55 protein-coding genes and 1 tRNA gene are annotated in these 55520 nt (G+C 62.1%); 27 read left to right on the top strand and 29 right to left on the bottom strand.

What is annotated here, in order from left to right:
• From ftsY to ftsX, 3 genes are all read left to right on the top strand, one after another.
• The coding region (gene ftsY / locus FYB76_RS25015; RefSeq protein ID WP_229297091.1) for a signal recognition particle-docking protein FtsY at positions 1-1118 on the top strand (1118 nt) is incomplete at its 5' end.
• 4 nt (positions 1119-1122) lie between these two features.
• Positions 1123-1815 carry a cell division ATP-binding protein FtsE gene (locus tag FYB76_RS25010; protein ID WP_039783818.1) on the top strand — a complete coding sequence of 231 codons (693 nt, stop codon included), beginning with the start codon at positions 1123-1125 and terminating at the stop codon, positions 1813-1815.
• On the top strand, positions 1812-2735 hold the full coding sequence (gene ftsX, locus FYB76_RS25005; RefSeq protein WP_154135417.1) for a permease-like cell division protein FtsX: 924 nt from the start codon (positions 1812-1814) through the stop codon (positions 2733-2735). Before FYB76_RS25010 ends, ftsX begins: the two co-directional genes overlap by 4 nt.
• 25 nt (positions 2736-2760) lie before the next feature.
• On the opposite strand, the gene FYB76_RS25000 is transcribed toward ftsX, so the two are convergent.
• On the bottom strand, positions 2761-3702 hold the full coding sequence (locus tag FYB76_RS25000; protein ID WP_229297090.1) for a hypothetical protein: 942 nt from the start codon (positions 3700-3702) through the stop codon (positions 2761-2763).
• A 629-nt stretch (positions 3703-4331) separates the two neighbouring features.
• Between FYB76_RS25000 and rpoH the strand changes: the two genes are divergently transcribed.
• Positions 4332-5231, top strand: coding sequence for an RNA polymerase sigma factor RpoH (gene rpoH / locus FYB76_RS24995; RefSeq protein ID WP_154135416.1), 900 nt, complete (start codon positions 4332-4334; stop codon positions 5229-5231).
• Between the two features lie 95 nt (positions 5232-5326).
• Here rpoH and FYB76_RS24990 read toward each other — a convergent pair whose 3' ends face one another.
• Genes FYB76_RS24990 through FYB76_RS24970 form a run of 5 tightly spaced genes read right to left on the bottom strand, consistent with a single transcriptional unit; the run spans position 5327 to position 9336 of the window.
• Complete coding sequence (locus FYB76_RS24990; protein WP_034332698.1) at positions 5327-5917, bottom strand: SCO family protein; 591 nt, start codon at positions 5915-5917, stop codon at positions 5327-5329.
• A gap of 12 nt (positions 5918-5929) precedes the next feature.
• Positions 5930-6823, bottom strand: a complete 894-nt coding sequence (cyoE, locus tag FYB76_RS24985) for a heme o synthase (RefSeq protein WP_154135415.1) — start codon at positions 6821-6823, stop codon at positions 5930-5932.
• A complete protein-coding gene (locus tag FYB76_RS24980; RefSeq protein WP_154135414.1) occupies positions 6820-7956 on the bottom strand; it encodes a heme A synthase in 1137 nt (378 codons plus the stop codon). Before FYB76_RS24980 ends, cyoE begins: the two co-directional genes overlap by 4 nt.
• A 44-nt stretch (positions 7957-8000) precedes the next feature.
• Positions 8001-8633: a cytochrome C oxidase subunit I gene (locus FYB76_RS24975; protein ID WP_154135413.1), complete on the bottom strand. Its 633-nt coding sequence runs from the start codon at positions 8631-8633 to the stop codon at positions 8001-8003.
• On the bottom strand, positions 8620-9336 hold the full coding sequence (locus FYB76_RS24970; RefSeq protein ID WP_154135412.1) for an SURF1 family protein: 717 nt from the start codon (positions 9334-9336) through the stop codon (positions 8620-8622). Before FYB76_RS24970 ends, FYB76_RS24975 begins: the two co-directional genes overlap by 14 nt.
• 108 nt (positions 9337-9444) lie before the next feature.
• Here FYB76_RS24970 and FYB76_RS24965 point away from each other — a divergent pair, with 108 nt between their 5' ends.
• Entirely contained in the window at positions 9445-9645 is a 201-nt protein-coding gene (locus FYB76_RS24965; RefSeq protein ID WP_088756835.1) for a twin transmembrane helix small protein, read from the top strand.
• Positions 9646-9717: 72 nt separating this feature from the next.
• Here the strand turns inward: FYB76_RS24965 and FYB76_RS24960 are convergent, their stop codons facing one another.
• The 8 genes from FYB76_RS24960 to FYB76_RS24930 form a co-directional block, all read right to left on the bottom strand.
• Complete coding sequence (locus FYB76_RS24960) at positions 9718-10578, bottom strand: cytochrome c oxidase subunit 3 (protein WP_088756833.1); 861 nt, start codon at positions 10576-10578, stop codon at positions 9718-9720.
• 155 nt (positions 10579-10733) lie between these two features.
• The gene (locus FYB76_RS24955) at positions 10734-10964 is read right to left on the bottom strand and encodes a DUF2970 domain-containing protein (protein ID WP_154135411.1); all 231 of its coding nucleotides are present in this window, start codon (positions 10962-10964) and stop codon (positions 10734-10736) included.
• 19 nt (positions 10965-10983) lie between these two features.
• Positions 10984-11565, bottom strand: coding sequence for a cytochrome c oxidase assembly protein (locus FYB76_RS24950; RefSeq protein ID WP_088756829.1), 582 nt, complete (start codon positions 11563-11565; stop codon positions 10984-10986).
• On the bottom strand, positions 11562-11672 hold the full coding sequence (locus FYB76_RS26920) for a cytochrome oxidase small assembly protein (RefSeq protein ID WP_220405682.1): 111 nt from the start codon (positions 11670-11672) through the stop codon (positions 11562-11564). Before FYB76_RS26920 ends, FYB76_RS24950 begins: the two co-directional genes overlap by 4 nt.
• A 49-nt stretch (positions 11673-11721) precedes the next feature.
• Complete coding sequence (gene ctaD, locus FYB76_RS24945) at positions 11722-13341, bottom strand: cytochrome c oxidase subunit I (RefSeq protein ID WP_088756827.1); 1620 nt, start codon at positions 13339-13341, stop codon at positions 11722-11724.
• 18 nt (positions 13342-13359) lie between these two features.
• A complete protein-coding gene (gene coxB / locus FYB76_RS24940; protein WP_088756825.1) occupies positions 13360-14520 on the bottom strand; it encodes a cytochrome c oxidase subunit II in 1161 nt (386 codons plus the stop codon).
• Between the two features lie 22 nt (positions 14521-14542).
• Positions 14543-15013 (bottom strand): DUF2244 domain-containing protein, encoded by a 471-nt coding sequence (locus tag FYB76_RS24935; RefSeq protein ID WP_154135410.1) that lies wholly within the window; start codon positions 15011-15013, stop codon positions 14543-14545.
• A gap of 426 nt (positions 15014-15439) precedes the next feature.
• Positions 15440-16384 carry a methyltransferase domain-containing protein gene (locus FYB76_RS24930; RefSeq protein ID WP_154135409.1) on the bottom strand — a complete coding sequence of 315 codons (945 nt, stop codon included), beginning with the start codon at positions 16382-16384 and terminating at the stop codon, positions 15440-15442.
• Between the two features lie 136 nt (positions 16385-16520).
• On the opposite strand from FYB76_RS24930, the gene FYB76_RS24925 reads away from it, so the two are divergent.
• Together FYB76_RS24925 and FYB76_RS24920 are read left to right on the top strand one after the other, a co-directional pair.
• Positions 16521-17372, top strand: a complete 852-nt coding sequence (locus FYB76_RS24925; RefSeq protein ID WP_154135408.1) for a ComF family protein — start codon at positions 16521-16523, stop codon at positions 17370-17372.
• A 37-nt stretch (positions 17373-17409) separates the two neighbouring features.
• Positions 17410-17892 (top strand): tRNA (cytidine(34)-2'-O)-methyltransferase, encoded by a 483-nt coding sequence (locus tag FYB76_RS24920; protein WP_088756819.1) that lies wholly within the window; start codon positions 17410-17412, stop codon positions 17890-17892.
• Between the two features lie 61 nt (positions 17893-17953).
• Here the strand turns inward: FYB76_RS24920 and FYB76_RS24915 are convergent, their stop codons facing one another.
• The 4 genes from FYB76_RS24915 to FYB76_RS24900 all read right to left on the bottom strand — a co-directional run bounded on the left by FYB76_RS24915 (position 17954) and on the right by FYB76_RS24900 (position 21880).
• The gene (locus tag FYB76_RS24915; RefSeq protein ID WP_034331301.1) at positions 17954-18748 is read right to left on the bottom strand and encodes an ABC transporter ATP-binding protein; all 795 of its coding nucleotides are present in this window, start codon (positions 18746-18748) and stop codon (positions 17954-17956) included.
• Position 18749: 1 nt separating this feature from the next.
• Positions 18750-19643 carry an ABC transporter permease gene (locus tag FYB76_RS24910; RefSeq protein ID WP_134223508.1) on the bottom strand — a complete coding sequence of 298 codons (894 nt, stop codon included), beginning with the start codon at positions 19641-19643 and terminating at the stop codon, positions 18750-18752.
• 142 nt (positions 19644-19785) lie between these two features.
• Positions 19786-20757 carry an ABC transporter substrate-binding protein gene (locus FYB76_RS24905; RefSeq protein ID WP_187697720.1) on the bottom strand — a complete coding sequence of 324 codons (972 nt, stop codon included), beginning with the start codon at positions 20755-20757 and terminating at the stop codon, positions 19786-19788.
• Between the two features lie 142 nt (positions 20758-20899).
• A complete protein-coding gene (locus FYB76_RS24900) occupies positions 20900-21880 on the bottom strand; it encodes an ABC transporter substrate-binding protein (protein WP_154135407.1) in 981 nt (326 codons plus the stop codon).
• A gap of 211 nt (positions 21881-22091) precedes the next feature.
• Between FYB76_RS24900 and FYB76_RS24895 the strand changes: the two genes are divergently transcribed.
• The gene (locus tag FYB76_RS24895) at positions 22092-22478 is read left to right on the top strand and encodes a DUF2946 family protein (RefSeq protein ID WP_154135406.1); all 387 of its coding nucleotides are present in this window, start codon (positions 22092-22094) and stop codon (positions 22476-22478) included.
• 88 nt (positions 22479-22566) lie between these two features.
• Positions 22567-23085, top strand: coding sequence for a copper chaperone PCu(A)C (locus FYB76_RS24890; protein WP_154135405.1), 519 nt, complete (start codon positions 22567-22569; stop codon positions 23083-23085).
• A gap of 78 nt (positions 23086-23163) precedes the next feature.
• Here FYB76_RS24890 and rfaE2 read toward each other — a convergent pair whose 3' ends face one another.
• The 4 genes from rfaE2 to FYB76_RS24870 all read right to left on the bottom strand — a co-directional run bounded on the left by rfaE2 (position 23164) and on the right by FYB76_RS24870 (position 26944).
• Positions 23164-23646: a D-glycero-beta-D-manno-heptose 1-phosphate adenylyltransferase gene (rfaE2, locus tag FYB76_RS24885; protein ID WP_088756812.1), complete on the bottom strand. Its 483-nt coding sequence runs from the start codon at positions 23644-23646 to the stop codon at positions 23164-23166.
• An 87-nt stretch (positions 23647-23733) separates the two neighbouring features.
• Positions 23734-24588, bottom strand: a complete 855-nt coding sequence (locus FYB76_RS24880) for a ferritin (protein ID WP_088756811.1) — start codon at positions 24586-24588, stop codon at positions 23734-23736.
• Positions 24589-24725: 137 nt separating this feature from the next.
• Positions 24726-25610, bottom strand: coding sequence for a PhaM family polyhydroxyalkanoate granule multifunctional regulatory protein (locus tag FYB76_RS24875; RefSeq protein ID WP_154135404.1), 885 nt, complete (start codon positions 25608-25610; stop codon positions 24726-24728).
• Positions 25611-25639: 29 nt separating this feature from the next.
• The gene (locus tag FYB76_RS24870; RefSeq protein WP_195724718.1) at positions 25640-26944 is read right to left on the bottom strand and encodes a branched-chain amino acid ABC transporter substrate-binding protein; all 1305 of its coding nucleotides are present in this window, start codon (positions 26942-26944) and stop codon (positions 25640-25642) included.
• A 110-nt stretch (positions 26945-27054) separates the two neighbouring features.
• Between FYB76_RS24870 and FYB76_RS24865 the strand changes: the two genes are divergently transcribed.
• From FYB76_RS24865 to FYB76_RS24850, 4 genes are all read left to right on the top strand, one after another.
• The gene (locus tag FYB76_RS24865; protein ID WP_154135403.1) at positions 27055-28188 is read left to right on the top strand and encodes a DUF3108 domain-containing protein; all 1134 of its coding nucleotides are present in this window, start codon (positions 27055-27057) and stop codon (positions 28186-28188) included.
• Between the two features lie 158 nt (positions 28189-28346).
• Positions 28347-29117 carry a DUF3108 domain-containing protein gene (locus tag FYB76_RS24860; RefSeq protein ID WP_088756806.1) on the top strand — a complete coding sequence of 257 codons (771 nt, stop codon included), beginning with the start codon at positions 28347-28349 and terminating at the stop codon, positions 29115-29117.
• Positions 29118-29235: 118 nt separating this feature from the next.
• On the top strand, positions 29236-29976 hold the full coding sequence (gene queC, locus FYB76_RS24855) for a 7-cyano-7-deazaguanine synthase QueC (protein ID WP_154135402.1): 741 nt from the start codon (positions 29236-29238) through the stop codon (positions 29974-29976).
• A gap of 38 nt (positions 29977-30014) precedes the next feature.
• Positions 30015-31202 carry a serine hydrolase gene (locus FYB76_RS24850; protein WP_154135401.1) on the top strand — a complete coding sequence of 396 codons (1188 nt, stop codon included), beginning with the start codon at positions 30015-30017 and terminating at the stop codon, positions 31200-31202.
• A gap of 149 nt (positions 31203-31351) precedes the next feature.
• Here the strand turns inward: FYB76_RS24850 and FYB76_RS24845 are convergent, their stop codons facing one another.
• Positions 31352-33667: a penicillin-binding protein 1A gene (locus tag FYB76_RS24845; protein WP_088756897.1), complete on the bottom strand. Its 2316-nt coding sequence runs from the start codon at positions 33665-33667 to the stop codon at positions 31352-31354.
• A 352-nt stretch (positions 33668-34019) separates the two neighbouring features.
• On the opposite strand from FYB76_RS24845, the gene pilM reads away from it, so the two are divergent.
• From pilM to FYB76_RS24805, 8 genes are all read left to right on the top strand, one after another.
• Positions 34020-34919 (top strand): pilus assembly protein PilM, encoded by a 900-nt coding sequence (pilM, locus tag FYB76_RS24840; protein WP_154135400.1) that lies wholly within the window; start codon positions 34020-34022, stop codon positions 34917-34919.
• Positions 34916-35482 carry a pilus assembly protein gene (locus FYB76_RS24835; RefSeq protein ID WP_154135399.1) on the top strand — a complete coding sequence of 189 codons (567 nt, stop codon included), beginning with the start codon at positions 34916-34918 and terminating at the stop codon, positions 35480-35482. The genes pilM and FYB76_RS24835 overlap by 4 nt, the downstream gene beginning before the upstream one ends.
• Positions 35479-36069: a type 4a pilus biogenesis protein PilO gene (gene pilO, locus FYB76_RS24830; RefSeq protein WP_370516415.1), complete on the top strand. Its 591-nt coding sequence runs from the start codon at positions 35479-35481 to the stop codon at positions 36067-36069. The genes FYB76_RS24835 and pilO overlap by 4 nt, the downstream gene beginning before the upstream one ends.
• Entirely contained in the window at positions 36066-36746 is a 681-nt protein-coding gene (locus FYB76_RS24825) for a hypothetical protein (RefSeq protein ID WP_154135398.1), read from the top strand. The genes pilO and FYB76_RS24825 overlap by 4 nt, the downstream gene beginning before the upstream one ends.
• Positions 36743-38773 carry a type IV pilus secretin PilQ gene (gene pilQ / locus FYB76_RS24820; RefSeq protein ID WP_154135397.1) on the top strand — a complete coding sequence of 677 codons (2031 nt, stop codon included), beginning with the start codon at positions 36743-36745 and terminating at the stop codon, positions 38771-38773. Before FYB76_RS24825 ends, pilQ begins: the two co-directional genes overlap by 4 nt.
• A gap of 199 nt (positions 38774-38972) precedes the next feature.
• Complete coding sequence (aroKB, locus tag FYB76_RS24815; RefSeq protein WP_154135396.1) at positions 38973-40772, top strand: bifunctional shikimate kinase/3-dehydroquinate synthase AroKB; 1800 nt, start codon at positions 38973-38975, stop codon at positions 40770-40772.
• Position 40773: 1 nt separating this feature from the next.
• Positions 40774-41925 (top strand): deoxyguanosinetriphosphate triphosphohydrolase, encoded by a 1152-nt coding sequence (locus FYB76_RS24810; RefSeq protein WP_088756792.1) that lies wholly within the window; start codon positions 40774-40776, stop codon positions 41923-41925.
• A gap of 483 nt (positions 41926-42408) precedes the next feature.
• Positions 42409-43164, top strand: a complete 756-nt coding sequence (locus FYB76_RS24805) for a DUF5610 domain-containing protein (protein WP_154135395.1) — start codon at positions 42409-42411, stop codon at positions 43162-43164.
• Between the two features lie 166 nt (positions 43165-43330).
• Here the strand turns inward: FYB76_RS24805 and FYB76_RS24800 are convergent, their stop codons facing one another.
• A complete protein-coding gene (locus FYB76_RS24800) occupies positions 43331-45682 on the bottom strand; it encodes a Tex family protein (RefSeq protein WP_034331269.1) in 2352 nt (783 codons plus the stop codon).
• Positions 45683-45924: 242 nt separating this feature from the next.
• On the opposite strand from FYB76_RS24800, the gene pth reads away from it, so the two are divergent.
• Positions 45925-46503, top strand: a complete 579-nt coding sequence (gene pth, locus FYB76_RS24795; protein ID WP_088756784.1) for an aminoacyl-tRNA hydrolase — start codon at positions 45925-45927, stop codon at positions 46501-46503.
• 74 nt (positions 46504-46577) lie between these two features.
• On the opposite strand, the gene FYB76_RS24790 is transcribed toward pth, so the two are convergent.
• Positions 46578-47345 carry a DsbC family protein gene (locus FYB76_RS24790; RefSeq protein WP_154135394.1) on the bottom strand — a complete coding sequence of 256 codons (768 nt, stop codon included), beginning with the start codon at positions 47343-47345 and terminating at the stop codon, positions 46578-46580.
• A gap of 182 nt (positions 47346-47527) precedes the next feature.
• Positions 47528-48760: a UbiH/UbiF family hydroxylase gene (locus FYB76_RS24785; RefSeq protein WP_154135393.1), complete on the bottom strand. Its 1233-nt coding sequence runs from the start codon at positions 48758-48760 to the stop codon at positions 47528-47530.
• 85 nt (positions 48761-48845) lie between these two features.
• Between FYB76_RS24785 and FYB76_RS24780 the strand changes: the two genes are divergently transcribed.
• The 3 genes from FYB76_RS24780 to FYB76_RS24770 all read left to right on the top strand — a co-directional run bounded on the left by FYB76_RS24780 (position 48846) and on the right by FYB76_RS24770 (position 50969).
• Positions 48846-48921, top strand: a tRNA-Phe gene (locus tag FYB76_RS24780).
• Positions 48922-49155: 234 nt separating this feature from the next.
• Complete coding sequence (locus FYB76_RS24775) at positions 49156-49794, top strand: hypothetical protein (protein WP_370516414.1); 639 nt, start codon at positions 49156-49158, stop codon at positions 49792-49794.
• Between the two features lie 5 nt (positions 49795-49799).
• On the top strand, positions 49800-50969 hold the full coding sequence (locus FYB76_RS24770) for an ImmA/IrrE family metallo-endopeptidase (protein WP_154135391.1): 1170 nt from the start codon (positions 49800-49802) through the stop codon (positions 50967-50969).
• Between the two features lie 72 nt (positions 50970-51041).
• On the opposite strand, the gene FYB76_RS24765 is transcribed toward FYB76_RS24770, so the two are convergent.
• Positions 51042-51560 carry a hypothetical protein gene (locus tag FYB76_RS24765; protein WP_195724717.1) on the bottom strand — a complete coding sequence of 173 codons (519 nt, stop codon included), beginning with the start codon at positions 51558-51560 and terminating at the stop codon, positions 51042-51044.
• A 62-nt stretch (positions 51561-51622) separates the two neighbouring features.
• Positions 51623-52450, bottom strand: a complete 828-nt coding sequence (locus tag FYB76_RS24760; protein WP_154135389.1) for a hypothetical protein — start codon at positions 52448-52450, stop codon at positions 51623-51625.
• A gap of 1569 nt (positions 52451-54019) precedes the next feature.
• Here FYB76_RS24760 and FYB76_RS24755 point away from each other — a divergent pair.
• Both FYB76_RS24755 and FYB76_RS24750 read left to right on the top strand, forming a co-directional pair.
• Positions 54020-54451: an STM2901 family protein gene (locus tag FYB76_RS24755; protein WP_154135388.1), complete on the top strand. Its 432-nt coding sequence runs from the start codon at positions 54020-54022 to the stop codon at positions 54449-54451.
• Entirely contained in the window at positions 54451-54819 is a 369-nt protein-coding gene (locus FYB76_RS24750) for a DUF1493 family protein (protein WP_154135387.1), read from the top strand. Before FYB76_RS24755 ends, FYB76_RS24750 begins: the two co-directional genes overlap by 1 nt.
• A 90-nt stretch (positions 54820-54909) precedes the next feature.
• On the opposite strand, the gene FYB76_RS24745 is transcribed toward FYB76_RS24750, so the two are convergent.
• Positions 54910-55518 (bottom strand): flagellar motor protein MotB, encoded by a 609-nt coding sequence (locus tag FYB76_RS24745; RefSeq protein ID WP_370516413.1) that lies wholly within the window; start codon positions 55516-55518, stop codon positions 54910-54912.
• Positions 55519-55520 lie beyond the last annotated feature (2 nt).

Raw genomic sequence — 55520 nt, 5'->3', positions numbered from 1 at the left:
CCCCTGCCGAATCCGCCGCACCCGCTGCTGCGCCTGTCGTTCAGCCGCCTGCTGCCGTGCCTGCCCCGGTAGCGCCCGCAGTCCCGGCGCCGGTCGCGGCCCCGACGCCAGCGCCCCAATCGCCGCCCGTCCCTGCCGCCATCCCTGAGCCGGTGGCCGCCGTGCGGGAGGCCGCCGAAGAAATCGAGATCGTCGCCGCGCCGGAACCGGCGCCCGAGGTCAAGCGTTCCTGGCTCTCGCGCCTGAAGGCCGGGCTGTCCAAGACCTCCAGCAACCTGACCACGCTCTTCGTCGGTGCGCGCATCGATGAAGATTTGTACGAGGAACTGGAATCGGCCCTGCTGGTATCGGACGCCGGCGTGGAAGCCACCCAGTGGCTGCTGGCCGAGCTGAAGAAAAAGGTCAAGAACGAGCGCCTGACCGAAGCCGCCCAGGTGCGTACTGCCCTGCGCACGCTGCTGATCGACCTGCTGCAGCCGCTGCAGCGTCCGCTGGTGCTGGGCCGCGACAAGCCGCTGGTGATGATGATTGCCGGCGTCAACGGTGCCGGCAAGACCACCACCATCGGCAAGCTGGCCTTGCACCTGCAGGCGCACGGCCAGTCGGTACTGCTGGCCGCCGGCGACACCTTCCGTGCTGCCGCCCGCGAGCAGCTGGCGGTCTGGGGCGAGCGCAACAACGTCCAGGTGATCGCCCAGGAATCCGGCGATCCGGCCGCCGTGGCCTACGACTCGGTGCACTCGGCACAGGCGCGCGGCACCCATGTGGTGATGGTCGATACCGCCGGGCGCCTGCCGACGCAATTGCACCTCATGGATGAACTCAAGAAGATCAAGCGGGTCATTGCCAAGGCGATGAACTCGGCGCCGCACGAAGTGCTGCTGGTCATCGACGGCAACACCGGCCAGAATGCGCTGGCCCAGGTCAAGGCCTTCGATGATGCGCTGGGGCTGACCGGCCTGGTGGTGACCAAGCTGGATGGCACGGCCAAGGGCGGCATCCTGGCCGCCATCGCCAAGACCCGCCCGGTGCCGCTGTATTTCATCGGCGTGGGCGAGAAGATCGAAGACCTGCAACCCTTCAACGCTACAGAATTCGTCGACGCCCTCCTGAGTTGAACCGATGATTGAATTTACCCGGGTTTCCAAGCAATACGCGCGCGAGGTCTATGCCCTGCGCGACATCACGTTGTCGGTGAAGAAGGGCGAATTGATCTTCCTGGCCGGCCCTTCCGGTGCCGGCAAGTCCACGCTGCTGAAGATGATCGCGGCCATCGAGCGGCCCACCTCGGGCAAGCTCACCGTCAGCGGCACCGACATCGCGGGCTTGAAACCCTCGGGCCTGCCCTACCTGCGGCGCAACCTGGGGCTGATCTTCCAGCAGCAAAAGCTGCTCTTGGACCGCAACCTGCTGGCCAACGTGATGCTGCCGCTGATCGTGACCGGCTCTTCTCGCCCGGATGCGGAAAAGCGCGCCCGCGCCGCGCTGGACAAGGTCGACCTGCTGGAGAAGGCCATGTGCGAGCCGCTGGAACTGTCCGGGGGCGAACAGCAGCGCGTGGCCATTGCGCGCGCCATCGTCAACCGTCCGCAGATCATCCTGGCCGACGAACCGACGGCCAATCTGGACCGGGCCAATGCCAACAAGGTGCTGGCGGCCCTGAAATCCTTCCACGGCGTGGGCGTGACCTGCCTGATCTCGACCCACGACGAGAGTTTCCTCACCGGTGCCGACCGCATCATCTACCTGGACCGTGGCCGCATCGTCGATGGCTGGCACAACGGCGTGGCCAATCCCGTGGAGGTGTCGCCATGAACTGGCTCCGACAGCATTTCGCCGCCATCGCGGACGCCCTGCGCCACCTGCTGCGCTCGCCGGGCAATTTCCTGTTGAACGTGCTGGTGGTCTCGATTGCCCTGGCCCTGCCCTTTGCCGGCCTCTCGGCGCTGGAAAACGTGCGCCCGATCTCGGAGCAGATGTCGGTGGAGCCGGAGATCAGCATCTTCATGAAGCCCGATGCCAGCCGCGAGGCCGCGCAAGCGGTGGGCAAGACCATCAGCCAGGTGTTAAAGGAGAGCAATACCAACGGCAAGGTCGAGTTCATCCCGCGCGAGAAGGCTTTCGATGCGATGAAGAGCAAGACCGGCCTGGCCGATGTGCTGGCCACGCTGGGCAGCAATCCGCTGCCGGACAGCTATGTGGTGCGCCTGCCCGGCTTCGAGAACGCCATGAATGCCAGCCGGGTGGACGACATCGCCCAGCAGCTCAAGAAACAGCCGGGCGTGGATACGGTGCAGATCGATTCCGAGTGGGTCAAGCGCCTGGCGGCGCTGCTGCGCATCCTGCGGCTGGTGCTGCTGTTCCTGGGGATCACGCTGGGGGCGGTGGTAGTGGCGGTCGTTTTCAACACGATTCGCCTGCAGGTGATGACGCAGCGCGACGAGATCGAGGTTTCGCGCCTGTTCGGGGCGACCAATTCCTTCATCTATCGTCCGTTCTACTACACCGGCGCGCTGCTGGGCCTGTGTGCGGGCGCGGTGGCGCTGGGGCTGGTGGTGGCGGCGCAGCAGCCGCTCAATGAAGCCATCCTGGACTTTGCCCACCTGTATGCCTCGGAATTCCAGCTGGCTTTGCCCAGCCCCATGGCCATCGGCCTGCTGCTGGCCATCAGCGGCTTGTTGGGCTTGTTCGGGGCGATGCTGTCCGTACGCAGGCAGCTGGCCAGGAAGGCTTGAGCCGCAAGCCTGCTTGCTGGCTTCATCAGTAGAAATAGCGCGCGATACTACGCGCGGCGCTGGGCGGGGCCAGCATCCGGTTGCGCATCTCCATGCGATGATTCTGGGTCGCCGCCCTGTCCAGCACCAGATGCAATGTGCCGGCACGGCCGCCCCAACGCCGGTAGGTGGCCAGCGCATGCCGGTCCAGCAAGGCCTGCAATGACCAACAGTGGTCGCTGTTGCGCAGATGCACGGAGATTGCCGGATCAATCCACCCCGCAAACCAGACCAAAGTATCCACAAGGCGGCGCAGGCTGTTGACGGTGTGACGCGGACGGCGCGGGATGAGCCCAAGGGTGCCGAATCGGTCGAATTCCGGAATCGTCCAGATGGCGTCGTGGTGTCCGATACGGTTGCGCACATCGCGCAGTCTTTTGAGCAGAGCGACGACACGTTTCCTGAAGGCGGGACTGTCATAAGGGAAAAGCGCTGTGTCCGGCGCATGAGGAAAGACTGCCGCCAGAATATGAGCCTGCAACCCCCTCGGCTGCGCGTGGTGTGCGAGCGCGCCGATGAGCACCTCCCAGAATCCCAACGGCAACGCCGCGACCACATCATCAGGGGTGACAACATGAGCAGCGGGCTTCCTGCCACTGACTTTGTCCATCGCGCAGACGACGTCATCACGGGACCTGGAACTCAATTTGTGAATCGGTGGCAGCAACATGGGCGCAGCCGGATTGATGGCATGTGCCGGGTTGGCTCTGGGCATCATCCAGCCGAAGGAGTCCACCGCACCGTAGTAGCGTGATAGTGCTCCGTGCAATGCATTGCGCAGCGACACCTCGACATCGGCAAGCAACGGCAGCATCCCTGCCGCGACCGCCTGATTCCAGGCATAACACCCGAGCGTGTCCGTCTGCGACGTGGTGAGGAAGAAGCGCTGCAACGTGGACAACCGGGGTGCAGTGAGGTGTTTCAGCATGCCGTGAGCCTGTTGAAAGTGAGGAAGTTCGGGTGCTATACTCGAATGCATAGAGACAGGGGTTTTCCGGGTAACTGGTCGTGCCCCTGTAAATTGAGGACAAAGCCCGCTCACTGCGGGCTTTGGACTTTCTGGCGGGAAATTTTATCGAGCCTGTTTGCCCGCAACAATAAATTGCCCTTCATCCCGTCTTCTTATCAGACCAAGCTCGTCGATTGACGAGTTGCAGCACTGCGGATCCCTCTCCTGAGCGGTCCTGGCCAATCTGCTGGCGCGCTTTCTCCTGCCCCCGGTGCGCTGCAAAAAAGTGTTACAAGTTTCTGGTCCCCTTTTGACCCTGGTCGCAACTTTTGTCGCCCAAAGGCGACTAATATGAAGGGAAAGGGATGCAATGATTGGGCGAACAGCAATAGGTTGACGCTATTACCCCCTCACTATCATGCTATTAGCACTCCTGGGTGACGAGTGCTAGAATACCTTATCGAATTGCTCCAGTTTTCCGGAGTACTGCATCAAACAGCAGCGGCCCCAAGGCCGCGCCAGGGAAGTTGGAAACATTGCCCCTGGCATCCGAAGCATTTGCTTCCTACCGTTTCATACTGTTTCCGCAAAGGAACCAAGGAGAATCCATGAAAACTGCGTCTGCACAAACTGCACTCATGCCTGCCGAGTCCAATGCACTCGCGCTGGGTTTTTCCGGCAGCCTGGGCAATATCGACGCGTATATCTCGGCAGTGAACCGCCTGCCCATGCTGACCCACGAAGAAGAGGTCAAGCTGGCCCGCGACCTGCGTGAAAAGAACGACCTGGGTGCCGCCCAGAAGATGGTGTTGTCGCACCTGCGCCTGGTGGTGTCGATTGCCCGTGGCTATCTCGGCTATGGCCTGCCGCATGCCGACCTGATCCAGGAAGGCAACATCGGCCTGATGAAGGCCGTCAAGCGCTTCGACCCGGGCCAGAACGTGCGTCTGGTGTCTTATGCCATGCACTGGATCAAGGCCGAGATCCACGAGTACATCCTGAAAAACTGGCGTCTCGTGAAGGTCGCGACCACCAAGGCCCAACGCAAGCTGTTCTTCAACCTGCGTAGCCACAAGGAAGGCCTGGACGCGATGACGCCGGCCCAGGTCGAGGCCCTGGCCAAGACCCTGGACGTCAAGCGCGAAGAAGTGATCGAGATGGAAACCCGTCTGTCCGGTCGCGATATCGCCCTGGAGTCGCCCACCGATGATGAAGATGACAAGTTCGCGCCCATCGCCTACCTGTCCTCCGACAATTCGGAACCGACCCGCGTGATCGAAGCCAAGCAATACGACCGTCTGCAGTCCGAAGGCCTGGAAGCTGCCCTGTCCAAGCTGGATGACCGCTCGCGCCGCATCGTCGAAGCCCGCTGGCTGGCCAATGACGATGGCTCGGGTGCGACCCTGCATGAGCTGGCTGACGAGTTCGGCGTGTCGGCTGAACGTATCCGCCAGATCGAAGCGGTCGCGCTGAAGAAGATGAAGAGCTCGCTGCAGGCTTATTCCTGATCGCTGATCGGCATTTGATTGCGGTCAGCAGCAATGAAAAAGGCGCCCTCGGGCGCCTTTCTTTTTATCCAAACGATTTATATCGTTTCAAGCCATCACGACAGCAGCAACTTGATGTCATGCGCCAGCGTCTGCGGCCCCTGGCCGTGCTTGACGAAGAGTCGGATGTGTCCCTGCGGGTCGAATACATAGCTGCCTGCGGTGTGATCCATCGTGTAGCTGCCCGGCTGCTTGCCCGGCACCTTCTGGTAGAACACCTTGAATTCCTTGGCCACCTTCTCGGTCTGCTGCAGGTCGCCGCGCAAGCCCAGGAAACGCTTGTCGAAGGCCGGTACGTATTGCGCCAGCACTTCCTGGGTGTCGCGCTCAGGATCGACGGTGACGAAGAGCACCTGCACGCGGTCGGCATCCGGACCCAGTTCCTTCATGACGTTGGACATCTCGACCATGGTGGTCGGGCACACGTCCGGGCATTGGGTATAGCCGAAGAACATCACCACTACCTTGCCCTTGAAATCGGCCAGGGTGCGCGGCTTGCCGGTGTGGTCGGTCAGTGCGAAGTCCTTGGCGTAATCCAGCCCGGTGACATCGGTATTGTTGAACTTGAGTTCAGGCTTGGAGGGCCCGCAGGCCGCCAGCAGCGTCGCGCAGCCAGCCAGCAGCAGCGCCGAAAGGAATCGTTTCATGTGTTCAGGGAATCAGAAACTGCGGAACAGGAAGTAGTGGTCCACCAGCAGCACCGCAAACAGGATGGACAGGTAGACGATCGAATAGGCAAAGGCCTTGCGCGCGATCAGGTCGGTGTAGTGGCGATAGATCTGCCACGAATACCAGAAGAAGATCGCCCCCAGTACGATGGCCGTGCCCAGGTAGATCAGCCCGCTCATGCCGATGGCGAAGGGCAGCATGCTCACCGCCAGCAGTGCGATGGTGTACATCAGGATGTGCAGCTTGGTCACTTCCAAGCCGTGCGTGATGGGCAGCATCGGCAGGCCGGACTTGGCGTAGTCGTCGCGACGGTACATGGCCAGCGCCCAGAAGTGCGGCGGGGTCCAGATGAAGATGATCATCACCAGCACCCAGGCCTGCATCGGCACGTCATTGGCCATGGCCGCCCAGCCCAGCGCGGGCGGCATGGCACCGGCCAGGCCGCCGATGACGATGTTCTGCGAAGTCGCCGGTTTCAGGATGATGGTGTAGATGATGGCGTAGCCGACAAAGGTGGCGAAGGTCAGCCACATGGTCAGCGGATTGACCAGGTTGTACAGCACCCACATGCCCAGGCCACCGAGCACGCCCGAGAATACCAGCGTCTGGCCCACCGTGATTTCGCCGCGCGCCATCGGGCGACGGGCGGTGCGGGCCATGCGCGAATCGATCTCGCGCTCGACCAGGCAGTTGATGGCGAAGGCGGCACCGGCCAGGAGCCAGATGCCCAGCGTGCCGAAGACGACCTTGCGCCAGTCCGGCAGGTCAGGCGTGGAGAGGAACATGCCGATCACGGCACAGAACACCGCCAGCTGCGTCACGCGCGGCTTGGTCAGTGCCCAGTACTGGGCGATGCGGTTGGGTTGGGCGGTCAATGTGGTCATGGCGTGACGGGCCGGGCGGATGCTGGTGGAGCAGCGGCGGCCAGGCCGGAGGGTGCGTAACGGACCTTGTAGTTTAACATGACCATCAGGATGACCAGCAGCGCCGCACCGCCGTTGTGGATCACCGCAATGGCCAGCGGCCAGTTCAGATAGATGGTCGCAAGACCAGTACAGAGCTGCAAACCCAGCACCGTCAGCATCCAGCGGGCGGTCTTGCGCAAGCCCTCATCACGCAGCGCGCGGTGTGCCAGCCATACAACATACAAGATGACGACAAAGGCAAAACTGCGATGCACCCAGTGGATCGCGGTCAGCGCTTCCACCGGCAGGTAATCGCCTGAGGAGGTCATGCCGAGATGGCGCCAGAGCGTGAAGCCATGTTCGAAGTCCATCTCCGGCACCAGCTTGCCATTGCACAGCGGGAAGTCGGAACAGGCCAGCGCCGCGTAATTGGTGCTGACCCAGCCGCCCAGCGCGATCTGCAAGCCCAGCAATGCCGCGCCGATGGTGGCCGGCACGACCAGCGCGCGGCCCGTGGGCGAGACCGGCACATGCTGCTCCTGCCGCGCGCCCAGCCAGGCCAGCATGGCCAAGAGCGTCAGCCCCAGCAGCAGGTGGATGGTGACGATGATGGGCTGCAGCTTCATGGTCACGGTCCAGGCACCGAAGGCGCCCTGCAGGCAGACGAAGCCCAGCAGCGCCGTCGGGAACCACGGCCGGAACTGCAGTTCGGTCTTGCCCGACTTGATCCAGCGCCGCCAGGCGGCCACCATCAGCACGATGATGAGGAAACCCACGGCCATGGCGAAATAGCGGTGGATCATTTCGATCCAGGCCTTGGCCCAGGTCACGGGGCCGAAGGGCATGGCCTCCTGCGCGGCATTGATGTGCTCATGCGCCAGCAGCGGATTGGCATGGCTGTAGCAGCCCGGCCAGTCCGGACAGCCCAGGCCCGAATCGGTCAGGCGCGTGAAGGCCCCGAACATGATCAGGTCGAAGGTAAAGAACAGCGTCACCCACACCAGCTTGCGGTATTTGTTGGCCACGCCCTGTGCGCGCCATACCAGCGCCAATGGAATCAGGGCCACCACGAGCCCGGTCAGGCCCAGTTGTATCAGCGTCGTTGCATTCATCTTGAGTCAAACGTGCGTCACTGCGCGACTGTGATCCACCTGCATCAGCCGATGGAAGAAGCTCGCAGCAATTTGGAAATGTCCTTCTTCATCTTGCCGGGATCGGGGTCCTTGGGGAAGCGCATCATCAGGTTGCCCAGCGGGTCGATCAGGTAGATGTGGTCTTCGGCCGAGGTGCCGGCATCGGCCGGCAACCAGGACTGCAATTTGCCGGCGTCAACCCGAAGGATATCGGTTCCGTCGAATTCGCGCAGGAGCAAGGTCGCAACCGGAGCGCGATCGGTGACCAGCCATACACGCTCGATGCGCTCCATTTCCTTGCCTTGCATCAGCCGCAGCTGGCGCATGGTCAGCAGTTTTTTCTGGCAGGGCTCACCACAGTCGCCGCGATCGACCTGCAGCATGACCCACTTGCCCTTGTAATCCTGCAGCTTGGCCGGAGAACCATCGATGGCACTGCTGCCGAGATCGGGAATCGGATACTGGCGCGGATCGATCAGCGCGCCATAGTTGTTGCGGCTCTGCGGCTTGATCACGTAATAGGTGAGGTAGGAAGCGATCATCGGGGCGGCGCACACGGCCACCACCGCCAGCATCTTCCAGCGGCCGATGCGGCGGCGGCGCGCCTCCTCCTCGGGGTTGGCTTGTGCGGCTTGCGCAGCTTCAGGTTTTGTCATGACGACCACGTTTGAATCCTGTCACGATGAAAAAAAGAAGGGCCATGCCCGCCAGTGCGTACCACTGCACGGCATAGCCACGATGACGATCGATGCCCAATGAGGGCGCCGGCCAGTCGCGCACCAAGGTATCGCCCGCCGCCCCGCCCTGCTCGATCACCAGCGGCGCGAGCGGCAAGCCGCTGGCCTTGGACAGCGCCGCCACATCGAGATTCTGCAGGATGGCCTGCGGACGCGGCGCATCGGCCGTCCCCAGTTGCAGCACGTGCCCGGCATCGCGACGCAGGACGCCCTCCACCTCGGTGACAACCGAGGGCGGCGGCACCTGTGGCACACGCGTACGATCGGCGGCATCGCGCGGTGCCCAGCCACGTGCCACGACTACGGCCGGTCCGCTGCCCTCGGGCTGGAACAGCGTGAGGACATGGAAGCCGACCGCGCCATTGTAGGGGCGGTTCTCCAGGTAAAGCGTCCACTGGGCAAGATAGTGTCCGCGCAGGCGGATATGCCGGAACTCCGCGTCGTTCGCATCTCCCGGCAGCGCACTGAGAGGAGCGTCGGCACCGCGCGCCTGCATGCGCTGCTGCAAGGCCAGCTTCTCTTCGGCGCGATGCGTCTGCCACTGTCCCAGCGCAATGCCGGCGGCGGCCACGAGCAGCGTGGCGCAAAACGGGATGAGGCGAAAAACGAATCGGGTCGGCATCGATGAAGTTTGGCCTTACAATGAAGCGCACACAGGACAAGAAAAAATCTTGCACATCAGCGTCGCAGCATACCGCATGCACGCCTTCGGAGACAGGGTTCCATCCTCATGAAAATCGTCGTCGCCATCGCCTTCCTCCTGATCCTGGCCAGCCTGGCCTCGGCATTGGTCTTCCTGATGCGCGACAAGGGCAAGAGCAATCGCACGGTCCAGGCGCTGACGCTGCGGGTCGGCTTCTCGGTGGCGCTGTTCCTCTTCATCCTGCTGAGCTACAAACTGGGCTGGATACAGCCGACCGGCATCCGCTGATTTCATCCGCACGCACCCCACAAAAAAGCCGCACCGAAGTGCGGCTTTGTCATTTTGCAGACGGTGCCCGCCTTACAGCCAGTACACCACCACATACAGGCCCAGCCACACCACGTCCACGAAGTGCCAGTACCAGGCCGCGCCTTCGAAGGCGAAGTGATGCGTGGGCGTGAAGTGTCCGCGCAGCACGCGATAGAGCACCACCGACAGCATGATCGCGCCCATGGTCACGTGGAAGCCGTGGAAGCCGGTCAGCATGAAGAAGGTCGAACCGTAGATGCCGGAGGTGAGCTTGAGGTTGAGCTCGCTGTAGGCGTGGATGTATTCATACGCCTGGAAGCCCATGAAGACCGCGCCCAGCAGGATGGTCAGGAACAGCCATATAGCCGTCTGCGCGCGATGGCCGGCGCGCATGGCGTGGTGCGAGATGGTCAGCGTCACGCCCGAGGTCAGCAGCAGCAGGGTGTTGATGGTCGGGATCGGGAACGGACCCATGGTGGTGAAATTTTCCACCGTACCGGCCGGGCCGACATTGCCCCACTGCCCGGTGAAGTCGGGCCAGATCACCTTGTGGTCCAGGTCGGCCAGCCACGGCATGGTGATGCTGCGCGCGTAGAACAGCGCACCGAAGAAGGCCGCGAAGAACATCACCTCCGAGAAGATGAACCAGCTCATGCTCCAGCGATAGGACAGGTCGATGCGCTCGCTGTAGAGGCCGGACTCCGATTCGCGGATCGCATCCCCGAACCAGTAGTACAGCACCACCAGCACCATCAGGATGCCGAGGAGGTTGACGTAGGGGGCCCATGAGACGCCATTGACCCAGGCCGAGGCCCCGATCATGGTGATGAGCATGGAAATGCCCGCCAGCATCGGCCAGCGCGACGGGCCTGGGACGAAATAATGGGGTGCCTTGGCTTGTTGAGAACTCATGTTCTTCTCCCGGTACGAAATCTGATTGTCCTGGCCTGGGCAAGAGCAGCAAAGATAGGCATTAAGCTGCGTTGAATGCTCTTGCGATACAGGGTTTACTTTTCCTTAATGCTCTTTTTCGGTGAGCCTCATCCGCATCATCCGCATCATCTGCCTCATGCGCCTGCCGCACTGCGCACCACCAGCTTGACGATGCTCACCAGCACGGTCACGAAGATCACCGCACCGAGAATGCCGGCGATGATGACGTGCACCGGATTCAGGCGCGCCGCATCCGACTCGTAATCCTTGCGCTTGCGCACGCCGAAGAAGGACCAGAACACCGCCTTCATCGTCGCGCCGAAGGAGGCCTTGCGCTGCGCCGCCTGTTTCAGCTCATCGTTCATACCCGCTCCTCGGGGCTGGTCAGCCCGCCGTCTTGGCCTTGCCGTTGATCTCGAAGAAGGTATAGGACAGCGTGATCGTGGTCACTTCCTTGGGCAGCTTGGGATCGATATAAAAAACCACCGGCATCTGCTTGGCCTGGTTCGGTCCCAGTGTCTGCTGCGTGAAGCAGAAGCACTCCACCTTCTTGAAGAAGGCCGCCGACTGCAGCGGTGCATAGCTCGGGATGGCCTGGGCATCCACATTGCGCGGCTGGGTGTTGACCACTTCGTAGGTGACCTGCGTCATCTCGCCCGGGTGCACCTGCATGCTGGCCACGGTCGGGCGGAAGCGCCACGGTCCCTGGGCATTGCCATCGAACTCCACGGTGATGGTGCGCGTCTTGTCGATCTGCGTGTTGGCCGGCGCTTCCACCGTCACATCCTTGGGCGTGAGGAAGTTCACGCCGGTCACCTCGCAGATCTTGCGATAGACCGGAATGAGCGCATAGCCAAAGCCGAACATCAGCACAGCCACCACCACCAGCTTCCTGAACATCACGCGGTTCAGGCCGCGTGATGTTGCCTCTTCTGACTGGCCTGCCTGATCGTCCTGTCTGCTCATTTGGCGAACCAGATGCGGTTGATGAAGATGCCGACGAAGAAGGCCAGCGCCACCAGTCCCAGCAGCAGTCCGGTGCGCAGGTTGTCGGGTTTCTTGCGTTCGGTCATGAGGGTTGCCTTTGCATCAGGTGTGATGATTTGTCTTGCCCACAGGCGATCACTTCACCACCGGCGGTTCTTCGAAGGTGTGGAAAGGCGCCGGGCTGGGCACGGTCCATTCCAGGCCCTCGGCACCTTCCCAGGGCTTGGCTTCCGCCTTCTTGCCACCCTTGATCGAGGGGATCACCACGAAGAACAGGAAGTACACCTGCGACAGCCCGAAACCGAAGGCGCCGATGGAGGCAATCATGTTGAAGTCGGTGAACTGCGCCGGGTAATCCGCATAACGGCGCGGCATGCCTGCCAGTCCCAGGAAGTGCATCGGGAAGAAGGTGATGTTGAAGGTGATCAGCGAAGCCCAGAAGTGGAACTTGCCGCGCCATTCGTTGTACATGAAGCCGGTCCACTTCGGGCCCCAGTAGTAGTAGCCCGCGAAGAGCGCGAAGAGCGAACCGGCCACCAGCACGTAGTGGAAGTGGGCCACCACGTAGTAGGTATCCTGCATCTGGATGTCGATGGGGGTCACCGCCAGGATCAGGCCGGTGAAGCCGCCCATGGTGAAGACGAAGATGAAGCCCACCGAGAACAGCATCGGCGTCTCGAAGGTCATGGAGCCGCGCCACATGGTGGCGATCCAGTTGAAGATCTTCACGCCGGTCGGCACCGCAATCAACATGGTGGCGTACATGAAGAACAGCTGCGCGGTCACCGGCATGCCGGTGGTAAACATGTGGTGCGCCCAGACGATGAAGGAGAGGATCGCAATCGAAGCGGTCGCATACACCATCGAGGCATAGCCGAACAGCGGCTTGCGCGCGAAGGCCGGGATGATCTGCGAGACGATGCCGAAGGCCGGCAGGATCATGATGTAGACCTCGGGGTGGCCGAAGAACCAGAAGATGTGCTGGTACATCACCGGGTCACCGCCGCCGGCGGCGTTGAAGAAGGAGGTGCCGAAGTGGCGGTCGGTCAGCGTCATGGTGATGGCACCGGCCAGCACGGGCATCACGGCGATGAGCAGGTAGGCGGTGATGAGCCAGGTCCAGCAGAACATGGGCATCTTCATCAGCGTCATGCCGGGGGCACGCATGTTCAGGATGGTGACGATGATGTTGATCGAACCCATGATCGAGGACGCGCCCATGATGTGCATGGCGAAGATGCCCATGTCCATGCCGGGGCCCATCTGGGTCGACAGCGGGGCATACAGCGTCCAGCCGGCCGCGGTGGCGCCGCCCGGCACCAGGAAGGAACCGGCCAGCAGGAGCGCGGCCGGTGGCAGCAGCCAGAACGAGAAGTTGTTCATGCGCGCAAAGGCCATGTCGGAGGCCCCGATCTGCAGCGGGATCATCCAGTTGGCGAAGCCCACGAAGGCGGGCATGATCGCACCGAACACCATCACCAGGCCGTGCATGGTGGTGAGCTGGTTGAAGAATTCAGGACGGAAGAACTGCAGGCCCGGCTGGAACAGCTCGGCCCGGATCAACAGCGCCAGCACACCGCCCGAGAGCAGCATGGTGAACGAGAACCACAGGTAGAGCGTACCGATGTCCTTGTGGTTGGTGGCGAAGAGCCAGCGCCGCCAGCCGTGCGGATGGTCGTGCGCGTGGTCATCGTGAGCGTGCCCATGCCCGTGATCGTGGGAATGATCGGGGGCGTGATCGACGGTGGTAGTCATGTCCGGTTCTCCAAACGATTACTTGCGGGCGGCCAGGACTTCGGCCGGCTGCACGATGTTTTCCTGGGCCTTGTTGGACCAGCTGTTGCGCGTATACGTGATCACGGCGGCGATTTCGGTGTCGTTCAAGACGCCCTTCCAGGCCGGCATGGCGTTCTTGCCGTTGAGCAGGATGTGGATCTGGCCATCCTTGGGGCCATTGACCATCGCGCTACCATCGAGCGCCGGGAAGGCACCCGGCACGCCCTTGCCATTGGCCTGGTGGCAGGCCACGCAGTTGGCCGCATAGACCTTCTCGCCGCGCTGCTTCAGCTCATCCACCGTCCAGACCTTGCTGGGGTCGTCGGCCTTGGCGGCCATTTCCTTCTTCTTGCCCTCGACCCATTTCTTGTAGTCGTCATCGCTGACCACGTTGACCACGATGGGCATGAAGGCGTGATCCTTGCCGCACAGTTCCACGCACTGGCCGCGATAGGTGCCGATCTTCTCGGCACGGAACCAGGTGTCGCGCACGAAGCCGGGAATCGCATCCTGCTTCACGCCGAAGGCGGGGATGGTCCAGGAGTGGATCACGTCATTGGCCGTGGTGACGATGCGCACCTTCTTGTTGACGGGCACCACCACCGGATTGTCGACCTCGATGAGGTAGTTGTCGTTTTTCTTCAGGGTGGGATCGGTGACCTGCTCGCGCGGCGTGGCCAGGCTGGAGAGGAAGGAGATTCCTTCACCATCGCCCTTGAGGTAGTCATACCCCCACTTCCACTGCATGCCGGTGACCTTGATGGTGAGGTCGGCGTTGGAGGTGTCCTTCATCGCCACCACCGTCTTGGTGGCCGGCAGGGCCATGCCGATCACGATCAGGAATGGCACCACGGTCCAGGCGATTTCCACGGTCGTGCTTTCGTGGAAGCTGGCGGGCTTGTGGCCGACCGACTTGCGGTGCTTGATGATGGAATAGAACATCACCCCGAACACGGCCACGAAGATGACCAGGCAGATGATGAGCATCAGGATGTGCAGGTCGTAGATCTGCTCGGCGATCTTGGTCACCGGTGGCTGGAAATTCATCTGCAGCACGGCCGGTCCGCCCGGACTATCCACCACTGCCCAGGCCGGCAAGCCGGCCGCCAGCAGCGAGGCACCGAGGGTCAAGGATTGAAGGCGCTTCGCAAGTTTCATGGATTTCCTCAAAAGCCCAAAATTATAAGAATGAGAGTGCTGCCATCCCGCCACCCCTGGCGGCCAGTTCCTGTTGCAGCTCCTGCACGAATGCGCGCCGTTGCCACAAGCTCATGAACCGGCCAATTTCCACGCGCTGCCCCCGGCTTTCCAGGGCCACCAGCGACTGCCGGCCCACAGGAAAAGCGCTGCGCATGCCATGCAACTGCAAGCTGCTGCGACGCGAACGGCTGCCCTGGATGACTTCCACCTCCAGGCCATGATCGGCCAGCACCAGCACTTCGCGATCGGTGGCGTGACGGGCGTAGACCAGCATGGCCGCGCCCACCGCTACCAGTTCAATGCATGAAAAAACCAGGATGATCCAAGCGCCGCGCAGCGTGAAGCCCAGCGCGACCGTGAGTGAAACCGTACAAAGGACTGCGAAGACCCACGCCAGCTGGCGTGGCGCAATCGAACAATTGCGCTTCAATATCCATTCCCGCGTCTCCATGGCACCTCGCCAGCATGATTGTCGGTCGAGCGTGTCTCTGTCTCTCACCGCAGGGGATGCTCACTGGATGCGGGCCTGCCCGTTCTTGGCGGGGGCCGTCTTGCGTGGGGCGCAGTCCGTGGCTATCCGTTTTGCGGTCTTTATTTATTCTTGCTATTCGGTGGTACTGGAATTTCTTTGTGTGAATTTTTTTACCCATTTGAGTATAAGGGCTAACGTCGCCATGGATCAAGCACGCACCGCCGCATTGACAACGCTGGCGTTTCCGGCCCCTGCGGCGGACCCCGATAGCGGGCTCAAAGCCGCCAGGGGCGCGGCTTTGCGGCGACATGAAGGTTTCGGCAGGAACAGGCAGGGCGTAACGATACAGCAACTATCAGGCAGGCCAGATAGGGCTGGGCGACTAAGCCTTATATGAAGTTTCGACTATCGCGGCGGACGTTCGAAGCGAATGATGCTCTCGCCGGCCGCAGTGGTCTTGGGTACCGGGCGGAAGGCATGGCCGTAGACGACCTCGAAGGTCAGCGGGATCTTGCCGTCGGGCTTGCGCATGGCCTCGAAGGCCGCCAGCAGGCGCTGGTACTGGCTGCGGCTCATCATGCTGCGGCGCCGCGATTCCAGCGGATTGCCGCCCCAGGCGCGCACGTCTTCCAGCAGGCGCTGGGGGGTCTCGTAGGTCACGGTGATGGTTTCCATGTCCATCACCGGGGTGGAAAAACCGGCATTGACCAGCATGTCGCCGAAGTCGTGCATGTCGACGAAGGGCAAGGTGTGCGGTGCAAGATCGATTTGTTCGAAGGCGCTGCGCACTTCGCGCAGGGTATCGGGGCCGAAGCAGGAAAACATCAGCAGGCCCTCCACCCGCAGCACGCGACGCCACTCGGCAAACACGCGGTCGGGTTGGGGATGCCAGTGCAGGGCCAAGTTGGACCAGACCAGGTCCAGCGCATTGGCCGCCAGCGGCAGGCTGGCGAAGTCGGCGCAGGCCAGTTCCGGCCCGCCGGCATGCGGACCGGAGCCGAGCCACTTGTTGATGGAACCGAACAGGCGGTTCATGGCCGTCTGCGCGCCGCGCTGGTGGTCGGCAGCCTTGGCCAGCATGCCGTAGGCGCCGTCCAGGCCGATCACCTGGGCCTCGGGATAGCGCTTCTGCAGCACCGGCAGGTCGGCGCCTTCGCCGCATCCGGCGTCCAGGACTTCACGCGGGGCGATTTTTACCAGGGCCAGACGCTCCTGCATGCGGGCCGACACTTCGCGCCGCAGGAAATCGGATTCGGCCACGCGCTGGGGCTGGCCGAAGCGGCGGCGCACCAGGGGCAGGTCGATGGGAGCGCTCAGCTTGGCGCTGGCAGAAGGCGGCGGCAGGGACATGGGCAACGGAACAGGAAGATGGACTGCGCAGCAGCGTGGCAAGCTCGGGCGGCCAGCGAAGGACCGACTATCTACGGGGCTGATGCGATAATGCGCGTAGTTTAGTCGAAATCCATTTTTCCCGGGCGCACCTCGCATGGATCTCAAATCCTCCAAACCCGCTGCTGCATCGCCCCAGGCCAAGCCTGGTACCGCCTATCGCGCCGTGGCCGGCAAACCGCCACGACCGGGCAAGCCCGGCGACCCCGGCTGGCTGCAGCGCCTGCTGGCGCACATGCCGCAACTGCTGCCGTCTTCCTGCGCGCTGTGCGGCGCGGCCGGACGCGAGACCCTGTGCGCGCCCTGCCACAAACGTTTCTACACGCGCCAGCACCGCCGCTGCATCCAGTGCGCCCTGCCCATGCCGGTCACCGGCAAGGAGCTGCGCTGCGGCGCCTGCCTGAAGGACCGCCCGGCTTTCGACGCCACCATCGTGGCCACCGATTATTTCGCCCCCTCCGACCAGTTGGCCCTGGCCTTGAAGTTCGGCGGCGACCTGCGCCTGGCACCGCTGCTGGCGCGACTGATCTTCGATGCCACGCGGCGCAATCCGGTGCCGGGCAGCGACGTCCAGTTGCCGATGCCGATCTTGCTGGCGCCGGTGCCGCTGGGATTGGCGCGCCTGCAGGAACGCGGTTTCAACCAGGCACTGGAAATCGCCCGGCCGCTGGGCAAGCTCATGGACATCCCGGTGCTCCCCCGCCTGCTGGAACGCAAGAAGGAAACCGAGGCCCAGTCGGCCCTGCCGGTGGGGGCCCGCGCGCGCAACGTGCGTTCGGCCTTCGCCCTGCCCTTCGCGGCCATGGACCAGGTGCGTGGGCTGCATGTGGGCATCGTCGACGATGTCATGACCACCGGGGCCACCTTGAATGAAGTGGCGATCGTGCTCAAGCGGCACGGCGCCCGGCGCGTGACCAACCTGGTCTTTGCGCGCACCCTGCCGACCTGAAACGGGTCGGCCATTCTTTTCATTGCAGGAGAGTTTTTTGTTCCACGTCGTCCTGGTCGAGCCGGAGATCCCTCCCAATACCGGCAACATCATCCGCCTGTGCGCCAATACCGGCGCGCAACTGCACCTGGTGGAGCCGCTCGGCTTCCCGCTCGATGACGCCAAGATGCGGCGTGCCGGGCTGGATTACCACGAATACGCCAACATGCAGGTGCACAAGGACTGGGACCAGTTCCTGGCCCATCGCCGCCAGGATCCGCAGTTCGATGAGACACGCATGTTCGCCATGACCACGCATGGCTCCACACCCTTTGCCGGCCTGGCCTTCCGTCCGGGCGATACCTTCGTGTTCGGCTCGGAAACGCGCGGGCTGGCACCGGAGCGGCGTGAATCCTTCCCCACTGCACAGCGCATCCGCCTGCCGATGCGGCCGGGCAATCGCAGCATCAACTTGTCCAATACGGTGGCGGTGGTGGTATATGAAGCCTGGCGCCAGAATGGCTATGACGGTGGCAGCTGAGGATCCGCTGCGCCCATGAAAAAACGGCTCCCGCGGGAGCCGTTTTCGTTGGCGGGGCCGATCAGCCCAGCAGCAGGGCGTCGTCCGAGAGCTTCTCGCCGCGCGTCTGCTCGAACATCTTGAGCAGGTCCGGCACGTCCAGCCCGGCGCGTTCGGGGCCGGAAACATCCAGCACCACGCGGCCCTGGTGCAGCATCACGGTGCGGTCGCCGTAGTCCAGCGCTTGGCGCATGCTGTGGGTCACCATCATGGTGGTCAGCTTGGCCTCGGAGACGATCTTGGCCGTCAGTTCCAGCACGAAGGCGGCCGTCTTCGGGTCCAGCGCGGCCGTATGCTCATCCAGCAGCAGGATGCGCGATGGCTGCAGCGAGGCCATCAACAGGCTCACCGCCTGGCGCTGGCCGCCCGAGAGCAGGCCGATGCGGTCGGTGAGGCGATTCTCCAGGCCCAGGTTGAGGATGGCCAGCTTCTCGCGGAACAGCTCGCGCATCTTGCCGCGAATGGCGAAGTTGAAGCCGCGACGGCGTCCACGGGCCATCGCCAGCGCCATGTTCTCCTCGATGGTCAGCGCCTCGCAGGTACCGGCCATCGGATCCTGGAACACGCGTGCCACCATGCCGGCGCGGTCCCAGGCCTGCTTGCGGGTGACGTCGGTACCGTCGATTTCGATCTTGCCGGTATCGACCAGCAGGTCACCGGAGATGGCGTTGAGGAAGGTCGACTTGCCGGCCCCGTTGGAGCCAATCACGGCCACGAACTGGCCGGTCGGGATCTCCAGCGAGAGACCGCGCAGGGCCGGGTTCTCGATGGGCGTGCCGGGATTGAAGGTGATCTTGAGATCGGTGGCTTTCAACATCTCAGGCTCCCTTCCGCAACAGTTTGAGCTTGCGCTTGCCCATGGGCAGCACCAGGGCCAGCATCACCAGCACGGCCGTGACCAGGTTCAGGTCCTGCGCCTGCAGGCCGATGAAGTCGCTGTTGAGCGCCAGGGCAATGAAGAAGCGATACAGGATCGCGCCCAGGATCACCGCCAGCGTGGTCCACACCAGGCGGCGCGCCGGCAGGATGTTCTCGCCGATGATCACGGCGGCCAGGCCGATGACGATGGTACCGATGCCCATGGAGATGTCCGATCCACCCTGGGTCTGGGCAAACAGGGCACCGGCCAGGGCCACCAGGGCATTGGCCAGGGCCATGCCGGCCAGCGTGGCGCGGCCGGTGGCGATGCCCTGGGCACGCGCCATGCGGGCATTGGCGCCGGTGGCGCGCATGGCCAGGCCGATCTCGGAAGAGAAGAACCAGTCCAGCAGCAGCTTGGCACCAGTCACCACCACCAGCAGGATCAGCGGTCGGGCCACGTAATCGGGGATCGAGTCCGGCTGCAGGATGGTGAAGATGGTCGGCTCCGAAATGAGCGGCACGTTGGGTTTACCCATGACGCGCAGGTTGATCGAGTACAGCGCGATCATCATCAGGATACTGGCCAGCAGGTCCATGATCTTCAGGCGCACGTTCAGCCAGGCGGTGATGAAACCAGCCAGCGCACCGGCCAGCAGCGCGACGAAGGTGGCAAGGAAAGGGTTGAAACCGGCTGCGATCATGGTGGCGGCCACCGCGCCGCCCAGCGGGAAGCTGCCGTCGACGGTCAGGTCAGGGAACACCAGGATGCGGAAGGAAATCAGCACGCCGAGGGCCACCAGACTGAAGATCAGGCCGATCTCCAAGGCGCCCAGGAGGGTATACAGCGACATAAAAAGGACTTTCTAAAAAAAACACATTCGGCACGGCGCGGTACGCCAATGCCGAATGTCTTCTGCGTGGCGCCGGCGCTGCACGGGTGGTGCGGCGCCGGCGGTGCATGGCCGACGAATCAGACTGCGGTCATGCTCAGTTTCAGTTGAGGACCTTGGTGGCCGACTTCAAAAACTCCGGCGACAGGGTCACGCCCTGCTTCTGCGCCGCCGAGGTATTGACGTACAGCTCCAGGTTCTTGACCGGCGACGAGGCAATCTCGCCGGCCTTCTCGCCCTTCAGGATACGGGCCACGACCTTGCCGGTCTGGCGGCCCATGTCGTAGAAGTTCACACCCAGGGCGGCCACGGCACCGCGCTTGACGCTGCCGGTGTCGGAGGCGATCAGCGGGATCTTGGCATCGTTGCAGACCTTGGCCAGCGACTCGAAGACCGAGACCACGTTGTTGTCGGTGGTGGTGTACATCACGTCGATCTTGCCGATCAGGCTCTTGGCGGCCGGGGCCACGTCCACCGAACGGGGCGCGGCGGCTTCCACCAGGGTCAGGCCGGCTTTCTGCAGCTCGCCCTTGAGGTTGTTCAGGGCCGACACGGAATTGGCTTCGCCCGGATTGTAAACCACGCCCACACGCTTGGCCTCGGGCACGACGCGCTTGATGACCTCGACCTGCTTGACCGGGTCCAGCATGTGCGACAGGCCCGTCACGTTGGTGCCGGACGGCTTCCAGTCCTTGACCAGCTGCGCGGCCATGGGATCGGCGATGGCCGAGTAGACGATGGGGATGCTCTTGGTCGCGGCCACCATCGGCTGCGCCGAGGGAGTGCCGATGGCCACGATCACGTCGGGGTTGTCACCCACGAACTTCTTGGCGATCTGGCCGGCGGTACCGGCATTGGCCTGGGCGCTCTGGAAATCCCACTTCAGGTTCTTGCCGGGCTCGAAGCCTTCGGCGATCAGTTCATCCTTGGTGCCGTCACGCACGGCGTCCAGCGCCGGGTGTTCGACGAAGGAGGTGATGGCCACCACTTTCTCGGCTGCCAGGGCGGAAGCGCAGATAGCGCTCAGGGCGAGCGCGCCGGCGATGGCGCGCAGTGACTTCGATACTGCAAACATGGTCCTCTCCTCGTTCATGGTGGTCAGGCCTCGGCGTTCCTCTCGACCGGGCCCGTTATGCATATGGGCACATCTTGCTGCGGTGTTGCGGCCAGATACGGAAGATCCCGCATGGCAGCGGGATCTTCAGGCGATACCTTGCTTATTGCTTGATGACGGTCTTGGCCGAGCTCACCAGTTCCGGCGACAGGGTCACGCCCTGCTTCTGGGCGGCGGCGGTGTTGACGAACAATTCCAGCTTGCTGCTGGTGGCCGAGGCGATGTCGCCCGGCTTTTCACCCTTGAGGATGCGGCCGACCACCTTGCCGGTCTGGCGGCCCAGGTCGTAGTAGTTCACGCCCAGGGCAGCGATGGCGCCGCGCTTGACGCTGTCGGTGTCGGAGGCCACCAGCGGGATCTTGGCGTCGTTGCCGACCTTGACCAGGGCTTCATAGGCCGACACCACGTTGTTGTCGGTATTGGTGTAGATCACGTCGACCTTGCCGATCAGGCTCTTGGCGGCCGAACCGACGTCCACGGAACGGGGTGCAGCGGCTTCCACCAGGGTCATGTTGGACTTGGCCAGCAGTTCCTTCAGGGCCTTGACCACCACGGCGGAATTGGCTTCACCCGGGTTGTAGACCATGCCCACGCGCTTGGCTTTGGGGACCACACGCTTGATCAGGTCGATTTGCTTGTCCAGTTCCAGCAGGTCCGACACGCCCGTGACGTTGGTGCCGGAGGCTTTCCAGTCCTTCACCAGTTGCGCGGCCACCGGATCGGTCACGCCGGAATAGACCACCGGGATGCTCTTGGTCGCCGACACCAGGGCTTGTGCCGAGGGGGTGGCGATGGCCACGATGACGTCGGGCTTGTCACCGACGAACTTGCGGGCGATCTGGGCGGCGGTGCCGGTGTTGCCCTGGGCGCTCTGGTATTCCCACTTCAGGTTCTTGCCGGCTTCGAAGCCTTCTTCCTTGAGCTCGTCCTTCACGCCGTCACGCACGGCGTCCAGGGCCGGGTGTTCGACGATGGCGGTCACGGCAACCGACTTGTCGGCAGCCATGGCCGGGGCTGCGCAGACGGCAGCCAGGGACAGGGCGGCGACCATCGCGCGCAGTGTCAGCTTGTTGGTGTAGGACATGCAGTCTCCCTTGGAAAAATGTGAACGAAAACCCAAAAACCCGAAAAGACGCTAAGTCTAGCCTAGCGCCTGTCAACAATCAATTTGCATGAAGGCCCGCCGCCGCCCGCACTGGCAGGCGGGGCGGGCGGCTCGCATTGCGGGACATCCCCTGATCGGGATCAAGCAGAGCGCCGGGCAAAAAGGGGGACGGGCGCTATAATCAGGCCCCATGTCTTCCCGCCTGCGTCCCTTCCCCCCACGACTTGCCTTGCGCCGCCCCTGGCTGCGCCTGCAGGTGTGGACCAGCCTGGCGCTGCTGCTGGCGATGGTGGCGGCGCCCTGGTGGCAGCAGGCCGCCGCGCGCACCCTGCGGGACAGCCCGGCCATGGCCATCTGCAGCGTAGGCGGTGGCGCTTCCGGCAATGCACCGGCGCACCTGGCGGCCAGCCATTGCCCGCTCTGTTGCGGCAGCCAGGCGGCCTCGCCGGCAGCGGATTCTTCCTTCGATACCACGGTCCTGCCCGGCATCAGCTATCCGCTGGCCGGCACTGCACCACGCCTGCGTTCGCTCAGCCTGGAACCGGGTTCGCCCCGGGCCCGCGCCCCGCCGGCCTGAACCCGCCGTCCCCCGGGCCTTTGCGCCCACCCCTGCAGGCCGCGCGCCCGCATTCCAGACATGAACAAGACAACCAGGAATCACTGATATGAAGCATTTCGTCCAAAAGCTGGCCACCCTGGCCATCACCTCCGCCCTGCTGGCTGCCGCCCCGCTGTCGCAGGCCCATGAATACAAGCTGGGCCAGCTCGAGATCGGCCATCCCTACGCCCGCGCGACGGTCCCGGGCCAACCGGCCGCCGGCGCCTACCTGAGCATCGAGAACAAGGGCAGCGCGCCGGATCGCCTGGTGGGCGTGTCCTCGCCGGTGGCCAAGTCGGGTGAAATCCACACCATGGCCATGGAAGGCAACGTCATGAAAATGCGCGAGCTCGATGGTGGCCTGGAAGTCAAACCCGGCCAGAAGATCACCATGCAGCCGGGCAATGGCTACCACCTCATGTTGATGGGCCTGTCCAAGCCGCTGCAGGCGGGTGAAAAGGTCCCGGCCACGCTGACCTTCGAGAAGGCCGGCAAGGTCGAGGTGACCTTCAACGTCGAAGACCGCAATGCGGCAGCGGCGGGCAAGGATGACATGAAGGACATGAAGGGTCACATGCACCACTGACCCACCGCGTAGCCTGAAACGACAAGGCCGGCAGCGAGCGATGCTCCTGCCGGCCTTGTCGTTTGCAGCGTGCCGCGATCAGCCGGCCAGCTTACGCACCTTGGCCAGCAGCTTGGTGGTGGAGCGGTCATGCTCGAAGGCGATGGCCAGCACCTGGCCGCCATAGGCCGCCACAGCCTGCCCTTCGGGGATGGCGTGCATGTCGTAGTCGCCACCCTTGACGTAGATTTCCGGTCGCGCCTGCTGCACGGCTTCCAGCGCCGTGTCTTCATCGAAGGGGACCACCAGCGACACCGATTCCAGCGCCGCCAGCACCGCCATGCGGTCTTCGCAGGTGTTGATGGGACGGTCATCGCCCTTGCCCAGGCGCTTGACCGACGCATCGGTATTGGCCGCCACCACCAGCGAGGCGCCCTGGGCGCGGGCCTGCGCCAGATAGGTCACGTGGCCGCGATGCAGGATGTCGAAGACGCCATTGGTCATCACCACCGGCTTGGGCAATTGCGCTACGCGCTGCTGGAGTTCGTCGCGGGTGCAGAGTTTGGATTCGAAGTCGGCCATCTTGAGGAGAATCGTTGCAGGATGAAAAAAGCCGCAACCCGAGGTTGCGGCTTTGCCATTGTACTGCCCGTGAAGGATTTTTCCCGATCAGGCTGCGGCCGCGCCGGCCGGCATGATCCGCTGGGTCACTTCCTTGCGGTAGCGGTTCAGCTCCTGGACGTTGCTGAAGGTACGTTCGAACAGCAGCGACATGTTGTGCAGGATGCGGTCCACGACCTTCTTCTCCCACTCGCCGTCGAACTTGATCTGGTTGTCCAGCCAGCGTTCCAGCCATTCCGGATCCGGCAGGCGGCTCTGGACGGTGTCATTGGGGAACAGCGCCTGGTTCACGTGCAGGTTGGTCGGGTGCAGCGGCTTTTCGGTGCGGCGCGCCGAGGCCATCAACACGCCAATCTTGGCGAAGGCGGCACGGGCCTTGTCGCCCACTTCGTTCAGGGCCTTCTTCATGTAGCGCAGGTAGGCGCCGCCGTGGCGGGCTTCGTCCTGGCTGATGATCTTGTAGATCTGCTTGATGACCGGCTCGGTGTGCCAGTCGGCGGCACAGCGGTACCAGTGGTTCAGGCGGATCTCGCCGCAGAAGTGCAGCATCAGGGTTTCCAGCGGCGGGGCGGGATCGAACTCGAAGCGCACGTTGTGCAGTTCTTCTTCGGTCGGGCACAGGTCCGGGCGGAAGCGGCGCAGGTATTCCATCAGCACCAGCGAGTGCTTCTGTTCCTCGAAGAACCATACCGACATGAATGCCGAGAAATCGCTGTCCCCGCGATTGTCGCGCAGGAACATCTCGGTGGCCGGCAGCGCCGACCATTCCGTGATGGCGTTCATGCGGATGGTCTGCGCCTGTTCGTCGGTGAGCAAGGAAGCGTCGAACTTGTCCCAGGGAATATCCTTATCCATATTCCAACGGACCTGCTCTAGCGATTTGAACAATTCTGGGTACAGCATCTCAGTATGTGCCTATATGCGTTAAGTGTTTGATTTTAACAAGATTTTCCCGATCCATACTAAAACGGTCAGGTTTCAGCAATATGACAGAGGCCCGGCGCGGCTGCGCCCAGGGCCAGGCTCTGCCATGGCGTAGATCAGGGGGAATTTGGCTTGCGGGAGGCTGGCTTCTTGTTTTGCCGGGATTGTACAACAGCGGTGCGGGCGGGCGCGCTCGTATTTTCCGCACGCTTGGGCGCTTTCTTGACCGGTGGCTTCTTCGGGGCCGCCTTGGTTCCCTTGGCCGCCTTGGAAACGCCAGCGGGCTTGGCTTTGGCGCCTGCCTTGGGCTTGGGGGCAACTGTCTTATTTTCGCTACGCTTGGGGGCCGGCGCGGGCTTGGGCGGCTTGGCGGGCTTCAACAGCGGCTCCTGCTCGGCCAGGCCGCCGGCCAGGGCGTTGCCGACGGCATGCTTGAATTGCTCCTGCAACACATTCCACCAGGCATTGGGATTGGCGATGGCAGACTGGATATCCGGCGCCGGGGGCGTGCCGCCCTCGGCGCCTGCAGCCGGTTCGGCATCTGCGTGAGGCGCACCGGATTGCTCTTCTGCAACATCAGGAGCGTCCGCCCCTTCGTCCACGGCTTCGGCTTTTTCTTCAGCGGCTTCCTCAGGCTTGGCCCCTGCCCCCGGCCACATCGGGAAACCGAAGGGGAAAGCCGGCGCCGCACTGCCCTCATCATCGGCCGGGGCCTCAGCCTGCGGCGTGCCGCGCGAGGCCATGATCTCGCTCATGGCCTGCAGGGTGGAGAGGGTTGCGCTCTGCACTTCCAGGGTCTGGATGGTGGCCTTGAGCATGTTCAGGTTCAGCTCCAGCCAGGAGGCCACGGTCTTCAGGTCGCTGATCTTCTTGTTGATGTCCTCCACCGACAGCGAGGGCGTGGCCATGGCAGGGGCGCCCATGCTGCTCCACATCTTCTTCATGAATTCGATGGTATCGGCTACCGAGCCTGCGCCCGGCATCTGCTCATGGTTCAACATTGATCGCTCCTCTTGTTGTGGTGTCGTGCTCAGCGTGGCGGGCGCTGCATCCGGCACGTGCTCGGCAGTGCGGTCTGCTCGGCCGGGATGAAGCGCTCGGTACGGAATCCGAAGCCGCTGCCCTCATTGTCGAAGCGGATGCCGCCGCTGTCGGCGCGCTGCATCTGCATCAGGTAGAGCGGCTGGATCAGCTGGTGATCCTCGGCCCGCAAGGTCGCCTCGTGGAAGGCGTTCTGATAATGCGCGCCTTCCAATGCATATGCAACCGCCTTGGGATCGGTGCTCCTGGCTTTCTCGATGGCCTTGACCAGCATGTCGATCATCACCTGCATGCGCAGGTAGAGGTAATCATCCTTGGGCTGCGGGTAGCGCTTGCGGAAATCCTGGTAGTAGGCGTCGCTGGGCGAACCCGGATTGCCACCCGCATTGGGATGCCATTCAGCCACCGCACGCACCACGCCCACGCCCGCGTCCCCAATGGCCGCCGGCGCACCCAGGCTGTTGGCATAGAAGGTGTAGAACTTGGCCTTGAAGCCGGCATCGCGGGCGGCCTTCACCAGCAACGTGAGGTCATTGCCCCAGTTGCCGGTGATGACGGCGTCGGCCCCGGCGCTGCGCATCTTGGCGATGTAGGGGGCGAAATCCTTGATCTTGCCGATGGGATGCAGCTCGTCGCCGACGATGGCGATATCGGGACGCTTGGCCGTGATCTGCTCGCGCGCGGCCTTGGCGACCTGGCGGCCGAAGCTGTAGTCCTGGCCGATCAGGTAGACCTTCTTGGTGGCCGGATCGGCCTTGATGGCTTCGGTCAGGGCCTGCATGCGCATGTCGGCGCTGGCATCGAAACGGAAATGCCAGAAGCTGCATTTCTCGTTGGTCAGCGTGGGATCGACCGCCGAGTAATTCAGGAATAGCACGCGCCGGTCCGGCTCGCGCTGGTTGTGCTTGTTGACCGCATCGATGAGCGCGGCAGCCACGGCCGAGCTGTTGCCCTCGATCAGGAAGGGGATGCGCTCGTCGGTCAATTGGCGGAACTGCACCAGCGAGTCTTCCACGCCCAGCTTGTTGTCGAAGGTGGAGAGCTGCAGCAGGTGCTTGCCATCGGGCAGGCTCACGCCGCCGCGCGCATTGACGCGCTCGATGGCGTAGGTGATGTTGCGCACCACCGCTTCGCCGGCATTGGCGAAGGGACCGGAGAGGCCATCGATCATGCCGATGCGTACCGGCGGCAAGGGCGCAGCAATACTGGAGACAGTGGCGGAAGCGGCGGCCAGTGCCAGCAGGACGGCCGGGAACACGCGCAGGGGCAGGCGGGAAGACAGGGACAGGTTCATCGATTCTGCAAGGGACAACGGCAAAACCCGCATTGTACGTTGTTTGAAATGGCCCTCCTTTGCGCTGCGCCCCCACGACGCTCCTTGCTTGATCCGATACACTGGCGGGCATGAGCGAAGTTTCCCGTCCCACCCGGCGCTGGCCGCGCCTGCTGATCCTGATTGCATCGAGCCTGGCCCTGCACGCCGCGCTGGTGGACTGGGGCCGACGCCAGATCGTGATGCCGGGCCAGACGCAGGAACAGGCCATCACGGTGGAACTGCGCCCGGTGCCGCCACCGGAGCAGCCGGTAGCGCTGCCGGTGCAACCCAAGGCGGCCACACCGGCAACCGCCAGACCTCGTGCCGCCGCGCAGCCCCGGCGTAGCCCTGAACCGTCCATCGAACCACCTGACGAGCCTATCCGCGAGACCGTCGAACGCATCACCACGCCCGTCCCGGAAGCGCCGCAAGCGGTCGCTGCGCCCGCCGCTGCTGAAGCTGCAGGCCCGGCCTCGCCCGGTAACGGACAGGGCAGCGGCACGGCAAGCACCGCGACCGGCAGCGGCGATGCGCCAGGGGACGCCACCGGCAAGCAATACCAGACCAGCGCCCCGCCCAGCGTTCTGCTGGAATACGACGTCACCGGTACCAAGGACCAGCAGCCGGCTTACGGCCGTGGCAGCATCGCCTGGACCAACGAAGGCCAGCGCTACAAGGTGGAAGGCAAGGCCAAGGCGCTGTTCTTCACGCTCCTCAATTTCACCAGCGTGGGCGAGCTCGATGCCTGGGGCGTGTCGCCCGAGCTCTACACGGAGCAAAAGGGTTTCAAGTCGGCCACCAATACCCATTTCAACCGTGAACGCAATGTCGTCAGCTTTTCCGCCTCCACCACCAGCTACCCGCGCCGGGGCGGCGAGCAGGACCGCGCCAGCCTGATCTGGCAACTGGCCGCCATCGGCCGTGGCGATCCCGGGCAGCTCCAGCCGGGGGCGGTGATCGACCTGTTCGTGGCCGGCGTGCGCGATGGCGAAATCTGGCGCGTGCAGGTGCTGGGCCAGGAAAGTCTGACGCTGCCCATCGGCACCGTACAGACCTGGCACGTGGTGCGCCAGCCCAAGCCCGGCTCCTATGACGACCGCGTCGATATCTGGCTGGCCCCGCAGCATGAGTGGTATCCGGTGCGGGTGCGCTATACCGACCTGCGGCCCAACGGTGACTACACCCAGCTGGACTTGTCGGGCCTCAAACCGGCCGCTCAGTGAGACCAGATCCTGCAAGCCCTGTCAAAATCGGAAACAATTGCGCACAATTACGCGCCAAGACGGCAGAACCGTGCCCCGGCATTCTGGTCGTATTGCTTCATATGGCTCGGCCTTGCCTCATCGCCAAGCCCCACAGAGACCAACACGAAGAGCTCGCCATGACCTTACTTTCATATCGCCTCAAAACCACCCTTGCCGCACTGCCCCTGGCCGCCCTGCTGGCCGCCGCCCCGGCATGGGCCGCCGACGGTCCGCACCCGGTGGACAAGCGCCCCTTCAACCTGCCGCCTTCGGCCGAGCTGCATTACGCCATCAGCGCCAAGCAAAGCGGGCTGGACTTGAAGGGTGAAGGCCTGGTGAAATGGACGCAGAGCAAGACCGCCTACAGCGTCAACACCGAAACCCGCGCCATGCTGCTGGGCAAGATCCTGGAAACCAGCAGTGAAGGCAGCATCGACGCCTACGGCCTGGCACCGTCGCGTTTCGTCGAAAAGCGCCTGCGCCGCGAACCGACCACCACCACCTTCAATCGCGAACAGAACAAGATCACCTTCACCGAATCGGCCGAAAGCTTCCCGCTGCAGGGCGGCGAGCAGGACCGTACCGGCATCACCTGGCAGTTCGTGGCGATTGCCCGTGCCAATGCCGCCAAGATGAAGCCGGGTTCGGAGTGGAATTTCTTCGTGGCCGGTCCGCGTGATGCCGAGCAATGGACCTTCAAGGTGGTTGGCCGCGAAAAGATCAAGACCGCCCAGGGCGAGACCGAAGCCCTGCACCTGTTCCGCAATCCGCCCCCGGACGACCAGGCCCAGAAACTCGACATCTGGCTGGCGCCCAAGATGGAGTGGTATCCGGTGCGCCTGAAGTTCACCGATCCCAATGGCGACTATATCGAGCAGGTGCTGGATTCGGTCAAGAAAACCAACTAAGCTTGCCGCTATTGCAGGCGCGGGGCCAGGCCGGCAGCGATGCCGCCTGGCCCCGCGCCCGTTTCTGCACCGTTCCCCCGCCTGATTCCCAGATTCCGATTACTTGTTGAGCCCGACCATGTCCGCTATCCCCGCCATCGCCCCGACCCTGAACACCCAGAGCGCCCTGGTGCTCTTCTCCGGCGGCCAGGATTCCACCACCTGCCTGGCCTGGGCGCTGTCGCGCTATCAACGGGTGGAGACCATCGGCTTCGACTACGGCCAGCGCCATGCCATCGAACTGGAAGTGCGTCCGGCCCTGCTGGAAAAGATCAAGGGCTTCTCGCCCGAATGGCAGTCCCGCCTGGGCGAGGACCACATGATCGACCTGTCGCTGATCGGCAAGATTTCCGACACGGCATTGACGCGCGATGTCGCCATCGCCATGCAGGACAACGGCCTGCCCAATACCTTCGTGCCCGGCCGCAACCTGCTGTTCATGACCGTGGCCGCCACGCTGGCTTACCGCCGCGGCTTGAACGTGCTGGTCGGTGGCATGTGCGAGACCGATTTTTCTGGCTATCCCGATTGCCGTGATGACACCATGAAAGCCCTGCAAGTGGCGCTCAACCTGGGCATGGCCACGCAGCTGAAGGTGGAAACCCCGCTGATGTGGATCGACAAGGCCCAGACCTGGTCCCTGGCCGAATCGCTGGGTGGCACCGCGCTGGTGGACCTGATCCGCGCCGATACCCACACCTGCTACCTGGGCGAGCGCGGCCAGCTGCACGACTGGGGCCATGGCTGCGGCAAGTGCCCGGCCTGCGAACTGCGCGCCCGTGGCTATGAACAGTATGCGGCAAGCAAAAGCGCCGGGTAATCGGGCACAATAGGCTCACCATTCCAAGAACGAGCCTCATGCCCCACGCCCGCACCACCACCCTGCTCGCCCGCAGCGCAGCCGCCTTGCTGGTGCTGCTGGCCGGCGCCGAGATCGGCCGCCGCATCGCCGACCTGCCCAGCCTGCCTGCGCTGGTCGACCTGCAATTCGACCTGACCCCGCGCAGCCAGAGCTACAAGGTGTTCGAGGACCATCCGATTGCGCCATCCTCGCACCCCCAGCCGCTGCCCACGGTACTGCGCCCGCTCAACATCGATGTGCCCTGGAAGGATGGCAAGCCGCTGCCGCTGCTCGATTTCATCAAGGGCACGGCGACGCACGCCTTCGTGGTGATCCAGGATGGCAACGTGGTCTATGAGCGCTACATCGATGGCTACGATGCCAATTCGCGCTTTACGTCATTCTCGGTGGCCAAATCCTTCGTTTCGGCGCTGACCGGTGTGGCGCTGAAACAGGGCAAGATCAAGTCGCTCAACGATCCCATCGGCCGCTACCTGAAACCCGATGAAATTTCGCCGGCTTACGCCAACATCACCGTCGGCCAGCTGCTGGACATGCGCTCGGGCATCGATGTCGATGAAAACTACGGCGGCTCGCTCGCCTCGCCGGTGGTGCGCATGTTCGTCAGCACCGACCTGCAGCGCTTCATCGCCCGCCGCAGCGGCCTGCGTTTCACGCCGGGGTCGCGCTTCGAATATCGCAGCGTCGATACGCTGATCCTGTCGCGGGTGCTGGCGCGCGCGACCGGCATGCGCCTGTCCGACTTCGCCCAGCAGGTGCTGTGGGAGCCGCTGGGCATGGAGCAGGAGGCCAGCTGGAGCGTGGATAGCCGGCAGCATGGTGTGGAAAAGGCTTTCTGCTGCCTCAATACCACGGCCCGTGACTTCGCCCGCCTCGGTTTGCTTTACCTGCAGGGTGGACGCATGGGCGGGCAACAGATCGTCAGCCCCACCTGGGCCGCCGAGCCGCGCCAGCCGGTCAACACCGGCAATGCACTGGACTATCGCGATGGCTGGTGGATCCCGCCGGGCAATGCCAATGACCGCGACTTCTCGGCCATCGGCGTGTTCGGCCAATACATCTACGTCAACCCGGCCACGCGCACGGTGATCGTCAAACTCAGCGACTACGGCACCGAGCAGGATGAAGTACTGACCCTGCTGGCCATGCGCAGCATCAGCCATGTGGTGTCGGGCAAGGATTGATCCTGACGGCGCAATGTCGATGCCCATGAAAAAACCGCCTGTCTTGCAACAGGCGGTTTTCATTTGGAGCAATGATCAACGGAAAAAATTTAAATGATATAAATCGTTTATATTTTTTATCCGCTCACCAAAAATCAAAAGCCGGGGTATCAGAACAGCTCGTTCTTCATCTGCGTCTTGGCCTTTTCTTCTTCCGGTGTCAGTCCACCGCGATCGCCCATGCCCAGGTCACGCACCATGGCGCTGGGCGGGAACTCGGCATAGTAATACTCGCCACCCGACTCGATCACGCCATCCGGCACCTTGCGGTCCACATTGGGCACATCCTTGAGGGCCTTGGACATGTAGCTGATCCACACCGGCAGGGCCAGGCCGCCACCGGTTTCGCGGTCACCCAGGCTCTTGGGCTGGTCGTAGCCGATCCAGGCGATTGCAGTCAGGCCCGGTTGATAGCCGGCGAACCAGGCATCCATGGAATCGTTGGTGGTACCGGTCTTGCCGGCCAGGTCGGTACGCTTCAACGACAAGGCCTTGACCGCGGTGCCATGGCGCACCACGTCGCGCAGCATGCTGTCCATGATGAAGGCATTGCGGGCGTCGATGACGCGGTTGGATTCATCGTCGGCGGTGGCCGGCTTGGCCTGCGAGAGGACTTCGCCGTTGCTGTCGGTGACCTTGGTGATCAGGTAGGGATTGATCTTGTAGCCGCCGTTGGCGAATACCGAATACGCGCCCACCATCTGCAGCGGCGTCACGTTGCCCGCACCCAGTGCCAGAGTCAGGTAGGGCGGGTTCTTGTCGGCATCGAAACCGAAGCGGGTGATGTATTCCTGCGCATACTTCACGCCCACGCGCTCCAGGATGCGGATGGAGACCAGGTTGATCGACTTCTGCAAGGCGCGGCGCATCGAGATGGGGCCTTCGAACTTGCCGCCATAGTTCTTCGGCTGCCACACCTGGCCACCGGTCTGGGTGAAGGTCAGCGGCGCATCATTGATGATGGTGGCCGGCGACAAGCCCTTTTCCAGCGACGACGAATAGATGAAGGGCTTGAACGACGAACCCGGCTGGCGCCACGCCTGCGTGACGTGGTTGAACTTGTTGCGGTTGAAGTCGAAGCCGCCCACCAGCGAGCGGATTGCGCCATCGCGCGAGTTCACCGAGACGAAGGCCGATTCCACTTCCGGCATCTGGGTGATGATCCAGCTGTTGCCATCCTGGAAGACGCGGATGATGGCGCCACGGCGAATCTTCTTCTGCGGCGGGGCCTTGTCCGAGAGCAGGTTGGCGCCAAAGCCCAGGCCGGCGCCGGAGATGCTGATCTCTTCGCCGGTGGAGAGCATGGCGGTGATTTCCTTGGGCTTGGCCTCCAGCACCACGGCCGCAACCATGTCGTCACTGTCGGGGTGATCCGCCAGCTCCACTTCGACCGCATCTTCGACGGCGTCCTTGGTGGCCTTCTCGGGCAGCTCCATGTAGCCTTCCGGACCGCGATAGCCGTGGCGGCGCTCATAGTCGATGATGCCGCGGCGCAGGGCGATGTAGGCGGCGTCCTGGTCGGCCTTGGTGATGGTGGTGAAGACGTTCAGGCCGCGCGTGTAGGTCTCGTCCTTGTACTGCGCATAGACCAGCTGGCGCGCCATTTCAGCCACGTATTCGGCGTGCATGCCGAAGGCCGAGCTGTCGCCCTTGACGCGCAATTCCTCATCCTTGGCTTCCTGGTACTGGGCATCGGTGATGTAGCCCAGCTGGCGCATGCGCAAGAGGATGTACTGCTGGCGCGCATGCGCGCGCTTGGGATTGACCACCGGGTTGTAGGCCGAGGGTGCCTTGGGCAGGCCGGCCAGCATGGCCGCTTCGGCGATGGTGAGGTCCTTCAGCTGCTTGCCGAAATAGATCTGGGCGGCCGAGGCGAAGCCGTAGGCACGCTGGCCCAGATAGATCTGGTTCATGTAGACCTCAAGGATCTGGTCCTTGGTCAGGTTGTTCTCGATCTTCCAGGCCAGCGGGATCTCGTAGAAGAACTTGCGCGTGGCCTTCTGCAGGAAGGTCGGCTCGTTGCTGGTCAGGAAGAAGTTGCGCGCCACCTGCTGCGTGATGGTGGAGGCACCGCCGCCGCCGCCGGAGAGGTTGGAGAAGGTCGCGCGGGCAATCCCCTGGTAATCGACACCGCCGTGTTCGTAGAAGCGGTCATCCTCGATGGCCAGGACGGCCTTCTTCATGATGTCCGGGATGTCCTTGAAGTGGACCAGGTTGCGGCGTTCCTCACCGAATTCACCGATCAGCACACCATCGGCGGAGAAGATGCGCAGCGGGATCTTGGGACGATAGTCGGTCAGCGTATCGAGGTCGGGCAGCTTGGGATAGGTCAGGGCGACGATGAAGGTCACGCCCAGGAGCACCATCACCACCAGGCCCAGCACGGTACCGAACAAACCCAGGAGGATGCGCAGCGACCAGTGCATGCGCTTGCGGGGCGCCTTTTCTGCGGGGGCATCCGCCGATGCCGGTTTGCGTTGATCGCCGCCGTTGGAAGATGAAGACATTCGAATTAAGCGTTAAAGCAGGCCGAAGCTGCAGGCCAGAGCCGGAGTGGAAGAAACAAGCCCGCATTATAGCGGCTCGCCCTGAGCCGCCGCGCGGCCGGGTGTTGCAAATAGACCAAAGGGCAGGAGGCCGGTTCCGGGGAGCGTGCCGTGAAGTGCGGCATTTCGCGCCAATTGCTGCAAATTGACAGGCATTCCTCAAGTTTCCGCTATTCCCGCCCCGCCACGCCCACTGGAGAATCCGAAGCTTCCCTTTGCATGAGAACGGCATATGGCAGGCTTCCTCTCTTTTTTCGGCCGCACGACCCCGCACCTGTGCGCCGGCCTCGACATCGCGCCCGACCGCGTGCGCCTGGCGCTGTTGCGCCGTATCGGCCGGCGCGCCCAGCTGCTGCGGCTGACCCAGCGCCTCACGGGCGGGATCATCTGCCAGGACGGGCAGATCACCGATCTCGATGCGCTCACGCTGATCTGCCGCTCGCTGCTGGACGAGCCCGGCTGCCAGGGGGCAGCGCTGGCACTGGCCGTGCCGGTCCCTTGCCTGACCGGCCGGCGCCTGGTGCTGCCGGCCGCAGCCCATCCGGTGCAGCGGCAGCGCCAGGTGCACGCCGAGATGGCCGCGCATGGCATCAGCACCGACGACCATGCGCTGGACTACCTTGAACTGGGCCCGCAGCCGGGCTCGCCGCCGGACCGGCAAGTGCTGGCCGTGGCGGCCTCGCGGCTGGCCATCGAGGATCGCCTGTCGCTGGCGGCAGCACTGGGCCGCCCGCTGGCCACGCTGGCACCGGAAGACCTGTGCCTGGCAGCCTGGCTGCGCGACGGCCAGCGCAGCGACCAGAGCGCCGTGCTGCGGCTGGACCGCAGTGGCCAGTGGCTGCTGCATGGCGACGGTCCCAGCCATGCCATGCCGCCGGTCGCCCTGCGCAGTGCGCACCTGGCCTTGCTCTCCCAGGCCGCGCCGGTCCTCAAGCCGCTACCGCGCAGGCTGCTGCTGAGCGGCGACCACCCTGCGCTGTTGGCCATTGCACGCGCCTTTACCAAATACGCCGCACTGGAGGCCCGCGTGGCCATGCCGCCGGCTTCCTTGATGCTCTCGCCCCATTTCGCGGCGCAGATGCCGCCGGACTACCATCTCGCGCTGGCGCTGGCCTGGGAGGGACTGGCATGAGATGCGGCATCGACTTCTCGCGCTCGCCAGCCCAGCGGCGGCGTGCACATGAACAAAACTTCTATCGCATGCTCGCAGCGGCCCTGCTATTGGGCGGCACGCTGGCAGCCCTGCCCGGCTTGCGCATTTCCTTGCACACGGCGTCCTTGCAGCAGGCCAATGCGCTGCTGACGGCAGAACTGCAGACGCTGTCACCCCAGGCCAAACAAACTGCCACCCTGCGCACCCGGATCACCGCACTGGAAAAGCAGCTCAAGGACCACCAGCAACTGGGCCTGCGACGCCAGCAGGCGGCGCGGTTGCTGCGGGCCGCAGCCCAGGCGGCGCAGGCCAGCCGCAGCCAGGTCCGCTTGCAACGCATCCTGCTGCAAAGCGATCGCGGCGAATTGCGGGGACAAGCACCCAGCGCCCAGGAGGTCCGCGACTTCGCCGCCGCCCTCGTCGCGAGCGGCCTGGAAGGCACAGCCCTGCATGACCTGCACGCCGAAGAGGGAGGCTATGCCTTCATCCTCGCGATTCCCTTGGCCGCCCCCTTGCCCGCCTCGCAGGAAGCCGCACCGTGAGCCCGGCCCGCCAATGGCGCACGCATCCGGCCCACTGGCCCCTGTTGGCGCGCCTGTCACTGGCGCTGCTGGTCACGCTCCTGTGCGCCGGCAGCGGCCTGCTGCTGGCCGTGAGCGAACTGGAGGATCAACGGCAGGCCGCACGCCAGCGCCAGCAGGACCTGCGTGTGCAATACCAGGCGGCATTGACGCAACGCTCGCAACAGCCCGCCCTGCAATCCCGTGAAACAGCGCTGGCGATGCAACTGGCGGCCCAGCAGGCGCAACTATGGCCGACCGAGCAGTCGCAGCCCGAACTGCTGCAAGCCAAGCTGGCCCGGCGCGCCAGCGAGTGTGGATTGACCCTGGAATCCTTCAAGCCCGGCAGCGGCAAGCTGACTGCGGCCATCGTGCTGCGTGGCAGCCATGCCGGCCTGATGCGTTTCGTGGAACTGGTCAGCAGCCTGCCGCTGCCGGTGCTCTTCGAGCGGCTCGATATCAGCGTGGCCGAAGCAGGCGGACAGGCCGTGCTGCAGATGAATGCCACCGTGAGCGCTCCAGTGGCCGCCACGCTCGCTGCAGGGGAGAAAAAGGAGTTCGTCCCATGAATCTGTCCTGGCTGGCATTGCTGCCGCTGCTGCTGGCGCTCGCGGGCTACGGCACCCTGCGCGCCGTCGACCATCCCGATGAAGTGACGGCCACCCGCGCCTGGATGGAGCAGGCGGGGCGATCCTCTGCAGCCGCTCGAACGGGTGCAGCGCCCGGCCCTGCCGATGCCGCCGCCGATGAAACGCCAGACGGCGACAACGCCGACTTGCCCGATCCCTTCCAGCTCAGGGAGGCCGCCACGGCAGAGCCTTCACGACAGGCAGGCTCCCGCGCTCGTGAACGTGAACGTGAGCACGAGGGCGATGAGGTCGAAGGCCGTCCTGCGCAGACTGCCGCCCCCGCCGTGGCAGTCTTGTCGCCCGCGCCCGGCCTGCGCTTGCTGGGCACCCTGCGCCGCGACGAGCACTGGATCGCCATCATCGACGTGGAGGGCAGCACCCGGCAGCTGCAGAGCGGGGATGCGCTGCCCGGCAGCCTGGGACGCGTTCTGGCGGTGCGCGAGGAGGCTATCGACATCGGCCGGGAAGACGGGCAGCGCCAGACCATTTCCCTGGCCAGCCTGCCGGCGACCCGCCCCTTGGCCGTCACTGCCCCGCCCCTGCCCTCGGCGCGCTCGACCGCCAGGAACGCCAGGACCGCCCGTCGCCGCCTGATCCGCCCCGGAGTAACGCCATGAAGATGATCCTGCTCCTGCTCACGCTGCTGGTGAGCCACCCTGCGTTGGCCGAAAACCGCCTGTTGGCCATCCACCTGCATCCCCGCACCGACGGTGCCACGCTGGAACTGCGGCTGGAAGCGCCAATGGATGCGGCCCAGGTGCAAACCTTCCAGCTGGTGGATCCCCCCCAGCTGATCCTGGACCTGCCCATGACTGCGGCATCGGAGGCGGTCTCGCGCAGCCTGGCCGGCAGCGGGCTGGTCAAGCGCATCCAGCTTGCGGCCGATGACGAGCGGCTGCGGCTGCAGGTGGCACTCAAGCAGGCCGCCATCCATGCGCTGCGCGCCGAGGAAGACCGCCTGCTGGTGGAACTGGTCCTGCAACCGGCGCCCGACCCGGCGGCCTTGCAAGGCATCAGCCTGCAACGAGGGGCACTGGGCGAGGCGCGCCTGTCCGTGGAACTGGGCAGCAGCGAACAGACCGTGCAGGTACGCCAGCTGGGCGGCCGCCTCATCGCCGACATCGCCGGCGCCACCGTACCACTGCCCCTGCGGCGGCAGGTGCAGACCGGCCAGCTGGGCACGCCGGTCACGCAGTACAGTGCACTTCCCCACCAGGAGGGCGCACGCCTGGTGCTGGAAATGCAGGGCCAGTGGCGCTACCACGCCTACCAGAGCCGGCGCCGACTGGTGATCGATGTGCTGCCGGTCAGCTCCGGCGGCGGCACCGGGGCGGGCTTGCAGGAGGGCAAGACTTATGGAGGCCATCGGCTTTCCCTGAACTTCCAGAACATCGAGGTGCGCACCGCCCTGCAAGTGCTGGCCGAACACAGCGGCGTCAACATCGTGGCCAGCGATACGGTCACCGGCCAGTTGAGCCTGCGCCTGAAGGACCTGCCCTGGGACCAGGTGCTGGACCTGATCCTGCAGGCCAGGGGCCTGGAAATGCGCCGCCATGGCGAGGTCCTGTGGATCGCGCCGCGCGACGAGATGCTGGCGCGCGAGCGCCTGGAACTGGAGCAGAAGGCCATGATCGCCGACCTCGAACCCCTGCATGCCGAGAGCTTCCAGCTCAATTACCAGCGCGCCGACACCCTGCGCAAGGCGCTGGGCATCGGCGAGGACGGCAGCACCCAGGCCAACCGCCGCAATGCCCTGCTCTCGCGCCGGGGCAGCGCCATGATCGACAGCCACACCAACCAGTTGCTGGTCACCGACACGCTGGCCGTGCTGGCCAATGTGCGCAAGCTGATCGAACGCATCGATGTGGCCTCGCGCCAGGTCTTGATCGAAGCCCGCATCGTCGAGGCCGATGACAGCTTTTCACGCAATCTCGGCGTCAAGCTCGGCCTGGCCGCCACCACGCGCGGCACGGCCATCGGCAACGGCTATGCCGCCATCGGCGAGCAAAGCGGCCAGACCCCAGCCACGCCCGACCTCTATTTGCGCGAACCGGCCCTCAACCTGCGTAGCGAAAGCCTCGGCGGCGCCGCGCCCGGCAGCTTCGCCTTCACCCTCTTCAACGCGGCGGCCCAGCGCTTCCTCAACATCGAATTGTCGGCACTGGAAGCCGACGGGCGCGGCAAAATCGTCTCCAGCCCGCGCCTGATCACGGCCGACCAGCAGGTCGCGCTGATCGAGCAGGGGGAAGAAATTCCCTACCAGCAAGCCGCCGGCAACGGCAGTACCGCCACCGCCTTCAAGAAAGCCAACCTGAAGCTGGAAGTCACGCCCCAGATCACCCCTGACGGCAACGTGATCCTGGAGGTGGACGTCAACAAGGACAGCCGGGGCAGCGTCACGCCGGGCGGGCTGGCCATCAATACCAAGCACATCAAGACCAAGGTCCAGGTCGAGGATGGCGGCACGGTGGTCATCGGCGGCATCTACACCCAGACCGACAATGACCATGAGACGCGGGTACCGCTGCTGGGCGACATCCCGGTGCTGGGGGCGCTGTTTCGCAGCCAGAGCAAGGTGCGGGACAAGACCGAACTGCTGATCTTCCTGACCCCGCGCATCGTCGCCGCGCCGCGCCCGTATTGAGCCGCGGGGCCCCGGCTACGGGAATTTTCCCCGGTGGCGGGGCAAAGAACGGTAAAATCGCTGTTCCAGGCCCGTGGCGCCGGGCGCAAGCCCGCCAGCAGCGGGCAACACAGCCGTCCACCGGGCGGCAGGCGACCGTGCCGGCAGACGTGCGGCGCCATGACATTGGCCAGTAGCGCAAAGCGCAGAATTCTTAGATATGACGGGAAGCATCTTCCTTGTCGGCCTGATGGGAGCCGGCAAGACCACCATAGGCCGGGCCCTGGCCAAAAAGCTGAACAAGCGTTTCGTCGATTCGGACCACGAGATCGAAGCGCGGACCGGCGCCACCATCCCGGTCATCTTCGAGATCGAGGGCGAGGAGAACTTCCGTCGCCGCGAAGCCGAAGTCATCCGCGAGCTGGCGGCCCAGCCCGACATCGTGCTGGCCACCGGCGGCGGCGCCGTCCTGCGTGCCGAGAATCGCGAGAATCTCAAAAAGGGCGGCACTGTCGTCTACTTGCGCGCCAGCATCAACCAGATCCTGCAGCGCACCGGGCGCGACAAGAACCGCCCGCTGCTGCAGACCGCCGACCCGCGCCGCAAGCTCGAAGAGCTTTCGCGCCAGCGTGATCCGCTTTATCGCGAAGTCGCCGATTTCGTGGTCGAGACCAACCGGCCCAATGTGCAATTCCTGGTGCAGACCATCATCAGCCACCTGGAACTCTCACCCAAGGAAGGGGCCTGGCAGCCCGAGCCGGAACCTGACGAAACCGTCGTATTCGAGACCAGCAGCGCCGTCCTGACCCAGGGCGCCGATGGCAGCACCACGCTTTCCCGCAGTCATTCCACCCAGATCTTCCATGGCGCCGCCAGCGCCGAACCGACACTTCGCAGCATGAACCCGAACACCGCTCCCGCCGCTACCACAATCGCCTCCCTCACCCTCAACGTCGACCTGGGCGAACGCAGCTATCCCATCCACATCGGCCGCGGCCTGCTGGATGACGCCACCCTGCTGCCGCAATACGTCAAGGGCAAGCGGGTGGCCATCGTCACCAACGACAAGGTCGGTCCACTCTACCTGGACAAGGTGGCCCAAGCGCTGCGCGCGGCCGGCAAGCAGGTCACCGAGATCGTGCTGCCCGATGGCGAGGAAGAGAAGAACTGGGCCAGCCTGATGAAGATCTTCGATCGCCTGCTGGCCGACAAGTGCGACCGCAAGACCACCCTCATCGCCCTGGGTGGCGGCGTGATCGGCGACCTGACCGGCTTCGCGGCGGCCTCCTACATGCGCGGCGTACCCTTTGTGCAAGTGCCCACGACCTTGTTGTCGCAGGTGGATTCCTCGGTCGGCGGCAAGACCGGCATCAACCATCCGCTGGGCAAGAACATGATCGGCGCCTTCTACCAGCCGCAGGCCGTCATCGCCGATACCGCCACCCTGCACACCCTGCCCCCGCGCGAACTGGCAGCCGGCATTGCCGAAGTCATCAAGCATGGCGCCATCATCGATGCGCCCTTCTTCGACTGGATCGAAACCAATATGGCGCGCCTGGTCTCCAAGGATGACGCCGCCCTGGCCTATGCGATCCAGCGCTCCTGCGAGATCAAGGCCGAGGTGGTGCGCCAGGACGAACGCGAAGGCGGCCTGCGCGCCATCCTCAACTTCGGCCATACCTTCGGCCATGCCATCGAGAATGGCCTGGGCTACGGCCAGTGGCTGCATGGCGAGGCGGTCGGTTGCGGCATGGTGATGGCGGCCGACCTGTCACAGCGCCTGGGCTACATCGATGCCGCCACGCGCGACCGCATCCGCGCCGTGACCGCCGCTGCCGGCCTGCCGACGGTAGCCCCGAACCTGGGCACCGAACGCTGGCTGGACCTGATGGAAGTGGACAAGAAGAACGAAGGCGGTGCGATCAAGTTCATCCTGATCAAGCCGCTGGGCAGCCCCCTGATTACCAACGCGCCGCAGGAGCTGCTCTTGCAAACCCTGGCGGCCTGCACCGGAGAATGACATGCACACTGAAGCGCCCGACCATCTCGCCCCCTATGCCGCCCACTCGGCAAGTTCGCGAGGCCGGCGCTTCAGTGAAACGCCACCCGGCTCGCGCAGCCAATTCCAGCGCGACCGTGACCGCATCGTCCACTCCACCGCCTTTCGCCGGCTCGAATACAAGACGCAGGTTTTCGTCAATCATGAAGGCGACCTGTTCCGCACCCGCCTGACCCACAGCATCGAAGTCGCACAGATCGCCCGCTCGTGCGCGCGCAACCTGCAACTGAACGAAGACCTGGTGGAAGCCATCTCGCTGGCCCACGACCTCGGCCACACGCCCTTCGGCCATGCCGGACAGGATGAGCTGAACCACTGCATGAAGCATCACGGCGGCTTCGAGCACAACCTGCAGAGCCTGCGCGTGGTCGACGAGCTGGAGCAGCACTACGCTGCCTTCGACGGCCTGAACCTCACCTTCGAGACACGCGAAGGCATCCTCAAGCACTGCTCCCTGCACAATGCCCGCCAGCTGGGCGAGATCGGCGTGCGCTTCCTGGAAAAGAAGCAGCCTTCGCTGGAAGCGCAACTGGCCAACCTGGCCGACGAGATCGCCTACAACAACCACGACATCGACGATGGCCTGCGCTCCGGACTACTGACCATGGAGCTGATGAGCGAAGTCGATTTCTTCGCACGCCACCTGCGCGAAGTCGAACAGGCCTATCCCGGCATCACTGGCCGCCGCGTCATCCATGAGACCGTGCGCCGGATGATCAATGCGCTCATCGTCGACCTGAACCAGACCTCGCGCAGCCGCATCGCCGAGATCGCCCCGCGCGACATCGAGGATGTGCGCAATGCACCGCAGCTCATCGCCTTCTCCGACGCCATGGCGGCCGAAGCGGCCGAGCTGAAGAAATTCCTGCGCGAGAAGCTCTACCGCCATTACCAGGTCAACCGCATGACGGCCAAGGCGCGACGCATCATCGCCGAGATGTTCCAGGCTTTCATCGGCCAACCCAGCCTGCTGCCGCCGGACTATCAGGTCAAGGGCATCACCGACGAAACACAGCGCCTCGACAAGCAGGCGCGCAAGGTTGCTGATTACATCGCCGGCATGACGGATCGCTATGCCATTCGCGAGCATCGGCGATTGTTCGTGATGGAGTGATGGAGTGATGGAGTGATGGAGTGATGGAGTAATGAGGCAGGTCGTGCGGGTGCAAGACCCGCACTGAACGCGGCGTGTCGAGACGCTGCGTTTTCAAGGAGCTCATCCTTGCACGCTCATTGTCGCGCTGCCAGTGCGATTTCATTACCCCGCTGCAATTGAAATCCAGCTGCCAGCGCCTTGCGCACATTTCGTTACATTTTTTCTTGATCGCCTGCCCCCTGGCAGGCCCTTCGGCGGTACGCACGGTATCGCCGCAAACCCGCTTCCAGCAAGGATTTCCGAAAGATTGCGCGGGTGCAATGCAGGCCTGTCAACGAAGCACCCCAGAAACTGACAGGTGTAAATTCCTGTCAATATCAAGTCCGCGTCGAACGGGCCGTTATGCAGCAATGGAGTGAGTGCGCATGGTGCGCATTTCCGCTTCCCTGGATCCGTCTCCCCCTTGATGCCCGGATCCCCTTTCTTTTTCAGGAGACCGTCATGGCTATCGGCAATACCAACGGCGTGGACACCAAGTCCCTGCTGCCCGTTACTCCCTCTTCCACTTCGTCGACCTCGGCAGCAGCATCCGGGAACGACAAACTGCCCGCCACCGCAAGCGAGTCCGGCAGCGGCGACAAGATCACCCAGGCCAAACAAGCCAACCTGCTCACCGTGAGCGGTGCCAAGGCGCAGTTCAACCTGTCCATCGTGCAATCCTCGCTGGAGGTGTCGCTGCAGACGCAGAACGATCCGCTGTCGCTGGTCTACAAGACCGCCATCGAAAACATCAACGACATCCTGCGTCCGCAGCTCGGCGACAACGCCATCCAGACCGCATCGACCCAGGACAATTCGCCCGAGGCGACGGCCGGCCGCATTGTCTCCTTCATCACCAACATGTTCGATCTCTACAAGAAGAACAATCCGGACAAGGACGACGCCGGCAACATCGACGATTACATGAACCTCATCTTCAAGGGCGTCGACCAGGGCTTCAAGGAAGCACGCGGCATCCTGGAAAGTCTCAACGTGCTGCAGGGCGATATTGCCAGCAACATCGACAAGACCTATGACCTGGTACAGAAGGCGCTGGGCGACTTCATCAACAAGGTCAAGGGTGGCAAGCAGGAAGGCGAGGATGGAGCGGGCAGCGAAGGCAATACGGATGGCCAGGGCGGTACGCTGGTGACCAGCGAGACGACGGTCAGCATTTCGGTGTCGGTGAGCCAGACGCGGATCAGTACCAGCGCGTAATCGCCCCCTTCAAGGCAGGCTTATCTTCAAAAAACCAATAAGACTAATAGAACCAATAAAACTAATAAAAAAGAGGCTGGCTCCATAGGGAGCCGGCCTCTTTTTACTTATTTTTCGTGACATCGTAAGGCGCCAGGAAGACGGCCCTCGACATCACAAACAATCATCACCCACGCAACTTCGCAAACGCCGCCGCCATCGCATTGTTGGCCGGTGCCTGCTCACGGCCGCGCTGGTTCTGGTGTTGCGACAGGCGGCGCGAATCGGTGCGGTCACCGCGCTGTTCGTTGCGCGCGCCCGGGGCTGGCGCGGTGTCGTTCAGGCGCATGGTCAGGGCGATGCGCTTGCGCTTCTCGTCCACTTCCAGCACCTTGACCTTGACCACCTGGCCCGCCTTGACCACGGTGTGCGGATCCTTCACGTAGCTGTTGGACAGCGCCGAGATGTGGACCAGGCCATCCTGGTGCACGCCGATGTCGACGAAGGCACCGAAGGCCGCCACGTTGGTGACCACGCCTTCCAGGATCATGTCCACGCGCAGGTCCTTGATCTCTTCCACGCCTTCCTTGAAGGTCGCCGTGGTGAACTCCGGACGCGGGTCGCGGCCCGGCTTGTCGAGCTCCTTCAGGATGTCGGTGACGGTGGGCACACCGAACTTCTCATCGGCATACTTGGCCGGCGACAGGCCCTTCAACAGCGAGGTCTGGCCCAACACGCTCTTCACATCCTTCTTGATGTCGGCCAGGATCTTTTCCACCAGCGGATAGGATTCCGGGTGCACCGCCGAGGCATCCAGCGGGTTCTCGCCATTCATCACGCGCAGGAAGCCGGCGGCTTGTTCGAAGGTCTTGTCGCCCAGGCGCGGCACCTCGCGCAGCGCGGCGCGGGAATTGAACATACCCTTCATATCCCGATAGGACACGATGCTCTGCGCCACGCTGGCGTTGAGCCCGGAGACGCGCGCCAGCAGCGGTGCGGAAGCGGTGTTCACATCGACGCCCACCGCGTTCACGCAGTCCTCAACCACGGCATCCAGCGAGCGCGCCAATTGCGACTGGCTCACGTCGTGCTGGTATTGGCCCACGCCGATGGACTTGGGATCGATCTTGACCAGCTCGGCCAGCGGATCCTGCAGGCGGCGCGCAATCGAGACCGCACCACGCAGCGACACGTCCAGGTCAGGCAATTCCTTGGAGGCGAATTCGGAGGCCGAATACACCGATGCGCCCGCTTCGGACACCACGATCTTGGTGAGCTTGAGTTCCGGACGCAGTTTGATGAGGTCCTGGGCCAGCTTGTCGGTTTCACGCGAGGCGGTACCGTTGCCGATCGAGATCAGCGAGACATTGTGCTTCTCGGCCAGTTGCGACAGGGTATGCAGCGAACCATTCCAATCGTTGCGCGGCTGGTGCGGATAGATGGTATCGGTGGCCACGACCTTGCCGGTGGCGTCGACGATGGCGACCTTCACGCCGGTACGCAGGCCCGGGTCCAGGCCCATGGTGGCACGCGGGCCGGCCGGTGCGGCCAGCAGCAGGTCCTTCAGGTTGCGGGCGAAGACGTTGATGGCTTCGGCCTCGGCCTTCTCGCGCAGGTTGGTCATCAGCTCGGTTTCGAGGTGCATGAAGACTTTCACGCGCCAGGCCCAGCGCACCGTGTCGGAGAGCCACTTGTCGGCCGGACGGCCCTTGTTGGACACACCGAAACGTGAAGCAATGCGACCTTCGCAGGGATTGTGCGGGGCATCCCACTTCGGCTTCTCTTCCTCGGTATCCAGGCGCAGGATGACGTTCAACATCTCTTCGCGGCGGCCACGGAACAGCGCCAGCGCACGGTGCGAGGGGATGGTGGAATAGGTCTCGGAGTAATCGAAATAGTCGGCGAATTTTTCACCGGCATCCTGCTTGCCCTCGATCACCTTGGATTCGACCACGCCGTGCTCGGTGAGGTATTCGCGCAGGCTTTGCAGCAGCTCGGCATCTTCCGAGAAACGCTCCATGAGGATCTGGCGCGCGCCATCCAGGGCGGCCTTGGTATCGGGCACGCCGGGGTTGTCGCCGTTGTCGGTGGTGAAGGCGGGCTTGATGAACTTGGCCGCTTCTTCTTCCGGGTTCAGGGCCGGGTCATTCAGGAGCGCATCGGCCAGCTCGGTCAGGCCGGCTTCGGCGGCGATCTGGGCCTTGGTGCGGCGCTTGGGCTTGTAGGGCAGGTAGAGGTCTTCCAGGCGGGTCTTGTCTTCCGCGTGCGTGATGGCGTCCAGCAGCACGGGCGTCATCTTGCCCTGCTCTTCGATGGAGGCGATGATCGCGGCGCGGCGGCTTTCCAGCTCGCGCAGGTAACGCAGGCGTTCTTCCAGCAGACGCAGTTGGACATCGTCCAGGCCGCCGGTGACTTCCTTGCGGTAGCGGGCGATGAAGGGAACGGTGGCACCTTCGTCCAGCAAGGCGATGGCGGCAGCGACCTGAACCGGCTTGGCGGCCAGTTCGAGGGCGAGTCGTTGTTCGATAGAAGGCAGCATGGTGAAACCCAGTCAACAGTTGAGCAAATAAGCGGTTAAGCGTTTATGCAGTGAAGAAAAACAAGCGTTGGATGATACGCAATTCAGGCAGCCAAGCCAATCTTGACATTGTGCGATGACAGGCCAAAGTGCCTTGGCACGGGCCTCATCGGCCCCTGCATGGCTGCGCGCGGATTGGACGCGCAGCCGCAAAGCCGGGATAATCGACGCTTTCGCATAGCGCGTTCTCGTCCTTTAGCATCATGTCCATCCGTCTCATCGTCGGCCTCGGCAATCCCGGCCCGGAATACGAACAAACCCGCCACAACGCCGGCTTCTGGCTGGTCGACAATCTCGCCGGTCCGGTGCGCCTGGCGCGCGAGCAGCGTTTCAACGCCCTGGCGGGCAAGACCAGCATCACCGGCAACGAAGTCTGGCTGCTGGAACCGCAGACCTACATGAACCGCTCCGGCCAGTCGGTCGGCGCACTGGCGCGCTTCTACAAGATCAATCCGGATGAAGTGCTGGTGGTGCATGACGAACTGGACCTGCCGCCGGGCGCGGCCAAGATCAAGAAAGGCGGTTCCTCGGGCGGACACAACGGCTTGAAGGACATCACCGCTGCCCTGGGCACCCAGGATTACTGGCGCCTGCGCCTGGGCATCGGCCATCCGCGCACGCTGGGGCTGCAACAGCCGGTGGCCGACTTCGTGCTGCATCGACCGCGCAAGGAAGAGCAGGCGCTGATCAACGAGGCGCTGGACAAGAGCCTGAACGTCATCCCCCTGCTGGTGCAGGGCAAGTTCGAACAGGCCATGATGGAATTGCATACCGGGAAGTAATCCCCTGCAGGGGAAAATCTAAGGCAGATGAACGAAGGGCGCTCGACATGCGAACGCCCTTTTTCTTGATCCGCTTACTTCAGCGAAGACAGCTTCTGCTCCAGTCCCTTGGCATCGACCGCGCCAGGAATGCGCGAGCCATCGGCAAAGAAGATGGTCGGGGTGCCGGTGACCTTGAGCTTCTTGCCCAGGGCCAGCACCTCTTCATGCGGGGCGTTGCAGGAGGCGGCAGCAGCCGGTGCTTCCTTGCCGCTCACCATCCACTCGTTCCATGCCTTGCTCGGATTGGGCGCGCACCAGATGTTGCGCGACTTCACGATGGAATCCGGCGAGAGGATGTTGTACTGGAAGGTGTAGTAGGTGATGTTGTCCACTTCCTGCAGGGACTTGTGCAGGCGCTTGCAGTAGATGCAGTTGGGATCCTCGAAGATGGCGATCACGCGCTTGCCATTGCCCTTGACGGTCTTGATGGCCTTGTCCAGCGGCAGGGCCGAGAACGGCGTCTGGTTCAGCGAATCGATCTTTTCCTTGGTGTAGTCGCGATAGGTCTGCGAATCGACCACGCGGCCGATGAAGAGATACTGGGCCTTGGCATCGGTGTAGATGACGTCGCCATCGATCTGGATTTCATAGAGGCCGGCATAGGGCGTCTTGGTGACGGCATCGACCTTGGCATCCTTGCCCAGGCGCGGCTCGATGAGCTTCTTGATGGTGGCCTCGGTGCTGTCGGCGGCCTCGGCTTGCGCATGGGCGCTCACGCCCACGACGGTGGAAGCCAGCAGCACGGCTGCCATGCTCAGATGGCGCAAGGAGCTCGCACCTGCGGTCAAAAAATTTTTCATACTCGTCCTGATTCAAATCAAACGCGCGCCCAATCTTCGGAACGTCGGCCGCAAAGCCGCGCCGGGACTGGGTTCGCACATGTCTTTCAACAATGTCGGGGAAAGGTGTCGTGCTGGCGAAGACGCCCATGAAAGCGGCCGCGCTTCGCCAGAGGCCCTACCTTACCTGAAATCACCGTCCCTTACTGCCCCAGCGCATGGGCAATGAGGCGGCGTTTCAGGATGGGCAGGTGGTTGACCAGGCTCATGCCGAGGTTGCGCACCAGGCGCACCGGCTCGGCCTCGGTGGAGAAGAGGCGATGCAGGCCGTCGGTTGCGATCTGCATCAGCAGCACTTCTTCCTTGCGGGCGCGGGCATAGCGGCGCAGCACGCGCTCGTCGCCGCAGTCGTATTGCGGCTCACGCTTGACCAGGATGTCGATCAACGCAGCCACATCGCCGAAGCCCAGGTTCATGCCGTGGCCGGCCATGGGATGCACCACGTGGGCGGCGTCGCCGATCAGGGCCACGCGCGGGGCGATCATGGCGTGCGGCTTGATCAGGCGCAGCGGGAAGGCCTTGGCCACTTCGGGCTGCAGCGGCGTGAGCGTACCCAGCACGGGCTTGGCCCACTGGGCCAGGCGCTCGGCCAGGGCCGACAAGGGCAGCTGCAGCAATTGATCGGCCAGCGCCTGGGGCGCGGACCAGACCAGCGAGACGCGGTTGCCCGGCAGCGGCAGCAGGGCGATCACCCCTTCGGTCGGGCTGAACCACTGGTAGGCCACGCCGCGATGGGGCAGCTCGCAGGAGAAATTGGTGACGATGGCGTTCTGGCCGTAGGCGCGGTAATCGAGGCCGATGTCGCACTGGCCGCGCACCCAGGAGTTGGCGCCGTCGGCACCGACCACCAGCGCGGCCGACAGCGACTGGCCGGATTCCAGCGTCAAGGTGGCAGTTTCACCGGCCACCGCCAGCGCGGTGGCGCGGCCGTGCAGCACGCGCACGTTGGGGGCGAAGCGCAGGGCGGCGTCGAGCGCCTGGTCGAGGTTGCGGTCCTCGACGATCCAGGCCAGGGCATCGGTGCGGGCGGCGTAGGCGTCGAAGGAAAGCAGGCCGGGGCGGGCTTTCTCGGGCAGGCCATCGCCTTGTACGGTCATGTTGTCCACCGGCGCGATGCGGGCGGCATCCATGGCATCCCAGACGCGCACCGACGACAGCAGGCGATGCGCGGTGTGGTTGAGGGCATAGACGCGCACGTCCCAGCTGGCGGGATCGGGCGTGGCGGGCGCAGGCGGAGGGGCCAGCAGGGTCACCTTGAAGCCCGCCTGGGCCAGCCCCAGCGCCGCCGTCTTGCCGACCGCGCCGTCGCCGACGATGCAGATGTCAGTGCCAGCCGCGGCCGGCGAAGAAGTATGGGTGTGTGCTTGGGTAGTCATGCTGGCGATTATAAACGGGGTGGCGAAAACTATTTTTCAAAAAGGACTTGCATAATTTTTTAAAGTGTCTATACTTGACCGTCTTGGCCTGGTAGCTCAGTTGGTAGAGCAGAGGATTGAAAATCCTTGTGTCGGTGGTTCGATTCCGCCCCGGGCCACCAAGAATGTCCCAAGCAAAAACGCCAGCCCTTACCGGTTGGCGTTTTTCATTTCTGGGACTGAAAATGATCGAATCCGGTCGATTCCAAGCAGCCCAAAAAGCAGAAACTCCTTCACAACAATCAACGGGCAATTCGGTAATAGCTGGAATTTCGCCGCGACACTTCAAACTTCCGGTTTCAAAACCTCATTTGAGGTAGAATTATCGGAAGTCATCGCGCATGGAGGAATCTGAAGTGAATTCGACCCAAGTGATTGAAAGCCCACACGATGTTGATACACGGCTGGCCGAAATAGGTCTTACTCGAAGCATTATTGAAGAAGCTTTGAGACAAGCCAATCTTTATCGTGTACGCCTAACCGCACATCATCCTCGGCTATATCGCTACCAGGTGATGTCAGCAGAAACAGTTGCCGCATTGCGTGATTTGCTAGTTCCTCAAGGATGGCACAAGTCCGATGACGGCAATTATGAATTGACTGTCCGCGCAGAATTAAATGTCGCCATCGCTGTAGCATCAGGTGATGACGGGACAGGAAATCCTCGCCTGACCCCCTCAAACAAGAGTCCCAAAGGCCGCCATACGGTCGATGCTGTGGCAACGAATCGTCAAATCGACATGTTCGCCGATTTGATTCCAGTAGAGTCTATCGATGACAACAATATCGGCACATGGATATTGCTCCATCATATTAAAGCCGGAAAAATTGATGTCGAGCTTTCAAGGCCCAATGAGATTGGGGATGACGGCAAGATCAATTCATGGTCGGAGAGAATCTTACTCGGCGCAATTGACCTAGACGATGACAACATCATCGTTACACCTCCACAGCAACCAGATCTAAATATCGAAATTTCTAGAAAGTCAGCTTAGTAATAATGTTTAATTCCGCACGCTTTTCCCTTGCGCGACGTCGGCGCGGCATGCGGAAAAGGGAGCTTTCTGAAAGCATTGGAGTCAGTGAGCGTTCCGTTTCTGCATATGAAAAAGGCGAACAAGAACCTGAATCGGCAACTTTGAAGCGAATCGCTGAAGCCCTGGGCTTTCCTGTTGCGTTCTTCTTTGGACCGGATCCAGACGAATTGTCGCCAGACATCGCCAGCTTCCGATCAATGTCAAAAATGAGCGCGCGCCAACGTGATTCCGCTCTTGGAGCGGGGTCAATTGCGCTCTTGCTTGACGAATGGATCGAAGAGCGATTCAATCTCCCAGCACAAGATCTCCCCGATCTCGGGCGAGATCCTGATTCTTTAACAACTCTCCAAGCGCAAGAAAAATACGAAGAAAATATTCCATTCCCTACCGCTCAGACTGCACATCATCCGGAAGCCGCGGCCGAAGCTTTACGCTCGCACTGGGGGCTTGGCGAGCTGCCAGTAAAGAACATGGTCATGCTCTTAGAGTCGAAAGGCATAAGAGTCTACTCTTTAGCTATTGATGCTAAGGAGGTCGATGCGTTTTCAATGTGGTACGGGGGGAAGCCCTTTATATTTTTAAATACCTTCAAATCAGCAGAGCACTGCCGTTTTGATGCGGCACATGAACTAGGGCACTTGGTCCTGCATCGCCATGGGCTATCGCAAGGCCCCGAACTTGAGAGAGAGGCGAATGCCTTTGCTTCAGCATTTTTAATGCCACGCAAGAGTGTTCTAGCAAATAGCCCAAAACTTGCAACTCTTCCGTTGCTGGTCAAGTATAAAAAATACTGGACCGTTTCGGCTGCAGCTCTTAACTATCGTCTCCACTCACTGGGCCTCACTACCGATTGGACATATCGAACTCTATGTATTCAACTTGCCGAAGCGGGTTATCGAACAAGCGAACCTGAGGGGGCATCTCACGAGAAATCTATAATCTTGGAGAAGGTGTTTTCAACTCTTCGAGCAGAAGGCCTTACAAAATCAAAGGTCGCAGCTGAACTTTTAATTCCCGAAGAAGAGATCGATGCATTAACCTTCGGGTTGATGCTGAACTTACTCAAAGGCGGGGTAAGTGGGGATGTGGAGCCCACAAAAAAAAACGCCAACACTTTACGGTTAATAAAATAAAAGGTAAGAAGAGTACCTGTTGGTGTGCTCTTCTTACCCACCGACTGCAGCCGATCCGGAATTGGCTTTATATTACATCGTCAGCGGCGCCTTTTTCTTTTCCGGCTCCGTTTTAGTGTATTCCTCATAATCAAGAACAAACTTCTGGAAGACCCACCAGTGAGCCTCCGCAGTCTCAATCCCCACGTTGAAGTTGGAGCCATATCTTGCGCATCGTGCGTAATATCCAAACATATAGAATGCAGTTTCACGGTTAAGCTTTTGTGAATTCACAAGCAACGCAATTTCCTCAACAAAAGCCAGGAATTTCCTCTTGGGATCCCACATTGTTGAAGCAGCCAATTTTTCGTCATCACCGTCAAGATGGCACAGAACTGCGTAGAGATTGGGATCATCAAACAGGCGCCTATGTTGAGCCAAAAAAAATTCAGTACGACGCAGTGAAGCCTCTTCTTCTTGCTGCTCAATCTGTTTCTCACGCTGATTTCGAAGCTGACTAAGCTCCCACCACAATTTCCACCCGCCTCCTAGCGCCACGGCAACTGCCATCAGCACTCCGGCGGCAGTCCAGAATGTAGACCACTCAGTCATGGTCAAACATTGATCAACGAAAGGCGCATGGATGTCGGCGCAATATATTTGATCAGCCATTTTCAGAAGAATTGATTTATCTCTTGGACGATAATTTTCTTAATGTTGCCCAAAGAATTACGGACAGCAAAGCCGACTATCTTTCGCTTCCCACCTTCTTCATTAACTCGCTCCAAAAGCGAAGCAGCCGCAGCCTTATGAGCTATCTCGTTTTCTTTGAATCTAGTTATTTTGAACGGCAATGTATGCCCCATCTGGTCGACATACATTCGTCCCACGCCAGAAAGTGAATTGTATTTGGTAACGTTGCCAGTCCAATTCTCCAGTACATCCGCTTGCTCTAGGACGCTGACATAACTAAGCGTATGCCTATCAAGCGAAAATATATCCCCAGCCTTTGGCCTCGCAAAAGTAATTAGTTCAGCCCCCTTAGTTTTAATTGGACGGTGGAGCTTTTGCAAAGGACCTTCAATCTCCTCCGCTATTTGCTCAAAAACAGCGTCTTCCTTTGCAAGAATTTTTCTAACCATTGGGGACCATGGCTCATGGTCACGGCCGACGGCAGCGGCAACCGAACAAGTCAGATAATCCCAAAAATTCGGGACGATGACGCTAGGCTTTATTCTATTAACGGCATCTTCTCCAAACGAGACTTCCAAGCTCGTCTCAAAACACCCCTTTTTCGCCCCCGTGAAATATGTTTCGGCCCCCACAGGTGAATTCAGTCTCTCACGCACCTCGTTATTATTTACATAAGCATGCACGACCACATTAATTATCCGAGTCAATCCCTCCAAAGACTCCGAAGCCTCATACAAGTCTAGACGCCCTTCATCGGCAGTGAGCCCATCATATCTAACAACGATATCCGCCACTTTATCCCCTACCATCCTCACTCCCTTTCTTTAAACATTTCTGATTTATAGCGCCCCATTACGCGTAAGAAATCAGCGAATTAAAACGATCTCACACAGATGTTATTAAGCCGAAACCTTGGTCAGTACGGTTGTTGATCAATCAAACTGCGGACCAAACTTTCCGCCAGTTTCAAATTACTCTTGGAAAGTCGGGTCAACATATCAAAGATAACGCTAACTCTGGCCGAGATTTGTCAGTACTTACTGCAGCAATTTCATTTGTCCGCCCCTCTCAGCGGCTTCCAATAGCAAAGCGTGACCATTAAGGTGAAACCTCAAACCAGTCAGTCAGCCAGAGCAAGTAATTTCTCCAGCGTTAGCACTGCATTCCATCTCAGCCATTTCCGCTGTGAGTGCGGCAAGCTTTTTTATCTGGATAGCGCTTGTTGAACACTACGATGCTCATCGGGCTCGTCAAAGGCAGGAAAACGCGCTTGAACTCCCGCTTCAAGCGCTCGCTGAATTGCCCCCCCAATTTTCGTTTGAAGAGTCCATTCCCTGACGCTACTAATTCGCAAAGTAATACTGTAGGGCTAATTGGTTATCTTTAGTAACTATAAGTTACTATAATTTTGAAACTAGCGCCGTGCGGCGCGTTGGATCAGCGTCCGGTATCGATCACCTAATGACGAAGGTCATTCTTGCCGCTGCACTCGTGGCAACCTCGGCATCTACATCTGCCTGGCCGCTCGATGAAAAGGATTACAAGATGCTTATCTATAAGGAATATTCCGACAACACTGTCGTCCATGCGCTACCAACGCGACGTCGGCTAGGGTCCCATGTAGCTCCCGCAGAATTCAATGCAGCGAATCAATCAACTCATCTTCGCTTGCAGAGTGTGCGACTAGTAATCTCGGAGATTGCAGCTATTGCTTGACCAACAGGAGCTGATTCCCTTCATCTCCGCCTCCGACATCTTGGAAATTCTGGTTTCAGCGATTCATTGCCTTCTGAACACAGGCGCAAGCTATCACCGATCGGCATCTTCATTTCAGACCGAAGTGTCCACTCCTGCCTGCTCCCCGCTAAACAAGCCACTGAGATTCTATTACCCCCAAAAAAATATCTCTTCCTCATTTTGAAAAAGGGGCAGCTGTTGGTTAGCTTATTACAGAATCGCTTGCCACAATACCCGCTTTAGTCTCATCTCATCGTTTTGAGATCGTTAAACAATCCCTGGAGGCCAATCTATCTCGTCTTCAATCTCCTGCAGCAACTCATCTGGTTCTTTCTGTCATTTCAGCTCCCGGGCCAGCAAGTACAAGAAAACGCCAATATTCATTGGCTTACTCGGGCTTGCTACTTTTGCGGCCTAAATCCTCGCCCATGTCGCATGCTGCAAACTGATTCGTTGTCGGCATCGCATCCGGCAACTGAATCCATCCTCCAGTCATCCCAAAGAGCCAGCACAATGCGCCAGATCGTGGCTAAAGTTACTCGCCTGCCTCTTGATGCAGGTTTTAGAACTCAGCACTTAGCACCCAGTCAGATCGCGGTTTGATGAGTAATCCCTCCCCTCAACACGCGAAGACTACAATCATGGACAACACCTACAGCTTTGGCCTGCACACCAAACTTTCCCCTAACGAGCTGCTCTTCTACGTCTTCATCGATGAAACGTGCAAAGAGTTTGGCGCAGACGACGTCAGTGCTGCTGCCGCAGTTCTTGCCGGTCAAAATTGGATTCCCACCAGAGCCAAGCCTAAGGGTGCCACCAAAGGCACTTCGTTAGCCTCAATCATGGGGCGCAGGTACCTCAACTATGATTTGAAGAGAAAGATCCTCCCAACGGTGACCAACGAAAGCCTCAAAACACTGCGGATTCTGATGACAAAAAATATCGGCAAATTTGTGGGGCGTGCAGTACCCATGGTTGGGTGGGCGGTCTTGGCCTATAACGTCGCGTCGATCACAAGCCGTTCTGTCGCGAACTATAATCGCCGGGTCAAACCGGAAGACAGGATCTTTTAATGCGGGATATCACCTGGGAAAAACTGGAAGCTTGGGTACGCAAGGAAAACTGCACGAGTCCTAAAAAACTACTGACTCGCGATACTCAACTTAACGACGATCTGGATGTTACCGGCGATGATGCAGATGATTTCATGGAGCATTTCTTCGAAGAATTCTCCATCGACTGCGGCGACTACAATTTCGATCATTATTTTGTCGTCGAAGGCTTCAGCCCGCTCGAGATTTTCCTGCTCATGATCTCGAAGAAAAAGCGGGCTTCCTACGACAGGCCACCCATCACCCTCGGCATGCTCTATCAAGCAGCCCTTGATGGCCGATGGGATTGTGCCCGCCTGGATTCACTGTCATCACTTTCGCAGGCTTGAATCAACGCAACCCATCACGCCAGCTGATAACACAAAAACAGAAAAACAAAACCGAGCTGATCGCAACGTGCGCAACGTCACGACCTCCGCTCAATTCCTCTCCCCCCCATTGACGAACCGCACCTCAACCCGCCGGTTGCGTTCATCACTGGCAGCCAACCCCGGTAGCGGTTGCGAATCCCCATACCCCGCCACGATCACGCGGCGCGCTGCTTCCGGCGCACTGCGTCCGATCAGCAGCAAACGCGCCTCGCGCGCACGCGCGGCCGACAGCGTGAAGTTGTCGTCGTAGACCGTGCAATACGCACGCACATCGGTCACCGGTGCCTTCACCGGCTTGTCATCCGTGTGGCCTTCCACATAGATGCGGCCCGCCGGATGCTGCTGCAAATACTCCGCAATGCGCTCCTCGACCTGTGCAAACGCGGCCCGCGCTTCCGGCTCCACGCAAGCACTGCCGCGACGGAACGCGCCCTCTTTCAAGGTGATCTTCCCCGCCTCGGTATCCACCGCCACCAGGTTGGAAGCGCCCTGCTGCGCAAACACCGTCTGCACCTGGCGCAACACGACCGTCAATCCCGGTCCGTCGGATTCGCGCCGGGCCATCGCCGGTGCGGCCTGAGGTGGCGCAGCGTCAGCCGCTGCAGGCGCCGGTGGCGTGGGGGCTGCTGCCGGCAAGGGGGCGGCAGCAGCCCCCACGC

This window comes from Herbaspirillum sp. CAH-3 (assembly GCF_009668275.1).
Classification (GTDB): Bacteria; Pseudomonadota; Gammaproteobacteria; order Burkholderiales; family Burkholderiaceae_D; genus Herbaspirillum; species Herbaspirillum aquaticum.
This window is presented reverse-complemented; position numbering and strand designations above follow the sequence as displayed.

Bases quoted from the DNA above. Each gene is read 5' to 3' on its own strand.
- FYB76_RS25010 (WP_039783818.1), top strand. From the start codon at position 1,123: ATGATTGAATTTACCCGGGTTTCCAAGCAATACGCGCGCGAGGTCTAT.
- ftsX (WP_154135417.1), top strand. From the start codon at position 1,812: ATGAACTGGCTCCGACAGCATTTCGCCGCCATCGCGGACGCCCTGCGC.
- FYB76_RS25000 (WP_229297090.1), bottom strand. From the start codon at position 3,702: ATGCTGAAACACCTCACTGCACCCCGGTTGTCCACGTTGCAGCGCTTC.
- rpoH (WP_154135416.1), top strand. From the start codon at position 4,332: ATGAAAACTGCGTCTGCACAAACTGCACTCATGCCTGCCGAGTCCAAT.
- FYB76_RS24990 (WP_034332698.1), bottom strand. From the start codon at position 5,917: ATGAAACGATTCCTTTCGGCGCTGCTGCTGGCTGGCTGCGCGACGCTG.
- cyoE (WP_154135415.1), bottom strand. From the start codon at position 6,823: ATGACCACATTGACCGCCCAACCCAACCGCATCGCCCAGTACTGGGCA.
- FYB76_RS24980 (WP_154135414.1), bottom strand. From the start codon at position 7,956: ATGAATGCAACGACGCTGATACAACTGGGCCTGACCGGGCTCGTGGTG.
- FYB76_RS24975 (WP_154135413.1), bottom strand. From the start codon at position 8,633: ATGACAAAACCTGAAGCTGCGCAAGCCGCACAAGCCAACCCCGAGGAG.
- FYB76_RS24970 (WP_154135412.1), bottom strand. From the start codon at position 9,336: ATGCCGACCCGATTCGTTTTTCGCCTCATCCCGTTTTGCGCCACGCTG.
- FYB76_RS24965 (WP_088756835.1), top strand. From the start codon at position 9,445: ATGAAAATCGTCGTCGCCATCGCCTTCCTCCTGATCCTGGCCAGCCTG.
- FYB76_RS24960 (WP_088756833.1), bottom strand. From the start codon at position 10,578: ATGAGTTCTCAACAAGCCAAGGCACCCCATTATTTCGTCCCAGGCCCG.
- FYB76_RS24955 (WP_154135411.1), bottom strand. From the start codon at position 10,964: ATGAACGATGAGCTGAAACAGGCGGCGCAGCGCAAGGCCTCCTTCGGC.
- FYB76_RS24950 (WP_088756829.1), bottom strand. From the start codon at position 11,565: ATGAGCAGACAGGACGATCAGGCAGGCCAGTCAGAAGAGGCAACATCA.
- FYB76_RS26920 (WP_220405682.1), bottom strand. From the start codon at position 11,672: ATGACCGAACGCAAGAAACCCGACAACCTGCGCACCGGACTGCTGCTG.
- ctaD (WP_088756827.1), bottom strand. From the start codon at position 13,341: ATGACTACCACCGTCGATCACGCCCCCGATCATTCCCACGATCACGGG.
- coxB (WP_088756825.1), bottom strand. From the start codon at position 14,520: ATGAAACTTGCGAAGCGCCTTCAATCCTTGACCCTCGGTGCCTCGCTG.
- FYB76_RS24935 (WP_154135410.1), bottom strand. From the start codon at position 15,013: ATGGAGACGCGGGAATGGATATTGAAGCGCAATTGTTCGATTGCGCCA.
- FYB76_RS24930 (WP_154135409.1), bottom strand. From the start codon at position 16,384: ATGTCCCTGCCGCCGCCTTCTGCCAGCGCCAAGCTGAGCGCTCCCATC.
- FYB76_RS24925 (WP_154135408.1), top strand. From the start codon at position 16,521: ATGGATCTCAAATCCTCCAAACCCGCTGCTGCATCGCCCCAGGCCAAG.
- FYB76_RS24915 (WP_034331301.1), bottom strand. From the start codon at position 18,748: ATGTTGAAAGCCACCGATCTCAAGATCACCTTCAATCCCGGCACGCCC.
- FYB76_RS24910 (WP_134223508.1), bottom strand. From the start codon at position 19,643: ATGTCGCTGTATACCCTCCTGGGCGCCTTGGAGATCGGCCTGATCTTC.
- FYB76_RS24905 (WP_187697720.1), bottom strand. From the start codon at position 20,757: ATGTTTGCAGTATCGAAGTCACTGCGCGCCATCGCCGGCGCGCTCGCC.
- FYB76_RS24900 (WP_154135407.1), bottom strand. From the start codon at position 21,880: ATGTCCTACACCAACAAGCTGACACTGCGCGCGATGGTCGCCGCCCTG.
- FYB76_RS24895 (WP_154135406.1), top strand. From the start codon at position 22,092: ATGTCTTCCCGCCTGCGTCCCTTCCCCCCACGACTTGCCTTGCGCCGC.
- FYB76_RS24890 (WP_154135405.1), top strand. From the start codon at position 22,567: ATGAAGCATTTCGTCCAAAAGCTGGCCACCCTGGCCATCACCTCCGCC.
- rfaE2 (WP_088756812.1), bottom strand. From the start codon at position 23,646: ATGGCCGACTTCGAATCCAAACTCTGCACCCGCGACGAACTCCAGCAG.
- FYB76_RS24880 (WP_088756811.1), bottom strand. From the start codon at position 24,588: ATGCTGTACCCAGAATTGTTCAAATCGCTAGAGCAGGTCCGTTGGAAT.
- FYB76_RS24875 (WP_154135404.1), bottom strand. From the start codon at position 25,610: ATGTTGAACCATGAGCAGATGCCGGGCGCAGGCTCGGTAGCCGATACC.
- FYB76_RS24870 (WP_195724718.1), bottom strand. From the start codon at position 26,944: ATGAACCTGTCCCTGTCTTCCCGCCTGCCCCTGCGCGTGTTCCCGGCC.
- FYB76_RS24865 (WP_154135403.1), top strand. From the start codon at position 27,055: ATGAGCGAAGTTTCCCGTCCCACCCGGCGCTGGCCGCGCCTGCTGATC.
- FYB76_RS24860 (WP_088756806.1), top strand. From the start codon at position 28,347: ATGACCTTACTTTCATATCGCCTCAAAACCACCCTTGCCGCACTGCCC.
- queC (WP_154135402.1), top strand. From the start codon at position 29,236: ATGTCCGCTATCCCCGCCATCGCCCCGACCCTGAACACCCAGAGCGCC.
- FYB76_RS24850 (WP_154135401.1), top strand. From the start codon at position 30,015: ATGCCCCACGCCCGCACCACCACCCTGCTCGCCCGCAGCGCAGCCGCC.
- FYB76_RS24845 (WP_088756897.1), bottom strand. From the start codon at position 33,667: ATGCACTGGTCGCTGCGCATCCTCCTGGGTTTGTTCGGTACCGTGCTG.
- pilM (WP_154135400.1), top strand. From the start codon at position 34,020: ATGGCAGGCTTCCTCTCTTTTTTCGGCCGCACGACCCCGCACCTGTGC.
- FYB76_RS24835 (WP_154135399.1), top strand. From the start codon at position 34,916: ATGAGATGCGGCATCGACTTCTCGCGCTCGCCAGCCCAGCGGCGGCGT.
- FYB76_RS24825 (WP_154135398.1), top strand. From the start codon at position 36,066: ATGAATCTGTCCTGGCTGGCATTGCTGCCGCTGCTGCTGGCGCTCGCG.
- pilQ (WP_154135397.1), top strand. From the start codon at position 36,743: ATGAAGATGATCCTGCTCCTGCTCACGCTGCTGGTGAGCCACCCTGCG.
- aroKB (WP_154135396.1), top strand. From the start codon at position 38,973: ATGACGGGAAGCATCTTCCTTGTCGGCCTGATGGGAGCCGGCAAGACC.
- FYB76_RS24810 (WP_088756792.1), top strand. From the start codon at position 40,774: ATGCACACTGAAGCGCCCGACCATCTCGCCCCCTATGCCGCCCACTCG.
- FYB76_RS24805 (WP_154135395.1), top strand. From the start codon at position 42,409: ATGGCTATCGGCAATACCAACGGCGTGGACACCAAGTCCCTGCTGCCC.
- FYB76_RS24800 (WP_034331269.1), bottom strand. From the start codon at position 45,682: ATGCTGCCTTCTATCGAACAACGACTCGCCCTCGAACTGGCCGCCAAG.
- pth (WP_088756784.1), top strand. From the start codon at position 45,925: ATGTCCATCCGTCTCATCGTCGGCCTCGGCAATCCCGGCCCGGAATAC.
- FYB76_RS24790 (WP_154135394.1), bottom strand. From the start codon at position 47,345: ATGAAAAATTTTTTGACCGCAGGTGCGAGCTCCTTGCGCCATCTGAGC.
- FYB76_RS24785 (WP_154135393.1), bottom strand. From the start codon at position 48,760: ATGACTACCCAAGCACACACCCATACTTCTTCGCCGGCCGCGGCTGGC.
- FYB76_RS24770 (WP_154135391.1), top strand. From the start codon at position 49,800: ATGTTTAATTCCGCACGCTTTTCCCTTGCGCGACGTCGGCGCGGCATG.
- FYB76_RS24765 (WP_195724717.1), bottom strand. From the start codon at position 51,560: ATGACTGAGTGGTCTACATTCTGGACTGCCGCCGGAGTGCTGATGGCA.
- FYB76_RS24760 (WP_154135389.1), bottom strand. From the start codon at position 52,450: ATGGTAGGGGATAAAGTGGCGGATATCGTTGTTAGATATGATGGGCTC.
- FYB76_RS24755 (WP_154135388.1), top strand. From the start codon at position 54,020: ATGGACAACACCTACAGCTTTGGCCTGCACACCAAACTTTCCCCTAAC.
- FYB76_RS24750 (WP_154135387.1), top strand. From the start codon at position 54,451: ATGCGGGATATCACCTGGGAAAAACTGGAAGCTTGGGTACGCAAGGAA.